Origin of the sequence: Paenibacillus kribbensis, assembly GCF_002240415.1 — a bacterium.
Classification (GTDB): domain Bacteria; phylum Bacillota; class Bacilli; order Paenibacillales; family Paenibacillaceae; genus Paenibacillus; species Paenibacillus kribbensis.
Genome location: NZ_CP020028.1, coordinates 1,085,344 through 1,143,014, shown reverse-complemented (window position 1 = coordinate 1,143,014; position 57,671 = coordinate 1,085,344). Strand labels below are relative to the sequence as shown.

56 protein-coding genes (2 of these 56 only partly in view) are annotated in these 57,671 nt (G+C 48.2%); 19 read left to right on the top strand and 37 right to left on the bottom strand.

The window, feature by feature from the left end; genetic code table 11:
• Positions 1 to 93, bottom strand: partial view of a glycoside hydrolase family 140 protein gene (locus B4V02_RS05250; protein ID WP_094156942.1) — the 5' portion only. 1,188 nt of this gene lie to the left of the window's left edge; only the first 93 of its 1,281 coding nucleotides appear in the window; its start codon is at positions 91 to 93; the stop codon falls past the left edge of the window.
• 242 nt (positions 94 to 335) lie between these two features.
• Between B4V02_RS05250 and B4V02_RS05245 the strand changes: the two genes are divergently transcribed.
• The gene (locus tag B4V02_RS05245; RefSeq protein ID WP_007431849.1) at positions 336 to 1,364 is read left to right on the top strand and encodes a LacI family DNA-binding transcriptional regulator; all 1,029 of its coding nucleotides are present in this window, start codon (positions 336 to 338) and stop codon (positions 1,362 to 1,364) included.
• A gap of 160 nt (positions 1,365 to 1,524) precedes the next feature.
• Here B4V02_RS05245 and B4V02_RS05240 read toward each other — a convergent pair whose 3' ends face one another.
• On the bottom strand, positions 1,525 to 2,457 hold the full coding sequence (locus tag B4V02_RS05240; RefSeq protein WP_094153999.1) for an NAD-dependent epimerase/dehydratase family protein: 933 nt from the start codon (positions 2,455 to 2,457) through the stop codon (positions 1,525 to 1,527).
• A gap of 391 nt (positions 2,458 to 2,848) precedes the next feature.
• Between B4V02_RS05240 and B4V02_RS05235 the strand changes: the two genes are divergently transcribed.
• Entirely contained in the window at positions 2,849 to 4,054 is a 1,206-nt protein-coding gene (locus tag B4V02_RS05235; protein ID WP_094153998.1) for a glycosyltransferase family 4 protein, read from the top strand.
• Positions 4,055 to 4,182: 128 nt separating this feature from the next.
• On the opposite strand, the gene B4V02_RS05230 is transcribed toward B4V02_RS05235, so the two are convergent.
• Positions 4,183 to 5,256 (bottom strand): glycosyltransferase family 4 protein, encoded by a 1,074-nt coding sequence (locus B4V02_RS05230; RefSeq protein ID WP_244188454.1) that lies wholly within the window; start codon positions 5,254 to 5,256, stop codon positions 4,183 to 4,185.
• A gap of 181 nt (positions 5,257 to 5,437) precedes the next feature.
• On the opposite strand from B4V02_RS05230, the gene B4V02_RS05225 reads away from it, so the two are divergent.
• From B4V02_RS05225 to B4V02_RS05215, 3 genes are all read left to right on the top strand, one after another.
• The gene (locus B4V02_RS05225) at positions 5,438 to 6,154 is read left to right on the top strand and encodes a glycosyltransferase (protein WP_094153996.1); all 717 of its coding nucleotides are present in this window, start codon (positions 5,438 to 5,440) and stop codon (positions 6,152 to 6,154) included.
• A gap of 18 nt (positions 6,155 to 6,172) precedes the next feature.
• Positions 6,173 to 7,564: a glycosyltransferase family 2 protein gene (locus B4V02_RS05220; RefSeq protein ID WP_094153995.1), complete on the top strand. Its 1,392-nt coding sequence runs from the start codon at positions 6,173 to 6,175 to the stop codon at positions 7,562 to 7,564.
• A 166-nt stretch (positions 7,565 to 7,730) separates the two neighbouring features.
• Positions 7,731 to 8,129 (top strand): hypothetical protein, encoded by a 399-nt coding sequence (locus B4V02_RS05215; RefSeq protein WP_007431855.1) that lies wholly within the window; start codon positions 7,731 to 7,733, stop codon positions 8,127 to 8,129.
• 290 nt (positions 8,130 to 8,419) lie between these two features.
• Here B4V02_RS05215 and B4V02_RS05210 read toward each other — a convergent pair whose 3' ends face one another.
• The 17 genes from B4V02_RS05210 to B4V02_RS05130 form a co-directional block, all read right to left on the bottom strand.
• Positions 8,420 to 9,139, bottom strand: a complete 720-nt coding sequence (locus B4V02_RS05210) for a glycosyltransferase (RefSeq protein ID WP_007431856.1) — start codon at positions 9,137 to 9,139, stop codon at positions 8,420 to 8,422.
• A complete protein-coding gene (locus B4V02_RS05205) occupies positions 9,136 to 10,134 on the bottom strand; it encodes an NAD-dependent epimerase/dehydratase family protein (RefSeq protein WP_094153994.1) in 999 nt (332 codons plus the stop codon). Before B4V02_RS05205 ends, B4V02_RS05210 begins: the two co-directional genes overlap by 4 nt.
• A complete protein-coding gene (locus B4V02_RS05200; RefSeq protein WP_094153993.1) occupies positions 10,095 to 10,949 on the bottom strand; it encodes a dTDP-4-dehydrorhamnose reductase family protein in 855 nt (284 codons plus the stop codon). Before B4V02_RS05200 ends, B4V02_RS05205 begins: the two co-directional genes overlap by 40 nt.
• On the bottom strand, positions 10,946 to 11,932 hold the full coding sequence (locus B4V02_RS05195; RefSeq protein ID WP_094153992.1) for a polysaccharide biosynthesis protein: 987 nt from the start codon (positions 11,930 to 11,932) through the stop codon (positions 10,946 to 10,948). The genes B4V02_RS05200 and B4V02_RS05195 overlap by 4 nt, the downstream gene beginning before the upstream one ends.
• Entirely contained in the window at positions 11,925 to 13,016 is a 1,092-nt protein-coding gene (gene wecB, locus B4V02_RS05190; protein WP_094153991.1) for a non-hydrolyzing UDP-N-acetylglucosamine 2-epimerase, read from the bottom strand. Before wecB ends, B4V02_RS05195 begins: the two co-directional genes overlap by 8 nt.
• A gap of 121 nt (positions 13,017 to 13,137) precedes the next feature.
• The gene (locus B4V02_RS05185; protein WP_094153990.1) at positions 13,138 to 14,781 is read right to left on the bottom strand and encodes a glycosyltransferase family 4 protein; all 1,644 of its coding nucleotides are present in this window, start codon (positions 14,779 to 14,781) and stop codon (positions 13,138 to 13,140) included.
• 60 nt (positions 14,782 to 14,841) lie between these two features.
• A complete protein-coding gene (locus B4V02_RS05180) occupies positions 14,842 to 15,975 on the bottom strand; it encodes a CgeB family protein (protein ID WP_094153989.1) in 1,134 nt (377 codons plus the stop codon).
• Positions 15,976 to 16,008: 33 nt separating this feature from the next.
• The gene (locus B4V02_RS05175; RefSeq protein WP_094153988.1) at positions 16,009 to 17,100 is read right to left on the bottom strand and encodes a CgeB family protein; all 1,092 of its coding nucleotides are present in this window, start codon (positions 17,098 to 17,100) and stop codon (positions 16,009 to 16,011) included.
• Positions 17,101 to 17,280: 180 nt separating this feature from the next.
• On the bottom strand, positions 17,281 to 17,508 hold the full coding sequence (locus B4V02_RS05170) for a hypothetical protein (protein WP_167383743.1): 228 nt from the start codon (positions 17,506 to 17,508) through the stop codon (positions 17,281 to 17,283).
• 16 nt (positions 17,509 to 17,524) lie between these two features.
• The gene (locus B4V02_RS05165; protein ID WP_094153987.1) at positions 17,525 to 17,947 is read right to left on the bottom strand and encodes a hypothetical protein; all 423 of its coding nucleotides are present in this window, start codon (positions 17,945 to 17,947) and stop codon (positions 17,525 to 17,527) included.
• Positions 17,947 to 18,279 carry an alpha-helical endospore appendage domain-containing protein gene (locus tag B4V02_RS05160; RefSeq protein ID WP_043891250.1) on the bottom strand — a complete coding sequence of 111 codons (333 nt, stop codon included), beginning with the start codon at positions 18,277 to 18,279 and terminating at the stop codon, positions 17,947 to 17,949. The genes B4V02_RS05165 and B4V02_RS05160 overlap by 1 nt, the downstream gene beginning before the upstream one ends.
• A gap of 29 nt (positions 18,280 to 18,308) precedes the next feature.
• Positions 18,309 to 18,596: a hypothetical protein gene (locus B4V02_RS05155; RefSeq protein WP_007431869.1), complete on the bottom strand. Its 288-nt coding sequence runs from the start codon at positions 18,594 to 18,596 to the stop codon at positions 18,309 to 18,311.
• Positions 18,597 to 18,714: 118 nt separating this feature from the next.
• Positions 18,715 to 20,175, bottom strand: a complete 1,461-nt coding sequence (locus B4V02_RS05150; protein WP_094153986.1) for a glycosyltransferase family 2 protein — start codon at positions 20,173 to 20,175, stop codon at positions 18,715 to 18,717.
• Positions 20,176 to 20,248: 73 nt separating this feature from the next.
• Positions 20,249 to 20,980 (bottom strand): sugar phosphate nucleotidyltransferase, encoded by a 732-nt coding sequence (locus B4V02_RS05145; RefSeq protein ID WP_007431871.1) that lies wholly within the window; start codon positions 20,978 to 20,980, stop codon positions 20,249 to 20,251.
• A complete protein-coding gene (locus tag B4V02_RS05140; RefSeq protein ID WP_094153985.1) occupies positions 20,977 to 21,777 on the bottom strand; it encodes a glycosyltransferase family 2 protein in 801 nt (266 codons plus the stop codon). Before B4V02_RS05140 ends, B4V02_RS05145 begins: the two co-directional genes overlap by 4 nt.
• Positions 21,774 to 22,709 carry a glycosyltransferase gene (locus B4V02_RS05135; protein WP_167383742.1) on the bottom strand — a complete coding sequence of 312 codons (936 nt, stop codon included), beginning with the start codon at positions 22,707 to 22,709 and terminating at the stop codon, positions 21,774 to 21,776. The genes B4V02_RS05140 and B4V02_RS05135 overlap by 4 nt, the downstream gene beginning before the upstream one ends.
• Positions 22,706 to 23,644: a glycosyltransferase family 2 protein gene (locus B4V02_RS05130; RefSeq protein ID WP_094153983.1), complete on the bottom strand. Its 939-nt coding sequence runs from the start codon at positions 23,642 to 23,644 to the stop codon at positions 22,706 to 22,708. Before B4V02_RS05130 ends, B4V02_RS05135 begins: the two co-directional genes overlap by 4 nt.
• 597 nt (positions 23,645 to 24,241) lie before the next feature.
• Between B4V02_RS05130 and B4V02_RS05125 the strand changes: the two genes are divergently transcribed.
• From B4V02_RS05125 to B4V02_RS05115, 3 genes are all read left to right on the top strand, one after another.
• Positions 24,242 to 26,023: a M4 family metallopeptidase gene (locus B4V02_RS05125; RefSeq protein ID WP_094153982.1), complete on the top strand. Its 1,782-nt coding sequence runs from the start codon at positions 24,242 to 24,244 to the stop codon at positions 26,021 to 26,023.
• Between the two features lie 506 nt (positions 26,024 to 26,529).
• Positions 26,530 to 28,302 (top strand): M4 family metallopeptidase, encoded by a 1,773-nt coding sequence (locus B4V02_RS05120; RefSeq protein WP_094153981.1) that lies wholly within the window; start codon positions 26,530 to 26,532, stop codon positions 28,300 to 28,302.
• Between the two features lie 421 nt (positions 28,303 to 28,723).
• On the top strand, positions 28,724 to 30,526 hold the full coding sequence (locus B4V02_RS05115; RefSeq protein ID WP_094153980.1) for a M4 family metallopeptidase: 1,803 nt from the start codon (positions 28,724 to 28,726) through the stop codon (positions 30,524 to 30,526).
• Between the two features lie 92 nt (positions 30,527 to 30,618).
• Here B4V02_RS05115 and B4V02_RS05110 read toward each other — a convergent pair whose 3' ends face one another.
• Both B4V02_RS05110 and B4V02_RS05105 read right to left on the bottom strand, forming a co-directional pair.
• Positions 30,619 to 31,392, bottom strand: a complete 774-nt coding sequence (locus B4V02_RS05110) for a WIAG-tail domain (RefSeq protein ID WP_094153979.1) — start codon at positions 31,390 to 31,392, stop codon at positions 30,619 to 30,621.
• A 113-nt stretch (positions 31,393 to 31,505) separates the two neighbouring features.
• Positions 31,506 to 32,669, bottom strand: a complete 1,164-nt coding sequence (locus B4V02_RS05105; RefSeq protein WP_094153978.1) for a glycosyltransferase family 4 protein — start codon at positions 32,667 to 32,669, stop codon at positions 31,506 to 31,508.
• Positions 32,670 to 32,877: 208 nt separating this feature from the next.
• Between B4V02_RS05105 and B4V02_RS05100 the strand changes: the two genes are divergently transcribed.
• Together B4V02_RS05100 and asd are read left to right on the top strand one after the other, a co-directional pair.
• Positions 32,878 to 34,011: a YheC/YheD family endospore coat-associated protein gene (locus tag B4V02_RS05100; protein WP_094153977.1), complete on the top strand. Its 1,134-nt coding sequence runs from the start codon at positions 32,878 to 32,880 to the stop codon at positions 34,009 to 34,011.
• 87 nt (positions 34,012 to 34,098) lie between these two features.
• Complete coding sequence (gene asd / locus B4V02_RS05095; protein WP_007431882.1) at positions 34,099 to 34,896, top strand: archaetidylserine decarboxylase; 798 nt, start codon at positions 34,099 to 34,101, stop codon at positions 34,894 to 34,896.
• A gap of 136 nt (positions 34,897 to 35,032) precedes the next feature.
• On the opposite strand, the gene B4V02_RS05090 is transcribed toward asd, so the two are convergent.
• Complete coding sequence (locus B4V02_RS05090; RefSeq protein WP_094156940.1) at positions 35,033 to 35,818, bottom strand: helix-turn-helix domain-containing protein; 786 nt, start codon at positions 35,816 to 35,818, stop codon at positions 35,033 to 35,035.
• Positions 35,819 to 36,183: 365 nt separating this feature from the next.
• Here B4V02_RS05090 and B4V02_RS05085 point away from each other — a divergent pair, with 365 nt between their 5' ends.
• Entirely contained in the window at positions 36,184 to 37,044 is an 861-nt protein-coding gene (locus tag B4V02_RS05085; RefSeq protein ID WP_094153976.1) for a methyl-accepting chemotaxis protein, read from the top strand.
• A 102-nt stretch (positions 37,045 to 37,146) separates the two neighbouring features.
• Positions 37,147 to 38,445 carry an aminotransferase class I/II-fold pyridoxal phosphate-dependent enzyme gene (locus B4V02_RS05080; protein WP_094153975.1) on the top strand — a complete coding sequence of 433 codons (1,299 nt, stop codon included), beginning with the start codon at positions 37,147 to 37,149 and terminating at the stop codon, positions 38,443 to 38,445.
• Positions 38,446 to 38,552: 107 nt separating this feature from the next.
• Here the strand turns inward: B4V02_RS05080 and B4V02_RS05075 are convergent, their stop codons facing one another.
• On the bottom strand, positions 38,553 to 39,830 hold the full coding sequence (locus tag B4V02_RS05075) for an ATP-binding protein (protein ID WP_094153974.1): 1,278 nt from the start codon (positions 39,828 to 39,830) through the stop codon (positions 38,553 to 38,555).
• Positions 39,831 to 40,036: 206 nt separating this feature from the next.
• Between B4V02_RS05075 and B4V02_RS26265 the strand changes: the two genes are divergently transcribed.
• The gene (locus B4V02_RS26265; RefSeq protein WP_007431887.1) at positions 40,037 to 40,165 is read left to right on the top strand and encodes a hypothetical protein; all 129 of its coding nucleotides are present in this window, start codon (positions 40,037 to 40,039) and stop codon (positions 40,163 to 40,165) included.
• Between the two features lie 119 nt (positions 40,166 to 40,284).
• On the opposite strand, the gene B4V02_RS05070 is transcribed toward B4V02_RS26265, so the two are convergent.
• The 5 genes from B4V02_RS05070 to B4V02_RS05050 all read right to left on the bottom strand — a co-directional run bounded on the left by B4V02_RS05070 (position 40,285) and on the right by B4V02_RS05050 (position 45,076).
• The gene (locus B4V02_RS05070) at positions 40,285 to 41,508 is read right to left on the bottom strand and encodes an ABC transporter permease (protein ID WP_094153973.1); all 1,224 of its coding nucleotides are present in this window, start codon (positions 41,506 to 41,508) and stop codon (positions 40,285 to 40,287) included.
• A 2-nt stretch (positions 41,509 to 41,510) separates the two neighbouring features.
• Positions 41,511 to 42,257, bottom strand: coding sequence for an ABC transporter ATP-binding protein (locus B4V02_RS05065; RefSeq protein ID WP_007431889.1), 747 nt, complete (start codon positions 42,255 to 42,257; stop codon positions 41,511 to 41,513).
• A 33-nt stretch (positions 42,258 to 42,290) separates the two neighbouring features.
• Positions 42,291 to 43,676 carry a DEAD/DEAH box helicase gene (locus B4V02_RS05060; RefSeq protein ID WP_094153972.1) on the bottom strand — a complete coding sequence of 462 codons (1,386 nt, stop codon included), beginning with the start codon at positions 43,674 to 43,676 and terminating at the stop codon, positions 42,291 to 42,293.
• Positions 43,677 to 43,797: 121 nt separating this feature from the next.
• Entirely contained in the window at positions 43,798 to 44,577 is a 780-nt protein-coding gene (locus tag B4V02_RS05055; RefSeq protein WP_094153971.1) for an SDR family NAD(P)-dependent oxidoreductase, read from the bottom strand.
• Between the two features lie 40 nt (positions 44,578 to 44,617).
• Positions 44,618 to 45,076 (bottom strand): chemotaxis protein CheX, encoded by a 459-nt coding sequence (locus B4V02_RS05050; protein ID WP_007431892.1) that lies wholly within the window; start codon positions 45,074 to 45,076, stop codon positions 44,618 to 44,620.
• A 428-nt stretch (positions 45,077 to 45,504) separates the two neighbouring features.
• Here B4V02_RS05050 and B4V02_RS05045 point away from each other — a divergent pair, with 428 nt between their 5' ends.
• The 3 genes from B4V02_RS05045 (at position 45,505) to B4V02_RS05035 (ending at position 48,253) form a co-directional block, all read left to right on the top strand.
• Positions 45,505 to 46,407, top strand: coding sequence for a LysR family transcriptional regulator (locus tag B4V02_RS05045; RefSeq protein ID WP_007431893.1), 903 nt, complete (start codon positions 45,505 to 45,507; stop codon positions 46,405 to 46,407).
• A gap of 60 nt (positions 46,408 to 46,467) precedes the next feature.
• Positions 46,468 to 47,277, top strand: a complete 810-nt coding sequence (locus B4V02_RS05040) for a histidinol-phosphatase (RefSeq protein WP_007431894.1) — start codon at positions 46,468 to 46,470, stop codon at positions 47,275 to 47,277.
• A 235-nt stretch (positions 47,278 to 47,512) separates the two neighbouring features.
• A complete protein-coding gene (locus B4V02_RS05035; RefSeq protein WP_094153970.1) occupies positions 47,513 to 48,253 on the top strand; it encodes a GTP pyrophosphokinase in 741 nt (246 codons plus the stop codon).
• Positions 48,254 to 48,579: 326 nt separating this feature from the next.
• Here B4V02_RS05035 and B4V02_RS26260 read toward each other — a convergent pair whose 3' ends face one another.
• On the bottom strand, positions 48,580 to 49,239 hold the full coding sequence (locus B4V02_RS26260; RefSeq protein ID WP_094153969.1) for a hypothetical protein: 660 nt from the start codon (positions 49,237 to 49,239) through the stop codon (positions 48,580 to 48,582).
• Positions 49,240 to 49,394: 155 nt separating this feature from the next.
• Here B4V02_RS26260 and B4V02_RS05025 point away from each other — a divergent pair, with 155 nt between their 5' ends.
• Both B4V02_RS05025 and B4V02_RS05020 read left to right on the top strand, forming a co-directional pair.
• Entirely contained in the window at positions 49,395 to 49,610 is a 216-nt protein-coding gene (locus B4V02_RS05025; RefSeq protein WP_010347876.1) for a helix-turn-helix domain-containing protein, read from the top strand.
• Positions 49,611 to 49,661: 51 nt separating this feature from the next.
• A complete protein-coding gene (locus B4V02_RS05020) occupies positions 49,662 to 49,877 on the top strand; it encodes a helix-turn-helix domain-containing protein (RefSeq protein ID WP_094153968.1) in 216 nt (71 codons plus the stop codon).
• A gap of 446 nt (positions 49,878 to 50,323) precedes the next feature.
• On the opposite strand, the gene B4V02_RS05015 is transcribed toward B4V02_RS05020, so the two are convergent.
• From B4V02_RS05015 to B4V02_RS04985, 7 genes are all read right to left on the bottom strand, one after another.
• Positions 50,324 to 50,902, bottom strand: coding sequence for a GNAT family N-acetyltransferase (locus B4V02_RS05015; protein WP_007431896.1), 579 nt, complete (start codon positions 50,900 to 50,902; stop codon positions 50,324 to 50,326).
• A 51-nt stretch (positions 50,903 to 50,953) separates the two neighbouring features.
• Positions 50,954 to 51,694: a metallophosphoesterase family protein gene (locus tag B4V02_RS05010; RefSeq protein ID WP_094153967.1), complete on the bottom strand. Its 741-nt coding sequence runs from the start codon at positions 51,692 to 51,694 to the stop codon at positions 50,954 to 50,956.
• Positions 51,695 to 51,797: 103 nt separating this feature from the next.
• The gene (locus B4V02_RS05005; RefSeq protein WP_094153966.1) at positions 51,798 to 52,742 is read right to left on the bottom strand and encodes a metallophosphoesterase; all 945 of its coding nucleotides are present in this window, start codon (positions 52,740 to 52,742) and stop codon (positions 51,798 to 51,800) included.
• Between the two features lie 66 nt (positions 52,743 to 52,808).
• A complete protein-coding gene (locus B4V02_RS05000) occupies positions 52,809 to 53,618 on the bottom strand; it encodes an AAC(3) family N-acetyltransferase (RefSeq protein ID WP_094156939.1) in 810 nt (269 codons plus the stop codon).
• 172 nt (positions 53,619 to 53,790) lie between these two features.
• Complete coding sequence (gene sdhB, locus B4V02_RS04995) at positions 53,791 to 54,558, bottom strand: succinate dehydrogenase iron-sulfur subunit (RefSeq protein ID WP_094153965.1); 768 nt, start codon at positions 54,556 to 54,558, stop codon at positions 53,791 to 53,793.
• Positions 54,559 to 54,578: 20 nt separating this feature from the next.
• Complete coding sequence (gene sdhA / locus B4V02_RS04990) at positions 54,579 to 56,324, bottom strand: succinate dehydrogenase flavoprotein subunit (RefSeq protein WP_094153964.1); 1,746 nt, start codon at positions 56,322 to 56,324, stop codon at positions 54,579 to 54,581.
• Between the two features lie 107 nt (positions 56,325 to 56,431).
• Entirely contained in the window at positions 56,432 to 57,106 is a 675-nt protein-coding gene (locus B4V02_RS04985) for a succinate dehydrogenase cytochrome b558 subunit (protein ID WP_094153963.1), read from the bottom strand.
• Positions 57,107 to 57,334: 228 nt separating this feature from the next.
• Here B4V02_RS04985 and B4V02_RS04975 point away from each other — a divergent pair, with 228 nt between their 5' ends.
• Positions 57,335 to 57,671 carry the beginning of a LysR family transcriptional regulator gene (locus tag B4V02_RS04975; RefSeq protein WP_094153961.1) on the top strand. The gene runs 569 nt beyond the window's last position, so only the first 337 of its 906 coding nucleotides appear in the window; its start codon is at positions 57,335 to 57,337; its stop codon lies beyond the right edge, outside the window.

Sequence of the window (57,671 nt, the reverse complement as noted above, 5' to 3'; positions counted from 1 at the left end):
GCTCCAGACAGTATCCGCCAAATAAAAGAAAGGCTTGCCCTCTTGTGTAAAACTTCTTTGATTTTTAGCAATGTTAAAGCTCAAATCAATCACCTTTCCTTTTTTGCCCAATTCAACAAACAAAACAAAATAATATATTTTATATAATAATACATAAAATAAACTAAAATAAAGCGTTTTACACTTGGATTTTAACATCACAAGTAATACGAGGTCAATATTTTTTATTTTCTATTTTTATTTCATTTAGTTTAATTTAGTTTAGTTTATAAAGTAAACTTCCTCACATAATAATGATATAATTTATGTAGTTTAGTCCAATAGGAGGTTCCACGTTGAAAATTGATGATATTGCAAGGCTTGCCGGTGTATCGAAATCTGCCGTCTCCCTTGCTTTTAATAACAAACCCGGAGTTAGCGAAGAAACCAAGGAGCATATTTTAAAAATTGCCCAAGAACACGGATATAAACCGCGGACCATGAAGTCAAATAAAGAATTCATCAAAAATCACCATGTCATTCGGTTTGTTGCATGTAAAAATACAGACATTGTGATAGAGCATTATGACTCTCTTCCATTTTTCAATGAATTAATTCATCATATTACCAACCAGGTAAAAGAACATGGAAACACGCTTATTTTCTCGTCCTTTGATAGCCATAATCTCGAAGAGGAATTGTCTGCCTTGGAAAAGGATCAGCCCTCCTCAGGAGTGCTTTTACTGGGCACGAATTTAACTGCCGAGATTATTCATTCTATACAATCCATTCATGCCAATATCGTTATTTTGGATACTTGCTTTGAACACATCGACGCCAGTTTTGTATCCATTAATAACTACCTTGGCGGGTATCAAGCAGGTCAATATTTGATTCAGTCTGGACACAAACAAATAGGATACGTGCAATCCAGTACCAGAATCCTCAACTTTAAGAAACGAAAGGAAGGGTTTATGGCAGCTTTAGAGGAACAGGGTCTTACCATAGATGATAGTCTAACCTTTAATATGCATCCCATGCTGGTCATGTCGCAGGATTCTTTTAAAGCAGCTATCCAAGAATTGGACGAGCTTCCTTCGGCCCTGTTTTGTGAAAATGACTACATGGCGATTAGCGCGATTAAAACGTTTCAGGAAATGAATATTCGAGTACCTGAGCAAATCTCCGTTATGGGGTTTGATAATATTCATGAGGCCAAGGTCATCAGCCCTGAACTAACTACCATTCACGTGAAAAAGGATGTTTTGGCCCAGACAGCTGTTAACTTGCTTATGGAGAAGCTCAATCAAAACCAGGAGCATCACACGCAGGTGCTGGTGAACACCGAGGTTATTGAACGAAAATCTTGTTTAGCCTCTCAATGAGGCTTTCATCAGGAAAGTTCGTTATGATTCATGATTATGTATGGTGGACAGGCGCTGCCTGCATGATACTCGCTATTCTATGAAGTCGAACAGGAGTTAATAGAATAAAATTAGAGGGGCTGAATCTCATCCTCAGCCCCTTCCTGATTTTCTCGCGCAATCAATACGCGTCTTCTTGGCCTGACCCCATACTTCTAACATATGTTTCCTTTAAGCCAGCAGAGATGCCATATAGCGGTTCCCATCGAAGCCAATGTCGGGCGACTGTGTTGCTAAGGCAGCTATGGTGAATGTCTCCCGGACGCGCGGCTGAATATACGGGGCGAACGGACGAACCGTGCAGCTTTAGCAAATCATAGGCCAATCGATTGATGGATGTCGTTCGTCCCGTACTTACATGTACCGTCCGTTGATCTGCTGCACGCATCGCCGCTATATTCGCTCTGACTACGTCCTTGACGTACACAAAGTCGCGGGTCTGCGTTCCGTCGCCGTGAATGAGCAAGGGGCTTCCTTTTTTTAACCGCTCCATAAACAGAGCGACTACACCGCCCTCTCCCTTCGGCGCCTGGCCGGGGCCATACACATTTCCGTAACGCAAAATCGTGTAGCTCATGCCGTATAACCGATGAAAAAGCCGAATATACGACTCTGCGGTCAGCTTGGACAGTCCATAGCCCGAGATCGGCTCCGTGGGATCATCCTCCTGAATATACTGCTTTTGCAGTTCTCCGTATACGCCGGATGTAGATGCAAATATAAGTTTGGATACACTGGCCTCATGGCAAGCCTGCAACAGATGAATCGTCCCCAGCACATTCACATCCGCGTCCTCATCCGGTTGATGAATAGAATGCTGCACATCAGCCTGTGCCGCCAAGTGAAACACAATATCCGGGCTTTCCCGAATCAGCAGCGTCCGGATCTCAGAGCTGCGTATATCCGCCATATGCAAGACCGCGCGCGGGTCCACATTTGCGACATTCCCGGTCGTCAGATTATCCAGTACATGCACTCTGATACCCGAGTCAGCAAGCGCACGCACCAGATGGGAACCGATAAATCCGGCTCCTCCAGTGACCAAAGCCTTCATAAGCGCACCCTCCTTTTATACCTGAACGGGTCGGCGCTTGAACCTTACCAGCAACTACGGAGACAGACGCATCCCGTGCGTTGTTTATGCCAGTATGACAGTCCATATGTGCTATCCCCTCTCACACTATTTTATGCGTTGCCGCACAGCTTGGCACAGGCGAAAGCACAAATAGACACCTAAAGCGATCCATTGCATGTACGCAGTACCCATAGTTGTGAAATACCAGAATCTGCGTATAAAAATTCAAAATATTATACATATGACTACTTTGTAATGAATAATACATGGGTGAATGCTCGTGTCGAGGGATAAACATCGCTCATATAGTAAATTACCTATCCAAAGGAGGTGACAATCATACCCGAGAAGTGCATAGGGTATGTAGCCCGTGAGCGTAAAATCTAAGGTAATGTTATTCTCACATATTTGCCATCCGGATCGAATGTCGGGTGCCGAGAAATGGCTGCTTTTTTTAGCCAGAATCCTTACCGGGCAATATGAGGTTGTGTTGGTTGTTCCCTGTGCCGGCATGCTGTCGATAGAAGCAGAAACTGCGGGTATACGTATTGTCATTCAAGATTCTCCACTGCTGTGGTCCTTGTATGAATCATCGCCAGCTATGCATCAGGAATTTGCTAAACAAGAGGCTTCCAATTCCTACCAATCCCTATTAACCCTTCTCCACATGCATAGACCGGATTGGGTGATTGTTAACACAGCGGTAAATGCGTTGCCTGCGGCTGCGGCAAAAAAAGCGGGCATCCCCGTTGCTTGGATAATAAACGAAATTTTGTATCCAGAGGCACATCAGATTGATGCAGTGCGGATCGTAAATCGTTATGCAGATTGGATTATCGGTATATCGGAAGCAGTACTTGCCCCCTTTAAAGATTCAATAGTTAATAATAAAAAAAGGCTTATATCCCCTTCCTGGAATGATACTGAATTGCATCCTGAAAAGTGGGAGGAAAATCGTCGTTATCTGAGGGCAGTCCATAATATTGTCGACCACGAGACGCTGATAGGGCTCGTATCCGGGATAGTTTCAGCCCATAAAGGAATTGATCAATTTATCAATATGGCCGGTAGACTAATACCACACTTTCCTCAAGCCAAATTTCTGATTGCTGGAAGTCTAGAAATAACAGACTACTTCAATAAATGCCAAACATTGGCGCATTCAACCTTAGATCCGTCACGCATTATATTTCTTCCGTTTGCCAAACACATTGAACAATTATACCCTGCGCTTGATGTTGTTGTTGTACCTAGCATGATTGATGAAGGCTTTGGAATGACTGCTCTTGAAGGGATGGCATTCGGCAAACCAGTGGTTGCTTATGACTCAGCAGGACTTGGTGAGCTACTCCAAAACACGGGTAATGAGGAATTTTTAGTGCCTAAAGGTGATGTGGACAGACTTTCACAAACAATTGCTGATCTCCTTCAACATAAAGATCACATGCTGGAAATAGGAACTAAAAATCGCAAGGAAGCCGTGGAATCTTTCGGCATAGGTATATTCCAAAACAGGCTTAATAACCTGCTCCAGGAAATTGATGCTGTCGTTCATGACCTGAAGAAAACAATATAAAGTTTAAGCCAGGCATTCTGGGAGAAAGTAAAAAGCGGATTAGATCATAAGGTACATCTGAGCAATCCAACCTAAAAAAGGGGCATTTACATTTAGCAGATGTAAACCGCCTCTTTTTGTTGATTTTTTTATAAACCCAAATAGTGCAACATACCAATAAAATGAGATACGTAGGTTTCTAAAGCGAAAGTAGATTCTATATGTTCTCTGCCTTTCTTGCGAATTGAATTACGTAGTGGATAATTTCTCATCAATTCTAACCCTTGTTGAACCGCTGCTTCAATACTACCCGTTGGATAAAATTTACCTGTAATGTCATGTTTAATAAAAGCACGTACTCCGTCAGAATCGGTAGAGAGGATAGGACAACGGCAACTCATTGCTTCTGCTACCGCATAACCAAACCCTTCAAGTATAGAAGTGGACAATAAGTATCCTCCAGAATCTCCGATAGCAGAATAATAATATGGCATTTCGCTGTGCGGGATGTTGGAAAATAGAACCAATCGATGTTCCAAATTAAAATCAGCAACCATTTTCAGGAAATCTTCTCGTTCAGAACGTGTACACAAATTAGGATCTTCAAACAACCATAACCGCAAGTTGGGCTCCTGGTCCACAGAATGGTGGACAATCTCTAAACATTCACGCCAATTTTTGTTAGATTCAATTCGTCCTACCCAGCCGATGATTGGATATGAATGTTTAATATTCGGACGATATTGAATTTTGGCAGTATCAACACAGTTGGAAAAATTAAAGTGGATTTTCGTGGGAAATTGTGCAAATAACTGATTCAAATGAGAAGTCGGAGGATATAACAAGGCATCGGCATAAGACAAAATGTATAATGCTGCATTATTTATAAATTGAGTCGCATATTCCATTGGGCCAAGCCCTTGCACTTCAAAAATAATAGGTCCGGTAAAGCCTAATCTTCGCAAACGCTCAAGCATAATAAAGTCTGATGATACAACGACTGCTTCGAAACCTTCTTTTTTTAGCAATTGCTGAATTTCCTGATCATCATCCGATATATGTGTAGGGCAGCTAGAGCCGTTCTGTAGCCCTGCGCCATCACGGCTATATAGAAAATGGCAGTTTACTCCATATTTTCGCAACACTTCCCCACGGGTTCGGTTCAGGGTTTCCATTCCACCGCTTGGAACAATATAGGTGAATAATATTTTCAAATTTTCCACCACCCTTCTATGAACTATATATGAATCAACGGACAACTTTGGTTGAACAAAATAACTATTTTACCTTTAGTAAATTTCCCAAAATGAATTACCATATGGTGATTCGTCCACAATGATGAATTCGTTTTAACATACCGTAAGGTGAGGAGAAAAGCGCATGAAGATTGCGAGGTGAGGAAATGTGGAATCGTTGCCCAAAGTGAGTGTCATCATTCCCTTTTTCAATTGTCCGTACGTAGATCAAGCGGTAGCCAGCGTCTTAAATCAAACTTATCCGAATATCGAAATTATTGTCGTAGATGATGGGTCAACTATGCATCAAGAACATTTGATCCCTTATATGGATCGAATCTATTATATTGGAAAAATGAACGGTGGCACGGCAACCGCGCTCAATTATGGCATACAATTCTGCACGGGAAAGTATATTGCTTGGCTTAGTTCAGACGATAGGTTTTATTCGACCAAAATTGAACATCAAGTGAATTTTATGGAGCAACATCAAGCCGAGGCCAGTTTCACTGATTATCATGTCATTAACAAAGCGAACAAGATAATATGTCACAATGCAACCGCTAAATTCATGACAGTACGTTCCTTTATTGAGGCGTTTTCTTCCTACTGCCCATTAAATGGCTGCACGGTAATGATGAAAAAGGATTATGTTCGCAACATCGGATACTTCAACGAGAAGCTGTTATATACTCATGATTATGATTTTTGGATTCGTATAATATTGAACCATACAAAATTTCACTATTTAAATGAGCCTCTCACCGCCTACCGCCATCATGAACAAATGGGTACGGTCCAACATTACCAAGCTATTGTGCGGGAATTAGAAACCGTCAGACAGACATATCAGCCACAATTACAAATGCTTCTGAATACTCTTTAATTTTAAGGAGAGAATTTTATGCTGGTCAGTATCGTTATCCTTACGTTAAACAACTGGGAATTAACGGAACGGTGCCTGAATAGCATCGTTCACTATACTACCATTCCCTACGAATTGATCTGTATTGACAATGGATCGACAGACGGTACTCAGCATCAACTACGTCATCGGGAGAACGTACATTTAATTGAGAATGGAACAAACCGTGGATTTGCAGCAGCTTGTAATCAAGGCATTAAGGCATCTACAGGGGATACTATTCTTCTACTCAATAATGATACGATGGTATCTCACCATTGGCTGGAAAATTTAATTCATGCACTTTATAGCTCATCGGATATTGGTATTGTCGGTCCTGTGTCCAACATGGTGACGCCAATGCAGCGTCTTCCTATGTCCTATTCAACCACAGAGACATATCATGAATTCACCAAAAATTTTAATATTGCTAATCCCTCACTTTGGCGAGATACAACGGCTTTAAGCGGATTTTGTATGTTGTTCCGTCGTCAATTGATACATCAGATCGGGTATTTAGACGAAGCATTTCCGGGAGGCGGCTATGAAGATATTGATTTCGGGTACCGGACACTAAAAATAGGATTAAGGCTCCTCATCGCAGGAGACAGTCATGTCCATCATGAGGGGAACGCCAGTTTTACACATAATTCAATTGATATGGCTGAATGGGGCCAGAGAAATCGCCGAATATTTCTAAGAAAATGGAATTTTAACCCTGAACGTCTCATTTACGCATTAGATGAATTCTTTTTCCCCGGACGGGTAACTACCGGGCATCCGCATCATCAACCTAAGGATTCTTCTTTGCCTAATGGAATACTCATTCGAGACTCTAAAGCAAATATTTATCAAATCGAGAAAGGGCTTAAGCGGCCTGTCGGGTCGCTTGATACTTTTCATGCTTTCCATTTTCGTCTCGATCGGGTAATCCAACTGTCGGATGCCATGGTGAACAGTATTCCCAACGGCAAGCTGTTACTGCATAATGGCCAACTTCACGATCATTTCCCAGCGGTTTACATCGCTAGAGATCCTGTGAACAATATGCACCTGATCAGCCATGGTCTGCGCTACCCCTTTCACGATTTCGAATCGTTCCGTTTGCTGGGCTATGAGGTCAACGAATCGATTCCTCTTTCATTCGCGCAGCTGGAGACTTTGCCCATTGGCCCGCCTATCGATTTTAATGTTTTCGAGGAGCACGAACTGATTGATTACCGGCTATATATGGGCCCGAATCACGGACTGTATTATGCTGAGGGCGGACGGTTGCGGCCTATTCCCAGCCCCAGGGAGCTTCATGCGTTCGGGTGGCATACACAGCAGCCGATCCCTCTCCCGATTGATGTATTTCACCGGAGCCCACAAGGTCCAATGATCGTGGCTTAAGGAATAACCACAGGCTGGTTCCTAATAGAACCAGCCTGTGGTTTAATTACTTTTTGCGACATACAGCGAGAATAAAACCAGTAATTTGCACTTAACCCCTCTATCATTCGCACACTCTAAAACTACCCTTTTTTCATATATTGATATTACAAAGGGGGTGAAAAATATGGCAGTTTTTTCGATAGGAGCAATTGAAAACCTGAATCCAAATGCCACTTTCCATTCGAGTTCTGTTGTAGTACGTATCACTAATACAACAGCAGCAGCACTTTCTCCCATTGTTGTTCATGCTTATAGCGCGCCTGGGAGCGCACCACCAGGTACAGCAGCAGTACCTTATTTCTTAACCACATTTGCCTTGGCTGCAAATGCAGTCGTCACACTTACGATTCCTACTGTAGTACCCGCATATATCATTAACGTTTCATCTCCAGCCCCAGCCGCAATCGCAAGTGATATCTCGATTGCGGCCCAAGGAAAAGACGCTGCTGGAAATTTCGTACCGGAACACACATTCCCGTTCGGCGATTGGGCAGTAATTAGCACTGTAGGACCAACTTCATAACAAAGGTATTATTTTCCTAACTAACTTGGTCTCTCCCTACCATCATTAGTCATTTGTAATTGGCCTGTGAATCTGCGTGCTCTATACTGGCACTGCAGGTCACAGGCTTTTTCCTTAATCACATGGCCTACGCTTCTACACGCAGATTTCGCATATATAGATATCCAACGGAGGCTTGTCTATCCCATGATTGGATTCTCACAAGCTAGAATAGGTTTACCAACAAAAAAGAGGCCGAAACTGCTCAGCCTCTGCCTTCCCAGCCTTATATGACGCTCCTCTGATTCGTACTACATAGCAGCAAATCCGTTCAGCAGCTCAGTTAAGCTGGTTCTGTAGCGCGCCTGGGTAATTAAGTATTCCTGTTCAATGACATGCCGATGCTTATTTGTTCCCATTTCATCATGCCAGCGATAATTGACCAGCGACTCATTCAGAAAAGGAAATGGATATCCTGCCAGCATCACTCGGTACCACATATCCAGATCATGAGTATACGGCAGCAATTCATCGAACAGACCGATATGTGAGAACAGCTCCTTTTTAAACATGACCGTGCATCCATTAACCGGATTACCATGCTGGAAAAAACGGTAAAACTCCGTCATGGACGGGAGTACGGGGGCTGCCTGATACGTTATAATTTGGCTGTATTGATTGATGGAATTGAAGTTGGTGTGGGAGATATGTGCACCTTGCTCCAACATAAAGGAAACCTGATTATTAATTTTGTCTCTTTGGTAGGTATCATCGGAGCTGAGCCACGCAATATATTCGCCGCTGGCATGACGGATACCATGATTCAGCGCACTGGCTGTTCCACCGTTGGATTTGCCCAAATAAAAGATATATGGAAGATAGGGCTGAAGCAATTCGCGATGTATCGTGGACCCATCATCGACGACAATAATCTCAAGCGGTCCATAGCTTTGCTCCAATGCGCTTTGCAAAGCCTGATTCACATATGAACAGTTGTAAAAGGGAATGACGATCGTTACTTTCGGTCTCATATCGTTCCTTCCTTTCCAGCTCGGCGGTATTGAATCATTTCCTCTAGTGATTGCCCCAGCTGTATGGTCGGTTTCCAGCCCATGTCCTCCAGCTCCTTCGCACGGTATGCCGAAGTAGCGGCAGACTCCGCTGTATCCCCCCATTGTATGGGGACAGATGTATTCGCCAGTGCAATCATACGTTCCACGATATGGCCCAGCTCTACGATACTGCCTGTGCAGACCGGGTAAATGCGGCCCGGCACACCTTGCTTCAGCAGCACACCGTACGCACGAACCGCGTCTCGAACGTCCAGAAAATCACGCTGCGCATGTCGGGAAGATACCCGGAACGGGGCAGCTTTAGTAACCGACTGCCCTTTCATGCGCTCCGTTCGAACGATATACCCCGCCAGTAATGCGCAAAAGCCGGTGGAGGGACCCGGGCCAATCAAGTTGCAAGGCTCCGCCAGCATAACAGATTGATCGAACAGCGCACCCCACGAAAGCGCGACTGCCTCTTGAAGGCTTTTACTGAGGCTGTACGGGTGCGTAGGATTGTACGGAGCCTGCAAAGCCGTCTTTAGCCGAGAACCCGCTACAACAATCCGGGCTTTGGGGAAAGAGCGCAGTACATCCAGCAAATACAATGTAGACAGTACATTGGATTCCATGTACAGCAGTGGACTCTGCCATGATTCAGGCACCGAATTTTTACCGCCTAGATGAAGCACATAATCTGGAGCAATCTGGCGAATGACTTCGCCAAGACGTTTTTTGTCGAGCAAATCGCACACATAAGGCGTGATACAGACATGAGTGCCGGTATCTGCGCCGGGGTTCTTATCATCGCCAGCCAGTGAGGTCAGCTTTGATGCGGAAGCGGCGGTGCGAGTCAGCGCCGCCACCTCCCAGCCAAGCTTTGCAAAATAGCGGCAGGCGTGCATCCCGGTATAGCCAGCCGCCCCGGTAATGATTATGACTGGCCGACGCGGTTCCGCTGTGCTTCTGTCCATTCCAGCAGCTCCTTCAGCATGATGCTGTAGTGAGGAACATCGTAGAGCAGATCGGCCCGGGTAGAACGAAGCGTCCGATCCTGCACCGGCTCATCTTTCGGCACGATCCGAATATCCTCCCTCTTCCAGATGTCTTTGAACAGCAGCAGCAAATCATGCTTGCTGATCGGTTCGGGGTGAACCAGATGAATGAGACCGTCCAGCGGCTCATTCATAAGCACCCGTATCGCTTTAGCCAATTCCAATGTTGTGACCCCGTTCCAAAAGACACGGCGATACCCGTCAACATCTCCGCTCTGCTGCAAGAACCAGTGTAGCAGACCAATGCCTCCCGGCCGAATTTCCGGGCCGACAATAGAAGTCCGAATGGTCAGATGGCCTGCCGCCTTTACCTCTCCGAGTATTTTCGTCACAGCATAGGCGCTTGTCCCATCAGTCTGATCCATTTCCTTATATAAACCAGGCACCCGCTTTCCCTCAAATACGCAATCCGTACTGATATGAATGAGATGGGCACCGATGCCGTCCGCCGTCCGTCGGAGAAGATGCGGCAGCAGTCCATTGATTTGGTAGGCTGCAATCTGATCCTCCCCGGCATACTGATTCAGTACGCCCACCGCATTAATGATGACGTCTGGCCGCACACTCCGCACTAGTTGCTCCACCATAAAGCTGTCCCTTACATCCAGCAGCAAACCGCCTTTATTTTCGGGATCACGGGTAGTGTAGAAGACGTTATACCCGTCCTGATTCTGAAAATAATCGACCAGGACATGGCCTGCCATACCGTTACCGCCCAAAATAAGCAGTTTCATTTAATGAACCCCCCGCGCTGGAGGATGCTTCGAATTTCCTCTTTCGACATCAGATTGAACTCCGAGCTAAAGCTGCTGAATGACACCGGAGGGCACTGATTATAGCGGTCTTTTAATTGAGGAATGTTCAGCGTTGGGAGAATGATCAAATATTGCTCGTCATACACAACCGTCGTCAGGCTTTCAAAGTCACTCATCAAAATCTCATGGATTTTCTCGCCGGGACGGACACCTTGTTCTACAATTTCTACATTTTCCACGCCGGAATCTTCAATGAGCACCTCAGCCAGATCCACAATACGACAGGTTGGCATGGTCATGATAAAAATTTCCCCACCGATGCTTTCAACCGAAGCTTTGAACAGAAGACTGATCGCATCACGCAAGGTCAGAAAAAAGCGGGTCATTTTCATATCTGTGATAAAAACCTTGCCCTTTTGGCGAATCTGGCTCTGAAACAGATGCACCACGCTTCCGTTTGTACCCAATACGTTGCCGCCGCGCACTGTCACGAAGTGTGTGTCGCTATTCAGCAGATTGGCGTAAACAATCAGTTTTTCTCCAATCGCCTTCGTCATACCGTAAAAATTGGACGGATTTGCGGCCTTGTCAGTCGATATATAAATAACTTTCTTCACTTGATTGGCAACAGCGGCCTCGATCACGTTTTGGGTGCCCACAACATTGGTTTTGAGTGCTTCATAAGGCTGATCCTCGCAGACAGGCACATGTTTGAGAGCCGCCAAGTGAAACACATAGTCCACACCCTGACAAGCAGTAACCAGCGCTTCCTTATCCCGAATATCTCCAATACAGAAGCTGAGTCGTTCATCCTCAAACTGCCTGTTCATGGCAACCTGGTTCGATTCTCCTCGTGAATAGATAATGACCTCTTTGGGGTTACGCGGCAGTAGCTGGGCAACCAGTTCATGCCCCCAGGAGCCGGTACCACCGGTAACCAAGATACGTTGGTTTTCAAACATGCCGTTTCCCTCCAAGCAGAAATTTAACTACTTTATCCGACACATCCTCCGCCAGATAACCTGCTGGACACTGCCATTGATGAGGCATCCCGGTCATCAAGGCTACTGCGTTCGCTATAACCTCGCCACTCAGCCCGGATACGATATTGCTACCGCAATCCACCGTTTCCGGTCGTTCTGTCGTCCAGCGCATCGTGACCGTCGGCACGCCCATGATGCAGCATTCCTCCTGTACGGTGCCGCTGTCCGTTAAAGCGCAGCGGGCATGCCGCTCCAGCAGCACGAAGTCAAAAAATCCGAACGGTTGGTGGAATTCCACCAGCGGATCAAGCTGGATCGGCGGATGGCTTGCAATTCGGGCGGCGGTGCGAGGATGAATACTGCAAATGACCCGCTGCCCGGATTGCCGGGCTACCCGGTTAAGACCATCCAAAATAGCCAGCAAATGCGGCGGATGGTCGACATTTTCAGCTCTGTGGGCAGTAACCAGGAAATATTCCCCCGGCGACAGTCCGAGCGTATTCAAGATGTTGCTGCCAGACACCTCTTTCTCATAATGCTGCATCACTTCGTAGATCGGATTCCCCGTCAGTACAATTCGTTGACTCGGAAAGCCCTCCCGTATGAGATGCTGCTTGCTTTGCTCCGTATACGGCATATTAATCGTAGAAATGGCGTCAATGACGCGGCGGTTCTTCTCCTCCGGCACATCCAGGTCATAGCAGCGGTTCCCTGCCTCCATATGCACGACCGGGTAGCCCATGCGTTCTGCAAGCAAAGCACATAAAGCACTGTTTGTATCACCAAGCAGCAGCACATAATCCGGGCGTTCCTTGTTTAAAATGTCCTCCATCTGCGAATACATGGCAGACAGCTGTTTGCCCAGCGTCCCCGCCTTCTCCTGAAGCACATAATCCGGGGTACGCAGACCCAGTTCACGGAAGAATTGCCCGCTCAGGCTTTCCGTGTAATTTTGGCCCGTATGCACAAGCACATGTTCATCTGCATAGCGGTCCAGCTTCGGAATGATCAGGCTGAGCCGTATAATTTCCGGTCTTGTGCCGAGCACGGTCAATATTTTCATGATTTTGGAACCCACCTTTGCTGTCGTTGTTTCATTAAGCTGTGGAGTTCAATGGATGAGATTCATTCAGCTGACTGGATATGCTCCAGTTAAACGTTCAGTTCAACGGCCCGGTGTACGTTCACCCGGACCGTTGTCTTGTACGCCGTCCAGTCTTAAGCGTGGCTCGCTTCCGCTTATGTGCGTGTCGCCGCCGTAGCTTAAGCTTGAATTTTCGCTTGAGCTTCGGCGACATTGAGGATCCGCGAGTGCTCTTGCGACGGCCCCTGCCGTTGCTGCCACTGCTAAGCTTACGGCTCCTGCGATTACGCAGTCTGATATGCCTGCGGCCCTTCGGCCATCTTGCACGCATGCTGCGCTTGCTGCGGCGCGGTTCTGGCTGTGACTCAGGCAAAGGAGGAACTGGTTGCGGCAAGCCTTGAATAGCCGCATATTCGATTGGCGGCAGCCCCAGCACAGGCAGCTGACAAATCACCGATTCGGGAAATTCTCGAATTGTGCTGGTAAACGCCTCGGGTATAGCGATGACCGGACGCAGCCCTTCGCCTTCCCTCGTCCATACAGGTCCACCCGGCTGCTGAATCAGCGGAAACCAATGTGGATGATGACACACCCATTGACTAACCATGAGATGCAAGTTGCCTCGATAGGAATCGGGTCCGTAAACACGCGTAGCCGCGCTGTTATTACGTATCCCAATTCGTTCTATTTCTTCGGGATGATCGAGCAGATAGCCCACTTTTTGCGCGAGCATGTCGCTGTTCCCCGGCTCCACCAAAAAATCCGTATTTCCGGTCGCCTCCATCAATTCGACCAATCCGCCCTGCGCAAAGGCTACAACAGGCTTGCCGTAAACCAACCCTTCCAGTGCCGTCAGACCAAAGCCTTCCTCTACCATACTGGGAATTACAACAATATCCATCGCGCTATAGGCAGTCGACACAGACGCCTCGAATGAGTTGAACTGAAAGCGGCGACTATAACGAGATTGGCGGATTAACGTGACACATTCTACGTAATATTCCGAATCCACCGGGCTGCCAATAATCCAGAAACGACAGCGCGAATGGGTTTCGCACAGCTTTAGGGCCATCTGGACAAAAGGCAGCAGCCCCTTGGCTTTGTTGATAAAGGAAGAAATATAACCAATGCAAATATGAAAATCCCGCAGCCCCAGCTTCTCACGTTTTCTTTTACGTTCCAGTGCATGCTCCTTGGGAGGCGGCATATCCATATCCCGGCAAGGTGACAACACCGTATGCGGGCGTGCCAGCCCCCCGCCATGCAGAGGGCGCATAACGGCTTGTGAAATGCCGATGACCCATTGACTGTAACGCTCAATGATGGAGACAGAAACTGGCGTATGCTCATTCTGGTTAATAACCTCAGTTATTTTCCAGATGACCGGAATATTCAGCTCTTGGGCAGCCATCGCAGGCATAACGTTCACACAGGTATTGATCAGCACCACATCAGGGCGAGCTTGCTGCAGCATTTGGAGCAACGGCGCATACGCAACATGGTTCCGCAAATTCTCCGCATCCTGCGCCAATCCCTCATACGGGGTATACATGCCGTGCAGCATAAACAGGTTCTGAATCTGAACAGTGATCCCGCGCTTGCGGGCAATCGAGGTCAGCCGCCCTTCACCAGGGGTTACCAGAATGCAGTCAAAGTACGTACGAATACCCAAACAAAATTGCAATAACAGTTTCTCGGCTCCCGTAATATTACGGACGTTGCTGACATGGCTGAATAACATCATCTTCGGCTTGATTGGAGTTCACCTCCTTTAAAATAGCAACCAGCAGGTGTGCGAATGGTATTATGGAAATACAATCGACAGCAGCTGGTCTATCCGGTGACCATACGTGTGCTCCCGCAAGGTTCGTTCCAGCGCGCGCAGAGCAATTTCGCGGCGTTCCTTTTCATGTGTCAAATAAAACTCAATCTTCTCCAGCAATTCCTGCTGAGAGCTGTACGTCTCAATCTCTTCTCCCGGCTTGTAAAAACGGGCCAGATCATCCCTTGTATCGGTCAGCTGCAAGGTGCAGCTGGCGCAAATTTCGAACGTACGTGGATTCGGGGACACCCCCGGAATTTTCAGCACGTTGTTGTTCACCGAATCATCCTGATGGGAACGATGAAGATTAATCACGATTTTGCTGCCGTTATAAGAATCATTGGTTTCGGCCGGGGACATCCAGCGGCCCAGCTCAATTTTGTCGCCATACAACTGATAATCAGGAAGACGATCCCACCAGATTCCATTGATTTTAGTGTTGCGTGCCATAAGCTGGGGCATAATCGGATTAAAGAAATAGATGCGATTCCAATAAGCCGAACCGGTAAAGCCGATTTCACGTCTGATCGGAGCGGGCGAGCTGATCGGAAAATAGTGAGTCGGAAATGCCCCGAAGGGCAAATAGTGTACAGATGAGCAGCCCAGCTGACGGTACAGCTCTAAACAATTCATTTCCAGTGTGAATACATGATCATAATTCGGAACAATTTTAGTCGTGGTATCAGTGTAATAAGGATCGTCTGTAAGCCAGATGGCGGTTGGGATGCCTAACTGGCGTACCGCAGCAACCTGCTCCACCGGGAGATCCATCCCATCCAGTGACAGCATCAGATTCGGACGGAGCTGAGCGGCAATATCTCCCACCGGCTGGCGCGGGTCCGATACGGTAACCTGAGCTGTCATGCTTTGCAGCGTGTTAATGACTGCCTCATCCAGCGGAGCATACGGAAGGCCTTTGCCCGAGACGACATACAGTACATGGATTTGTCGAAAAGGAAAAACGGCTTGCGTCCGGGCAACAATGGCGTTGGCGCGTCCGCGCAGGTATCCTTCGTCGTAGCCGTCATGGAGCCCCGCGGCCCTCCCCTTTTCCCAAGAGGCTGCCGCCGTTAGATGAACAGCCGGGTCATACGGTCCTGTCGTAGATATCGTCATCACTTTCACTCCTCACTGTATTTGGTATTTACTCTAGGCCATCGCCTTGTCCAGCAATTCTTCCATACGATTCGAGTACATATGCTTTTGCATGGTCGTATGCAGCGCGCGCCAGGCCATACGTTCGCGCTCCCAGTCATGCTTGAGATAGTAGTCTAGCTTGACCTGCAGTTCCTCAACTCCAGAGTAGGTTTCGATATCATAGCCTGGCTGGTAATAACGGCTCAGGTCCTTCCGAATGTCCGTTATTTGAAGCGTACCGCAAGCCGCAATTTCGTATGTGCGGGGATTGATGGACTCCGCTGACAGCTGATGTGTATTCCGGTTATCCAGTCCGGGGTCTGTCGGGCGGTGCATATTGATGACAATTTTGGAGCCGTTATAGTATTCAGCGGTCTCCTCCGGCTCCATAAAAACCGGACGGATAAAACGTTCCAGCACATCTCGGCGGGTCAGCCGATCCCAGTGTCCACCTACGATCAGCACTCTTTTGTCAGCCAGAAAGGGAGCGAGGTGGTCAAACAGCTTCACACGATTCCAGAAGGCATTACCGATGAAGCAAATATCATGCTGATGCTCCCGCACCACCCGCCGGGGATAAAAGATACGGGCTGACGCTGCGAGCGGCAAATAGTGCACCCTCGCTACTCCCTGATTGCGATAAAGCTGCAAGCAGGACATTTCGTGCGTAAATACGACATCGTAGGATTGACAGATCAACGCTGTATCCTCCGTAAAGTAGGGATCGTCTACAAACCAGATGACCGTCCGAATGCCCAAGGCTCGTATTCGCTGCACCTGCTCCAGATGATCCTCCGGAAAAATATGCAGCCCGTTCATAACAAGCACGAGGTCGGGACGGTGGACCTCGGCGTCAGCCAGCATCGTAGCGGGCTTACCGATGACGAATGCGCTGCACAATTGGCCTAATGCGTCTTGCACACCTGTGTCTATAGCAATGAAGCCTTGCGGAATGTACAGCACTTTCAAAGGGCGAGCAGTTGGCTGTATTGCCACGACCTGTGACAGAGCAGCCGTGCAACCGCCCATTCTGCGTCCTTCCCGGTAGCCGCATCGGTATGCTTCGCGTTCATTTCCGCTTCGTTGATCGTTCACATCCTTCACCCTGTCCTGTTGTAGGATAAACTTCTGTCACTCCTAAACTATATGCGGAGGGGCCTAACGCATCATGGACGACTGCCACTGCCCGGACAAAATTGGCGTTTGCCTGTCCAACTGCCTAAACCGCAAATACCCCCAAAGCTGTTAGCCTCGGGGGTGGACGATAATTATGATCCGCACGATTTACTGAGCCTTGTATGCGATCTGGTGGCCATCTTCATAGCCTTTTGCAAAACCGGAATTGAAGCCTTCGTTGTAAGCTGCATCATAGCCCTGCTGAAATGCCTGCGGATCATGCTCCAGCCGGGCAGGCTCGGACTGTGGACTCTCAGCAGGAGGGGCTGCGGCTGCCGCCGGGATCTGAGATTTTTTGCGCCGTCGCATCAGATGACGACTTCTGCGTCTGCGCATTGAATGAAGTCCTCTTCTACGACGTCTTAGAGCAAGCAGGCGTCTTCTTCTCTGTTTTAATCTGCGAATGCTGGAACGCCGGGCATCTCTGCGTCTTTTGCGGGCTTTGCGCCGAGTAATGCGTTCCCACCTTGTACTCATTTTCATTCCTCCTCTGTTTTTCCGTGATGGCTTCATTTTTTTGAACAGGAATATGGAGCCACGGCCGCGTCGGTTTTCCATATACCTGCCGCCTTAATGGAATACCTGCCAGCATTTGCGTGATTTCTCCCTGGTAGTTGCTGAGTATCCGAATGGTTTCCTCCAGACGGGTAGTCGACACATCCGCATGGGGCGTTAAGTCCGCAAGACTGTTCAGCATCCGGGCGACGGCGTGCTGGCTGGCAGCAATAGACTCCAGCATATCCAGCTTGATCTCGCGTTCACGCCTCATGCTCATTAGCTCATATCCCCCGAGCCCATTCCTCCCATCATCCCTTCCATTCCGCCACCCTGCTGCTCATCCTGATCCAGCAATGCCTTGAGATTGCTGCAAAGTCCAGTCTGAAGCCGGGTGAGTCCCTCCAGCATTTCCACCATCTGCTCATGAACTTCCAGCGGCCGTCCCAACTGCTCTTCATCGGTATCAAATGCGTTGGGTGCCAGATGGTTCAGCGCCCAATTACGCATCTTTTCCGCTTCGACCGCCTTGGCCTCCAGGATCATGGACACGTTCCGTTGCATTTTGGAAGCTGAATCCAGCATATGAATCATTGCTTTTTCCCTACTCATGTGTTCACTCCCTGCCCTTGGTTGGTACGTTACTCCTCTTCCGGGTATGCCGTCTCTTTCACGACACGAACGAGCATTTCAGCCATTGCTTCCTGAAGATCGGCAATACCGTTCAAGTAGGCAACAATGCTTTTGTTTACTTGTGCCGAGCTTTCCAGAATGCCCGGAATTCCGTCAAAACGCGGCTCCTCATCCGGCAGTTCATGTATGATCTGCGCCATACGCACGACTACCTGCCGTTCCGCATCCAACAACCTTGACATCTGTTGCTGCGAATGTGAAATATGAACTAGCAAATCATCTACCTCGTTATGCATAAGCCCCTCCTTTATGTGCTCCGCCTTGCGGAACCCACGAATACCTACGGGCTTTCCGCTACTACAGCGTATGCCACAGCGAGTAGTCGGTTCCGCCTAAAAGCGCCTATTCCGATCATTACAGATGCCCGTGCAGCACAGGTGGCGCAATAATAGGCCGCTCCTCCACCAGCGCGGACAAATCTCCGGGGGACAACAACTGAATTCGGTAGTCAGCCGCCCGCCAGCTCATGGCTGCATAGGGGGTAAGGAACGGCCTTTTCCAGTTGTTCCCGATTTGATACAGTTGTCTGCCTTCGGCATACAGTACCTCAATCCATTGCTTGCGTTGAGCCGGGGTATTCAACGTAGGGAGCATGGGCATGTTTTCCGGTTTGCAAGCCGCCAGCACAGGAATGGGCTCCTCCGGCGGTACAACTACAGGCACTTCCGTATCACCGGAAACCATGACCTCCGGCTTCGGTACCAGGGGAAGTGCCAGCAGATCAAGCTGGGATATTCTGACGGGAGTTACGTATTCACCTCCCGCAGCACGAACTCTATGCAGAAAGCGCCTTCTTCCCGGTTCTAACCGAAATACTGCACCTGAAGGTCCTTGAACGAGCGCTCCTACGGGATAGAAGCTTGCCGCTGACACACGTCTTTCCTTGCCAGATGTTAACTGTTCATCCGGCTTCGCTGCGCCGATTTTCTGACTGTGGAGCAGCTTATTTATGTCCCCCCACTTTTGGACAAAAAAGGATCGGTTCTGGCTATTCTCCTCCATTGAACCGCTTTTTCCGGTCGACTGGAGAAAAGCATAGGCCGTATCCCGATCACTTTTTGTGTAATGAATAAAAGCATCTCCGGCAATTGCCATACGTATCCCCAGCAAGCGAACACGCAGCAGCCAATCTTCAGCGGCTTCCTGACCACTGTGACAGCCTTCGTCCCAGTACCCCGTTTTTTCCAGCGTTTCTCTGCGCAGCAGTAAACAAAATCCGGCCAGGCTCTCGGTTTCTCGCCATGCGGCCGGGTTGGAAATATTGTAGGTCTTGGCAAACGGAAATGCTTCATTTTCGTTTATATAAGGAACCTCAATCTGCTGCGCTCCGAATGGACCATTCGTTACAGGCCCGACGACCCCCAGCCGCGGATCGCTGTCCAAGCACTCCAGCAAACGGTTCAGCCAGCCGGGAGTCACCATAACATGTGGGTCCAGTACCGCAATGGTTGTGCCTTTTGCCATCATCAGTCCCTGATTCAGGCTGCTCAGCATATGAACATCCTTTTTTAGCAGCGCATAACGCACAGCGATACTTTTACGGAGCAAATAGGTGCGTGTTCCGTCCGTTGAGCCGGAGTCCACCACAATAATTTCATGAGGATAGCTCGTATGCTCCTCAATACGGTGAATACAAGCTCGAAGCCGATGAAGCTGATTGCAGGACGGAATGATAATGCTGACGCCTTCAAACACCTTGCCGAACGAAGCCTGGCCAAATCTGCTGCCTTGCTCCTGACCCCTTTTATATCCTGCCCAATAGCCTTTCTTACCGAGCCGTTTGCTATGTTTCCTTCGTATACTCAGGCGTTTCATGCCGTTCACTCCTCCGGGTGGCATTATGCCTATACTATATGCCTGGCCCGGCCGGATGGTGCTTCACCCGAGATCAGGGCAGAAGCCCTTTCATTTTTATTCCAGCCTCCTGCAGGGAAGCGAAGGTTCCTGCATCGCTCCAGTATCGCCGTAAAATATCATATTCCAGCTTGCCCTCAGCGGCATAACAGTTGTTGACATCCGTGATCTCAAGCTCACCGCGCGCCGAAGGATTAATTTGCCTGATCTTATCGAATACGGCAGTATCGTACATGTAAATACCAGTAACGCAATATTTGGATTGGGGATTTTCCGGCTTTTCTTCAATTTTTGAGATGCTCTCCGGCCGCTCGGGATCAAACACCGGTACTCCGTAACGACGGGCATCTGCCACCTTTTTCAACAATACTCTGGCGCTCCCCGGTGGCTGCTGCTTGAACCGTTCGATGACAGGACCCAGGTCCTCCTTGAACAAATTATCCCCTAGCAAAACAGTGAATTTTTCTTCTGGATGCATATAGCTTCTTGCCAGATCAAGTGCTTCCGCAATGCCGCCCGCCTTTTCCTGAATCCGGTATGTCAATTGGACACCATAATCGCTGCCGCTACCCAAAAAATCGGTATACAGTCCAGCCGATTGTTTGCCAATAATGATAAGCATATCGGTGATTCCTGCCTGTCGCAGTCTTTCGATACCATACACAATCATGGGATATTTGCCGACCGGAAGCAGATGCTTGTTGAGCAATGAAGTCAACGGATGAAGGCGCGACCCGGTTCCTCCTGCGAGAATAACCCCTTTCATATCTTCCCTCCTCCTTCAACAGCATGTTCAGCATGTAATCCCTCAACGTTTCCAGTTTCGATAAACATTCTGGGATCTATGCTCCATTTCTCTATAAATAAACGATAGTTCCGCTCGATCAACTCTTCATTCCAGGAAGTGTCTTCGCGCGAAAAGCTCGCATTTCCCTGATGATAAACAAAACAGTCATTACACATCAGCAGCTTATAGCCATGCACGCGTGCCCGCAAACAATAATCGTCATCCTCATAATGTCCGGGACTGAACCGTTCATCAAGTAATCCGATCCGTTCCACCAGTTCGCGCCGGAATAACATGCAAAATCCGACCAATCGCTTGACCTCCTGCCATCTGGATGGATTACTTGTATTATTTTGCTCCGCAAATCGCATCCAACTGGCGAAATCTCCTGCCAATCCGTGAATCTGCTGAATACCGCTGACATAATTGGTCACCGGCCCCACCAGTCCCACCGTGCTTTCACTCTGTAGTGCAGCCAGCATATTGGATAGCCACCCTCGCGTAACTGTCACATCATTGTTCAATATGACAAGCTGGTCGCCCGAAGCCAGACGGAACCCCATATTACAAGCTGTCGGAAATCCCCGGTTTTCGGGAAGACGCACGCTGATCAGACGCTCGGCTGCACAAAAAGCATCCGTGCCGTCATTTGAAGCGTTATCTACTACAATGATTTCATAAGGTACATCCACCGTATGTGTCCGAATCGCCTCAATACACGGCTTGAGCAGATGCAGGCCGTTATAAGTCGGGATAATAATGCTCGTCATACTCATCGTGCATTCCTCCCTTTGGCAACGTCTGCCCGTGTAGGAACGGGACCGAACGGAGAAGTGCCGGCTACCTTCAATACCGCTGTCAGCGCCTCCGCATGATCACCGACGATCAATTGCTCCATAGCGTTTCCTTTGCCGGTATTGAAGGCCCGCTTACGGTTCGTTTTAATGACGTCGACCGAGTGTACGGCTGCCACCATCATCCCGTGCAGTACCGCCATGGCGTGGGCCTTTGGCGGAACAGCGAGCATGGCCGAACCAAGCAAATCCAGCGAGCGTCGTGACAAGGCGTGCGGTACAGCGGTCAATGAGTTTGCTCCAAGATCCGGCCTGCGCAGTATGCGGTTCAGGAAGCCTTTGCACCGTGTTACGCTGTCCTGCTGTGCATAGGGCGGCAAATGTCTGCTCAGATCGTTAAGCGCCACATCCGTTCCCTGATCAACCGCGTGGAGAAAAGGGAGCAAGTCAGACGCTGGAATCGGCAAATCTCCGTCTACAAACAGCACGATATCAGCTTGCGTCATACGCGCGCCTACAGCACGCCCGACATCATGCCCCAGTCGATCCGGCATGTTGACGAGAGTCGCGCCAGGATGATGCTTCGCTACGATGGAGCGCGTGCCGTCCGTACAGCCGTTCAAAACGACAATGATGTCCTTAAGCGGAAGTTTTTCCAGCTCACCCAGCACCCGGTCAATTGTCGACTCCTCATTACAGACACTGACTACGGCTGCCGCTGTTCCCTGCAGTATAATGCCCTCGGGAACTTCTTGTATCTGAGGCAGGTTCACTTCGGTCATTTCCTTTCCCCGAGGTGCGGGTTTCCTCACCCTGCGGCTGTGTATTGAATGCGTCGATCCTTGTCTTCGCTGTACACGTCTGATCCCCCGGCTTGGGTCGTCACGCTTCCCCCTGCGATACTCTCTGCTCACGGTTTCACCTCGTCTCTGATCCGTTTGCGTTCCAAATCGGTGAATCCCGCACGTGTTCCCAGATGTGATGTAATCCAGGCAATAGCATCCAGATGATCCTGTACAATCACATCCACCAGCGGGTCCTTTCCGTTTTGTTTTTTGCGTGTTGCATTCATTCTACCGACAGCTATTCCATATACAGTCATCACTCGCAACCCGGAGACGATGGACATAGCTTGAAATAAAGGGGGATTCTCCAGCGACTTTAGACCTATTTTTTTTAAGGCCCTTTGACTTATGGCATGTGGAATACCTGTCATGGATGCCCCTCCTAAATCAACACGGTTCGACAAAATATTCAATACATGCTTTGCATCAACCACCGGATGTACAGACGTACGATTCACGGGTCCATGGTAATCATTCAGCACAATATCCGCTCCTGCGCAGATAGCCTGTATGAACGGTCGGAGTCTGACACAGGGAATGACGATATCGCCATCCAGAAAAAGCAGTACCTGCCCGGAAGCTGCCTCTGCTCCAATCCGACGGCCCACATCATGTCCCAGCGGTTCCGGGAAGGAAATCACACGCGCCCCTGCCGCCGCTGCCACCTTCGCCGTCCTGTCGCTTGATCCGTTCTCGACCACGATAACTTCGGTATGCGGGTGGACACGGCGTGCCTCACGAATAACAGCTCCGATCGTTTTTTGCTCATTCATGGCAGGGATAATGACAGATACGAGCAATTTGCCACTCGCTGATGGTTCAGAAGGCCGCTCCTCACCTGTCTGTGCGCCTTTTTCCACGCCCGGTTTCTCCCCATTGACTGGACTTATCGGATTCATATGCAGCTTGGGCACTCTTACCGGCAGCCACATCTTTGAGTAAGGATTAGCACCGGAATGCCGCCTGTGATTGAGCTTGAATCCACCTCTTCTCTGCTTCCTCATGCTCCCGTCTCACCTCCCTTATTGCTGTATAGATGGACAGCGTGATTAGGACAGTTCAACATAACCTATGCGGTCCAAATACCGTGTGTAACGGCAAGCGTGGAGCCTTTTCGACAAAGCAATTTTCGACTTTTTTTTACAAAACATATTAATCCTATTAAATAAATCGGTTATCAGGGTCTAAAGATTCATTTTGGATAAATTTGTGACATAGATCTTCTCGTCCGTCATTCTCTGTGCTAATATCAGAGCCAGATGATGGGAGTTCAATAAATCAGCATTTGTTTTTTTTGCATATGGGACTTTTTTTCCATTATCCACTATTATTCCACTTTCTAATATACGACAGGAAAGGAGGAGTTTGTCACCTTTTTAGGCTATATGCTTCACCTGCAGTCCCCCTCTTTTCACTTACGCTTCATGGAAAACTTCACAAAAAACTTCACAAAAAACTTCACGAAAAACACACTTCGGTATTTCTCTTCACGTTCCATTTTCTTCATGTTCCAGACGACAACACGACTTACCTAATTGGCGTAATGCCTAGTCAATGCAGGATGATTCATCCTGACAACTAATCAGGGAGAGTGAATGTTAATGAAAAAAGTATGGGTTTCGCTTCTTGGAGGAGCGATGTTATTAGGGTCTGTAGCGTCTGGTGCATCAGCAGCGGAGAGTTCCGTTTCGGGGCCGGCTCAGCTTACGCCAACCTTCCATGCCGAACAATGGAAAGCACCTTCATCGGTATCGGGCGATGACATCGTATGGAGCTATTTAAATCGGCAAAAGAAAACGTTGCTGGGTACGGACAGCACCAGTGTCCGTGATCAATTCCGTATCGTAGATCGCACAAGCGACAAATCCGGTGTGAGCCATTATCGGCTGAAGCAATATGTAAACGGGATTCCCGTATATGGAGCTGAACAGACCATTCATGTGGGCAAATCCGGTGAAGTGACCTCTTATCTGGGAGCCGTGATTACTGAGGATCAGCAAGAAGAAGCTACGCAAGGTACAACTCCGAAAATCAGCGCTTCTGAAGCGGTCCATACCGCATATCAGGAGGCAGCTACACGGGTTCAAGCCCTCCCTACCTCCGATGATACGATTTCTAAAGATGCGGAGGAGCCAAGCAGTGTAAGCAAAGACACTTACTCCGAAGCAGCTAACAACGGAAAAACGAGTTCCATTGAAAAGGACAAGCTCAGCCTTGAGAAAGCGGCTGACCTGAAAGATAGCAAAATTGAAGCGGTGGAGGCAGAGCCAAATTCCATTGCCAAAATCGCCAATCTGCAGCCTGAGGTAGATCCTAAAGCCGAGCTATATTTCTATGCGAAGGGCGATGCATTGCAGCTGGTTTATGTGACAGAGGTTAATATTTTGGAGCCTGCGCCGCTGCGTACACGCTACATCATTGACGCCAATGATGGCAAAATCGTATCCCAGTATGACATCATTAATGAAGCGACAGGCACAGGTAAAGGTGTACTCGGTGATACCAAAACATTCAACACTACCGCTTCCGGCAGCAGCTACCAGTTAAGAGATACGACTCGCGGGAATGGAATCGTGACTTACACGGCCTCCAACCGTCAAAGCATCCCGGGCACGATCCTGACCGATGCCGATAACGTATGGAATGATCCAGCCGGCGTGGATGCCCACGCTTATGCAGCCAAAACCTATGATTATTATAAGGAAAAGTTCAATCGCAACAGCATTGACGGACGAGGCCTGCAGCTCCGTTCGACAGTCCATTACGGCAATCGTTACAACAACGCCTTCTGGAACGGCTCCCAAATGACTTATGGAGACGGAGACGGCACCACATTTATCGCGTTTAGCGGTGATCCGGATGTAGTTGGTCATGAACTCACACACGGTGTTACGGAGTATACTTCCAATTTGGAATATTACGGAGAATCCGGTGCGCTGAACGAGGCCTTCTCGGACATCATCGGCAATGACATCCAGCGCAAAAACTGGCTTGTAGGCGATGATATTTACACGCCAAGCATTGCGGGTGATGCACTGCGTTCTATGTCCAATCCTACACTGTACGATCAACCGGATCACTATTCGAACTTGTACAGAGGCAGCTCCGATAACGGCGGCGTTCACACGAACAGCGGTATTATAAATAAAGCCTATTATCTGTTGGCACAAGGCGGCACCTTCCATGGTGTAACTGTCAATGGGATTGGCCGCGATGCAGCGGTTCAAATTTACTACAGCGCCTTTACGAACTACCTGACTTCTTCTTCTGACTTCTCCAATGCACGTGATGCCGTTGTACAAGCGGCAAAAGATCTCTACGGCGCGAGCTCGGCACAAGCTACCGCAGCAGCCAAATCTTTTGATGCTGTAGGCGTTAACTAAATCAAATACATGCTCCCCCTCATTTATCCTCTTCCATAGACCTTTGTCAGACCTTTGTCGTTGTGCAACTGTCATCTGCCCCTGCGCATACAATGGACGACTTGGGGGGGCAGTGTACAAGCTGTACCCCTTCCCCCTTATGTATATGGCGTCCCCTCAAAGGGACGCCCTTTTTTGTCTATATCACCTTTCGACCATTATCGACTAAATAAGACAAATGCAAATCAATTTAGGGACTTTAGACTCATTTTGGAGTAATTTGGAATAAACATCTTCTCGTTCCACATTCTCTGTGCTAATATCAGTCCAAGACGATGTAATCACAAAAAAAATAAAACTTTTTTTTTGCATAGGTTTGTTTTTCCATGGTGATCTCGTTTTAGATAAACAACAAATTTTAGACAAACAACAAAGCAACAGGCAACAAGACCTACATAGATGGCAACCATGCCAAAACAAAACAGGATACAATTGATCCTGAACTACACTTGGGAGAGTGATTTTTAATGAAAAAAGTATGGGTTTCACTTCTTGGGGGAGCGATGTTATTAGGGGCTGTAGCACCAGGTGCATCAGCAGCAGAGCATTCTGTTCCTGATCCTACTCAGCTAACACCGACTTTTCACGCTGAACAATGGAAGGCTCCTTCCACGGTAACCGGTGACAATATTGTATGGAGCTATTTGAATCGACAAAAGAAAACCTTATTGAATACAGACAGCACCAGTGTGCGTGATCAGTTCCGCATCATTGATCGTACAAGCGACAAATCCGGTGCAAGCCATTATCGGCTCAAGCAGTATGTAAACGGGATCCCCGTATATGGGGCTGAACAGACCATTCATGTGAACAACGCCGGTAAAGTAACCTCTTATTTGGGTGCCGTCATTTCAGAGGATCAGCAGCAAGACGCGACCGAAGATACCACTCCAAAAATCAGCGCCACTGAAGCCGTTTATACCGCATATGCAGAAGCCTCTGCCCGGATTCAATCCTCCCCATCCAGCAATGATAGCCTTTCTGAGGCTAGTGAGGAACAAGGGAGTGAGAATCAAGGCAGTGAGATTCAAAACAGTGGGATTAAAAGCAGTGTAAGTAATGATACTTACGCAGAGGCGCATAACAACGTACTTTTAACCCCTGTTGACCAAGCAGAGCAAAGTTCCATTGCCAAAATTGCTAATCTGGAGCCAAGTGTAGAGCCCACAGCAGAATTATACATCTATCCAGATGGTGAGACTACACGACTGGTTTATGTAACAGAGGTTAATATTCTTGAACCTGTGCCTCTGCGCACACGCTACTTCATTGATGCGAAAACCGGCAAAATCGTATTCCAGTATGATATCCTCAACCACGCAACAGGCACCGGCCGCGGCGTGGACGGGAAAACGAAATCATTTACGACTACAGCTTCAGGCAATCGGTATCAGTTGAAAGACACGACTCGCAGCAATGGAATCGTGACTTACACTGCTGGCAATCGCCAGACGACGCCAGGTACGATTATGACTGATGCGGACAATGTATGGGAGGACCCTGCGGCTGTTGATGCCCATGCCTACGCCATTAAAACCTATGACTATTACAAGAATAAATTCGGTCGCGACAGTATTGATGGACGTGGTATGCAAATTCGTTCGACAGTCCATTACGGCAAAAAATACAACAATGCCTTCTGGAATGGTTCCCAAATGACTTACGGAGACGGAGACGGGTCCACATTTACCTTCTTCAGCGGCGATCCAGATGTCGTAGGACATGAGCTTACCCACGGCGTCACCGAGTTCACCTCCAATTTGGAGTATTATGGTGAATCCGGTGCATTGAACGAAGCCTTCTCGGATATTATCGGTAATGATATAGATGGCACCAGTTGGCTTCTTGGCGACGGCATTTATACGCCTAATGTTCCAGGCGACGCTCTGCGTTCCCTGTCCGATCCTACACGATTCGGCCAGCCGGATCATTATTCCAATTTCTATCCGGACCCCAACAATGATGATGAAGGCGGAGTCCATACGAACAGCGGTATTATCAATAAAGCCTATTATTTGCTGGCACAAGGCGGTACGTCCCATGGTGTAACGGTAACTGGTATCGGACGCGAAGCGGCTGTATTCATTTACTACAATGCCTTTACCAACTATTTGACCTCTACCTCCAACTTCTCTAACGCACGCGCTGCTGTTATACAGGCAGCCAAGGATTTTTATGGTGCTGATTCGCTGGCAGTAACCAGTGCTATTCAATCCTTTGATGCGGTAGGAATCAAATAAATGATATCCTGTGTTCCTCGCAATTGTTCCTCATCCAAGAGATAGACACCTGCTATACAGCCCTCATTTGATCCTGCTCGTAAGCAGTCAAAAAAATGGGGGTGCAGTGCAAGTCTGTACCCCTTCCCCCTATATCTAGGGCATCCCTCCTCAAGGGTTGCCTTTTTTTTTCTAAACCTACAATGGCTATGCGAGAGTTAACATAATATTTATTTTCGATATATTTCGACCAGATACGACATTTCCATTAACATTTTGGGACTAATGAATTATTTTGGGCTATTTTGTAAAACGAATCTTCTCGTTCGACATTCTCTGTGCTAATATCAGAGCCGAGACATGAAAGACCTACATACATGACGCAATACCTATTCAAAATCGGGTATTTTTATCCCACATTATCTAGGGAGAGTGAATATTAATGAACAAGGTATGGTTTTCACTTCTTGGAGCAGCGATGTTATTAGGTTCTGCCGCTCCCGGAGCCTCCGCAGCTGAAAATGCGGTTCCCGCACCAACTCAATTTGCACCGACATTTCAAACAGTAAGCTGGAAGTCTCCTACATCAGTGACTGGTGACGACCTGGTCTGGAGCTTTTTGAATCGACAACAGAAAACGTTAATGAGCTTGGACAATATCAACAGCGGCACCAATGTCCGTAAGCAATTTCGCATCATGGATCGAACCACTGACAAATTTGGTACAACGCATTATCGACTCAAGCAGTATGTGGACGGAATTCCCGTATTTGGAGCCGAACAAACAATCCATGTGAACAAGTCCGGTAAAATCACCTCTTATTTGGGAGCTGTCATTTCAGAGGATCAGCAAGCCGACGCTAAAGAAAACACAACTTCAAAAATCAGCGCTACTGAGGCCGTATATACCGCGTATGAAGATGCAGCTACACGGATTCAGTCGCTTTCTTCCTCCGTCAATACCGTTTCTGAACCTATCGAGAATACAAGTAATGTAAGTAAAGACACTTACGGAAAAGCATCTAACAATGAATTATCGATTTCTATTGATAAGGAACCATTGGAGCTGGAAAAAGAAGCTGAGCTGAAGAACAGCAAATTGGAAGTGGCAGAGCCTTCATCCTCATCTATTGCCAAAATCGCCAATCTGGAACCAAGCGTAGACCCTACAGCAGAGCTCTACATCTATCCTTATGCAGACTCAACTCGTCTCGTTTATGTAACTGAAGTTAACATTTTGCAGCCTACTTTACTGCGCACACGTTACTTCATTGATGCTAATGACGGAAAAATCGTATACAAATATGACATCCTTAACGAAGTCATTGGCAAAGGACGCGGTGTATTTGGCGATACCAAAACATTTGAAACGACCGCTTCGGGCAAGAAATACCAGCTAAAGGATACTACCCGTGGTAAAGGCATTTTAACTTATAACGTTCACAACACCGAGACGCTTCCCGGCACCCTGTATACAGACTCAGATAACGTATGGGAAGATCCGGCTGCGGTAGATGCCCATGCTTACGCGATTCGCACTTATGATTATTTCAAAGATAGATTTGGGCGCGACAGCATTGACGGGCATGGCATGGCCATCGCCTCGGCCGTCCATTACGGTCCAAAGAACTACAATAATGCCCACTGGGGTGGAACGCATATGCTCTACGGGGACGGAGACGGCACGTTGTTTGCCCCTTTCAGCAGCGACCTTGAAATTGTCGCTCATGAGCTGACGCACGGCGTAACCGAGCATTCATCCGGGCTGGTATATTTCGGTGAATCTGCTGCCCTGAGCGAAGCCATCTCGGATATTATCGGCAATGACATCGATCGCACCAATTGGGATTTTGGCAAAGTCGCTTATACACCTAACATTAAGGGTGACGCCATCCGCTCCCTTTCCGATCCGGTCAAATACGGTCAGGTAGATCACTACAGCAATTTTTATCCTGACCCAAATAACGAGGATTATGGCGGGGCCCACATCAATAGCGGTATTATTAATAAAGCCTACTATCTACTGGCACAGGGCGGGACCTTCCATGGAATCAAGGTAGATGGAATCGGACGTGATGCTGCCGTCTATATCTACTATAATGCGTTTACTAACTATTTGACTTCGACCTCTAACTTCTCCACCGCGCGTGCTGCCGTTATTCAGGCGGCCAAGGATAGCTACGGTGAGGATTCAATAGCGGTAACCTCTGCCATTAAGTCCTTTGATGCTGTAGGTATAAAATAAGTTTGTTGGACACATCTCCTCAGATATTACAAGTTTACCCCCTTCCTCCTTATATATACGGCGTCCCCTCAGCGGGACGCCTTTTTTTGCCTTCAATATCCCATCGCAATCCACAGGATCACCCCTTCACATGTCGAGCCCGAGTGTTCACGTTCCACAGTAAGTACCGCTGAATGCCTCTGACGTTTTGTGACACCTACCATCACCCCCGGCACACTCGCATTGGCTGTGACTACATATTGGGTATTGATAAATGGCTTTTTGAACACAATGCTCACTTCATCCCTGTCTGTTGTGGCGGGAAGGTAAAAAGGAATGCTGCCAAATTGAGATGAAGCTTTCTCTGGATCAGAAGCCTCATCACAGGCCGATATGCCATCTTCAATTGCATCTACCCTTGATGGGTCGTCCATGTGGATACCTGGATCGGCATTTTCCCCGGGCAAGACCATTCGCTGCTTGGAGCGATGTCTCCCTTCTGCTATGTGGATACTGGTAATGGAACAATCGAGTAACGATTCTTGCTCTGCCTGACCTTCCGTCGTGATCAACGGAAGGTCGTTATCCGTCTGGATTTCCGTATCCGAATCAGGTACAGACAACAGCAATACAGATGCCCGATTCATCAGCATCGCTTCCTCCAGCGTCTTGGGCAGCTTATGCTTCTTCCTGACCACTTCTTCAACAGCTTGAACCGAGAGTTCCGTTTCTATGGATGTGGGTACCGCTGACTCTCCACGCTGTATCGGTCTATGAATGCCAGAAGTTGAAGCCGTTTTATCCTTGCTCACACGGGGGGCCTCGTTGGGAAGGTTGCGCCGCGCTGTTTTCTTATCCTTATGACCATGGTTCGTACGATGATTCATAGTGACCGCTCCTTTGGCACAGGAGTGAACCAGCGGTCGCTCCGCTTCATTCACCCGGCTGGGAATCATGGCTAATGCCTATAAGTTAGCCTATGCACATAAAGGCGCCCATGTCACTCGGTTGCACAATCCAGCATCATTTGCGCCCATCGCTGTGCTGAATGCTGCCATAAGAACCGTCTCCGCACCTCACCAAGCCCGGCTTCTCCCATCCGCCGCCGCAAGCCCGTCTGCCGGAGCAGTCCGATGATGGCCGCAGCCATTTCCCGCTCCCCGGGGGATGGATCGACAAGCCAGCCCGTCTCGCCGTGTCGTACAACCTCCGGAATGCCGCCGATACGGGAAGCAACCACGGGCATTTCTGCCGCCATAGCTTCCAGATTGACCAGCCCGAAGGCTTCATCCTCCACCGAAGGAACGACAGCCACGTCGGCCAACTGATAGAGCGAGGCCAGCGCCGGATGGGGAACATAGTCCAGAAATTGGACGTGCTTTTCCAATCTTAGCTTACGCATCTGCCGCCGCAACGAAGCCGTGTACGGCGTGAGGCGGTCGTGACCGTAATAAGCGCTGCCTGCAATGAGCAGCAGCACATCCGGGCAGGCCCGGACGACACGGCGCAGGGCCTGGAGCAGCCGGTGAACACCCTTCCCCGGCATCAATCTGCCTGCGTATAGCACGATCCGTCGGCCTGACCAGCCGAAGTCGTCCAATCGCGCCGCTCTGACCGCTTCTCCTACCGGGGTCCAGCGTGGCAGAAAATCACCGGGATGAATGCCCAGGTTGTTTACGACGATACGTTCCCTAACAACAGCAGGACTGTTGGCGGCGACGCTGACCCCCAAATAAGCGCTGTTCACGACGATCCGATCGAGTGGCAGCAGCAGTCTGCCTATGTCCTCTCGTTTGAGATGGGGCTCGCGGATAAAAGTGGTCGAATGCAAGGTCAGCACCACTCGGCTATCAGGCAAAGCCTCGCGAATGGCATGCGCAGCAGTCGGGCGGTTGTGTACATCTACTACTGCAGGTGACCATCTCTTCAAGTCAGCAATTACCTCTGGAATATAGCCTGCCCCTCGCGTATAACGCATGCATGGGACTCCGTCCACGTCTCCATGGTCCGGTGTCTCTGTTCCCTTGATCCCATAGATCTGTGCCTGAAGCACATGACTGGCTAGTGGTACCATACAGGCAATAACCCGCTCCACAGAGCTGCTGCGGGGCGAAGGTATCACAAAAGAGCCCGGTGTAACGACCGCTACCTTGGGCCTCTGCATCCATCCTTCACCTACTTCCCTCTCTTATTCCAGCACCCTTCAACACTCATCTAGTATCATATCGTCTCCTTCCCTGAAAGGTGCCTGATTTCTCACTTTGGGCATACCGCAAGGCTAGCGTCCATGCCTGGCCAATCATTGATACATATGATGGACTAGAATTACAGTATGGTCAGTTGGAGTGACTATAAGGAGGGCGGACATACTCATGTTGCATGTCGGCGTCATGCTCAACCCGGTGGCCTACCGGGGCATCCCCGCCATGAAGACGCGATATGAATCCATCGCCAATTACGAGGACGCCGGGTTAAGCTATGAGCTCATCCCCTGCTTTCTTCGTCTGGAGGATATTCATATAGTGACTGGAACATGCCGGGCTTTTGTTAAACACGGCAACGAGTATCGGCAGATGATTCTTCCGTTGCCGCCGGTCATCCACAATCGAACTCTTTATCGGCATAATGAAAATGCCAGCGATATCCATAGGCTGGTACAAAAGGGAATCTATATTTTTAATGAACAAAACCGTTTCCGCAAGGACCATATACACGCGATTTTGCAGGAAGACCCGTTGCTACGCATCCACCTCCCCAAAACATTGCAAGGCAACCTGTCTTCAATCCATTCTCTGATGGAGCAAACCGGGGATGTTGTAATTAAGCCCAGCAGCGGTAGTGTTGGCAGAGGAATTATGCGTCTGCGGCATTCCCGTGGCCACTGGACCCTGCAATGTGCTCATCCTTCTAAACGTGAGCGCTGGTCCACGCTACGCTTACATGTCGGAGAACTGCCTTTATTTCTGCACAAGCGACTGCTGCATGTGCCTCACATCGTACAGGAAACCATACCGCTTGCTTTGTACAACAATCGTCCCTTTGATATCCGTGTGACCGTTCAGCGTGGATATGGCGGCATCTGGGGGGTGACAGGCATGTTTGCCAAAATTGCCCCTTCCCACACCTTTGTATCCAATGTGGCACAGGGCGGTACAGCCCGTTCCTTACCGGAGGTGTTGTCACAGGCACAGGCACAGGCGGCTAAAGTCTCGAATATAGCCCGTTTGATGAATGAACTGGAGAGACTCGCGTTACAAATCGTTCACCGACTGGCACAGAGCCTTCCCCGGCTTGCTGACGTCGGTTTGGATCTGGGTATCACCCAAGAGGGCAACATTTTTTTTATCGAGTGCAACGGTCGCGACCAGCGCTACGGCTTCAGTCAGGCAGGCATGAACAATGTCTGGAAGGAAACGTACACTCAGCCAATGGCTTACGCCCGGTGGCTTCTTGAACGGATGCCTTCAGCAGACACCGAACGTTCACTCGATCGTCCACTGTATTGATTTACGTCACATTCTGTGTCAATATAGTTCAGAGCGGCCGGACAGGTTCCGGCCAAGACGGCTCGGAGATGAACAGGGGGATCTGAAATGGCAAAACAATGGCTGCGGCTCATGACGGAGCTATCATCGCGCAAGTGGGTGTGCCGGATTGTGGGCTCCTTCGCGCAAAGCGGTGCAAGCCGACTTTTTATCCCCACCTTTATACGTACGTACCAGATCCAGACGCATGAGGCGGAACAGGAATGGAAGGCATACCGTTCTCTGAACGCCTATTTTACACGCAAATTGAAAGCGGGCATGCGCCCGATTGATACGAACGCCGAGGTGATGACCAGTCCGGTGGATGCACGGATTACTTTTACTGGACCAATTACGTCTGGCACTCTTTTGAATGTCAAAGGACAGGATTATACGCTGGATGAGCTGCTTAACCGCTCGCCGCGTCTTGAAAAGTACACACACGGCTATGCTTATGTGCTCTACCTCAGCCCGACGGATTATCATCGTATTCATGCGCCGGTATCCGGCACGCTGGTAGAGAAGGAGCATCTGCGCGGCAAGGTATATCCCGTAAATGACTTCGGTTTGCAGCATATGAAGCGAGTACTTAGCCGTAATGAACGACAGATTACGTACATTGCCCATGAATATGGTGAGGTGGCTGTCGTCAAAGTTGGCGCGATGAATGTGAGCAGCATCAAGTATACGGACGATCAAGCCGTTTCATGGCAAAAAGGCGACGATCTCGCATATTTCGAATTTGGATCAACCGTCGTTCTATTGACGGAAAATGGGACGTTTGAGCCAGACCCCGCGTTGAAGCCGGGCGATGTGGTAAAAATGGGACAACGTCTTGGTTGCTTCCGCCATGATGCTAAAGCGTAACCGGCTTTACCGCCAGTGCGTTGCAGCTACCCATACAAAAAGGACCCGGCATTACTGCCTGGGTCCTTTTCGTTTTGTCAAACGATAGCACTCCATATGCCCGAAAAATCTGAACAGCTCGTCCACCGTCATGGCTCTACCTGATCTCGGACGGACTTTTCCCTGTATATTGCTTGAATTGACGGCTGAAGAAAAAGATATCACGGTATCCCAAAGCCTCTGCCACCTCGGTCACATTCATTCCGGCATGCAGCAAAAGATGCTGCGCGCGCTCAATCCGCATACTGATAATATGAGATTGCGCGGAAACGCCCAGCAGCTCCTTGAATTTAATTGAAAAATAACGCGGCGACAGCCCTGCCCGTGCCGCCAAATCCTCGACACGATGAGGAAGTCCCGGATGCTGACGCACATAGTTGGCCGTTTCTCGAATGACCTCGGTGAGCTGGTTGCTGGCCTGCTGCTCCTGCGGCTCCTTGCGATCGGCACGCAGCAGATGAATCATCAATTGCTTCAGGATCAGCCTGCCTTCCTCCTCAGCTCCGTAAGCATGCTCCAAGCGCAGGCGGACGTACCTGGCGAGCATATGCTCCACCTCGAACGTTTCCTCCAGCATACGGTAGCTTGCAGGGATGAGCTTCGGCTGCTCGGAAAGATCAAAATGAATATAAGTAAGTATAAGCGGCTTTTGCGGGTTATGTGTGGCACGGGTATCATCCCCGGGCTTGAACAGAAAGCAGCTGCCTTTGCTCACTGAATAGGCTTCCCCGTTTAATACAACCGTCCCTTCTCCGCTCCATACATAAAATAAATCATAGTTTGGCATCGGCTTTTCACGCACCTGCCATTTCCAGCCCGGCTCGCACACAATCTTGGCAAAGGCGGGCAGCAGGATAAACGATGACGCAGACATATCCAGCAACATCTGCACCTCCTTTTGCTATTCTTTGGATGTTCTCTATCCCGTTAAATACTAATATAAGCGCAGCGCAGCCAATACGCAAAAAATTACTAACAGTTGGCATGAAGCTGAATCAGCTTGCAGACACCAGCGATCAATAGCTGTACAAAAGGAACTTGCCGAACTGCGCGAGAGCTTGATAAAATATAGCCGTCGTTAAGTACTTTTTTAGTGCAATTTTCTACCACTCTCTCCGAATCTTGGAGGGACTGGCACCGTCGGGAGCAGGATTGCAAAGAACAGCAGCCTTTGTACCTCCCCCGAAGCAGACGCGAAGAAGCGACACAAAAATCGGGTACTGGTACCTCAAGGAGAGTGTGGTATTCATGCTAGACAAAGACACAACTGATCAACAATTAGCTGTTTTATCAACCATTCAAAACAATTTAGGTATGATCATGTTTGACACGCAAGGACAAGTCACTTGGTCCAATGAACTTTTCGCTAGTGCAATGGGATATAAGGTTGATGAAATTGTCGGTATTCATCACAGCAAGCTTTGCTTGCAAGAATTTGTATCCAGTCATGCGTATGCTGACTTATGGAGTAATTTGCGTCAAGGAAAAGCCTTTCAAGATAAAATCGTACGGGTTACAAAAGATAGAAGAAAGTTAACACTAGAGGCAACTTATATGCCTATCCTTAAAGAAAATCATGTCCAAGCAGTCATCAAGATAGCAACTGACATCACGAAACGCGAAACCGTTCTCCAGGAAAGTACGGCAGAACTGATAGCAATGGTGGAAGAAATGACTGCTAACACTGATGAGGTATTGGAAGCTTCGAAGCTGATTGTAGACCATATGGCAAAGTTGAATACGGAATCTGCAGTAGTCAGAGACCAGCTCAAAAGTATCCAATCAGTCACTAGTGTTGTCAAGGATATTGCTTCTCAATCTCATTTGCTGGGTTTGAATGCCGCCATTGAAGCTGCCCGAGCCGGTGAACAGGGACATGGCTTTGAGGTGGTTGCCAATGAAGTTAGAAAAATGGCGGCCTCCAGCAAGCTATCTGCAGAAGACATCTTCATTCAAATAAATGAAATTGCAAAAACAATGTCGTCGATGATGCAAAAAATTGAAGATATCACGGACCAGATTTCCAACAATTCGGATGCTATGAGTGAATTAAAAAAAGCCTATGATCATATCGCTGCTACCACAGAAAATTTGGCAGCCTCAATTTAAGTCGCTTACTTTCAGTTGCGTCCCCTTAATGCTTTTGCGTGACGCTTACCGAGTGTAATGCTATAATATGTAATCAAAATGACTTGGAAGGATGAAACGGGAATGAATCCACTGGTAGCACAGTTAAACCAAAACATTCAGACAGGCAACGAGCATGTATATCAAATGCTTTCCCTTTTGGGCAAAGAAATTTATTTTCCAAAAGAGGGAATTTTGAGTCAATCCGCAGAGGCGGGGAAACTTGCCAAAAAGTATAACGCAACGATTGGTATTGCTACTGAAGGCAGCGGTCCTATGCATTTGCAGGTTATTCAGGAGAAGCTGTCCGCATATAGTCCCAAGGATTTATACCCATATGCTCCCCCTGCGGGCAAGCCTGAGCTGCGCAGCGTATGGCGCGATAAAATGCTGAAGGAAAATCCTTCACTGGCTGGAAAAAGCTTTAGCCTTCCCGTAGTTACAAACGCGCTGACCCACGGCCTGAGTATCGTTGCCGACCTGTTTACAGATGAAGGGGATGCTGTCATCTACCCGGACAAAAACTGGGAAAATTATGAGCTGACCTTCGGTATTCGACGTCATGCACGATTGGTGAACTACCCATTGTTCACGGAGGATCATCGCTTTAATAGCGAGGGGTTACGTGAGGCGCTGCTGGCGCAGAAAGAGTACGGCAAAGCGATCGTTGTGCTGAACTTCCCGAACAACCCAACTGGCTATACACCGGGCGCCGAAGAGGGGAAAGCAATTGTGGCTGCCATTCAGGAAGCCGCAGAGGCAGGCATCAATGTTGTGGTGGTGACAGACGATGCTTATTTTGGTCTGTTCTTCGAAGACTCCCTGCATGAATCGCTATTCGGTCAGTTAGCTGGACTTCATCCTAGAATTTTACCAGTCAAAGTCGACGGAGCTACCAAAGAAGAATACGTTTGGGGTTTCCGTGTCGGATTTATTACCTTCGCTTCCGAAAATCAGGATGTGCTGAACGCACTGGAGCAAAAAACATTGGGGATTATCCGGGCAACGATTTCGAGCGGCCCTCACCCGTCCCAAACCTTTGTACTGGAGGCTCTCAAATCTCCTGATTTTGAGCAGCAAAAGAAAGAAAAGTTCCAAATTATGAAGGGACGGGCCAATAAAGTCAAAGCATTGCTGGATAGCGGAAAATACAAAGATGTATGGAGCTATTATCCTTTCAATTCCGGTTATTTCATGTGTCTCAAGCTGAACGGCTTGTCCGCCGAGCGGCTGCGTATACATTTGCTGGAGCAATATGGAGTTGGAACGATTGCACTGGGTGAGCACGACCTGCGAATCGCGTTCTCCTGCATCGAGGAAGAATATCTTGAGGACTTGTATGACATTGTTTATCGTGGCGCACAGGATTTGTTGAACGCCTGATGATAGCGGGTTAAATGTATAGCTTAATGAAGCGGTATGCCGGATGTTGCGGTATACCGCTTTTTTTGGAGTTCGCTGCATGATTGTCAATCACACTTTGGGATAGATTATCCTTCAGCAGCGAGCAAGGATTCCTGTGCCAGCGGCAGCAGGATGATCACCTCGGTCCCGACCCCCGGCTCACTCTCATAGCGTATACTCCCGTTCATTGCTTCAATGATTCGAAAGGAGACCGCCGTTCCCAGTCCCGTTCCTACCTCCTTGGTCGAAAAAAACAGAGTGCCCAATCGATCTAGATGCTCCCGGCTCATGCCTTTCCCATTATCTCTAATACTCAGACACGCCTTTTCTTCATGAATTATCAGTGTTATGTATACCCTGCCTCCATCCTCGGCTGCCTCAATCGCATTTTTCGTCACATGTACTAATGCCTGTAGCAACTGGTTACGATCTGTATATACGTATATTTCATTCTTTAGCTCTGTATATAGTCTTACACCTTGCTTGGTCGCCATCGGATTCAGAAGCAGAACAATCTGCTGCACCATACCCGACAAATCCATCAACTCTGTTTGGCCAATCTGCGGTCTCGACAAGCTCAGATAGTCGCTAATAATTCTTTCAGCCCGATCTGTCTCTGCCAGCGCCAAAGCAATATACCTGCGGTTTTTCCCTTCCAGCTCTGGCTGAACCATTTGCAGGAACCCTTTAACCACAGTCAATGGATTCCGTACTTCATGGGCCATAGAGGCAGCCAGTTCACCCAATGTGTTGATACGCTCGGCCTGTCGAATCTTTCTCCTCATTTCTTCCCGTTCCAGACTGAACTCCATCCAGAATGAAGAGGCCCCAACACTTAGGAATTGGATCACACCAAACCCGATAATGATCTTGATCAGTTCGATTTCATCCTTATCCAGGCTGCCATTAACCCAGGAATGTATAAAAAGAATACTCAGCATAACCATGCTGGCCCATATACTCATCAGCATATTGATGCCTACCCGGAAAAACATGCCTTTGAGCTGCACAAACTTTTTTCTCGCCAGGAGGGGGCCGAGATAACAGAAGATCATGCTGAGTAGCCCGACATCTACGGATTCCGGACCTATATACATACGAGCTAACACCATCACTGTTATATTCAGCAATCCTGCCTTGGGGCCAAAATACAGCACGGATAGAATCAAAGGAACATAGCGGAGATCCCAGTATAAGCCATACCAAATGTACGAAAAAACAATGCATAGCACAGAAGACACACCCAGCACCCCTCCCATAAGCAGCGGGGCATGTTTCATATGTCGGTGATCCGACAAAGCGCTGTACACCAGCAACGGTACAAACACAAGAAATATGTTTACGAGCAGCTTATCGACCAGCATCTCGTCTTTCCCACTTTCCAAGTGATAATGATTACATACTTCTTCTATTCTCGCTAATGCGTGTCTTTTCCTTTCTATACTCCCGTATCTGATAAAAAATATAAGGCGATTCGGCAACCTATCTGAACATTGGCCCACGCCATCTGGGAAGCCGCCTCATAAGATACGGTGTATCCTTTATCACAATGAACGAGAGGAGAATGGGCATGGGAGCAGAAGAAACAAGAGGCGGTTACGGTGGTTACGGTGGTCATGGCGCATTCACAAGCACAGGAACCATTTTGGTATTGTTCATTTTATTAGTTATCATCAGTAAAACGTTCTTTATTTATTAGGCAGCTGAATATCTGCACCCACAGCTGACAATAGCAGCAACCGCGCAAAAAAAAGGCTAACCTGCAAACAGCCCCTGCTGCTTGCGGATTAGCCTATTCTTTATCTATTAAAATTCAGATTACACTTCTTCCTCATCCTGTCCGTCCGAACGCCATTTTTTCGCCTGTGTTCCCCGGATCAGAAACACCACAACAACTCCGCCAACCAGCGTAAGCAGCGTAGACAGTAGATCCTCAGTTCCTTTTGCCAGAAAAGGAAGCCACAGGACTACGGCAGCGGGCAACGTCAATCGGACGACAAAGTCCAGAAAAGACGCGCGGCGATGATGTACAGGAATCGGATATAGCTGAAGCCACAACGAATCCTTGTGATACTGCCTGAGCGAAGTGATTTGTACGCCAATGAGAAATATAAAAAATAAATACACCGCAATGCCAATCCAGCCCGTATGGGTGATATATATAATTAATAGACCCAAAATACCTAACCGAATGACAATACCTGCAGGTTCTGTACGTAAAAACGTCTTAAACAGCAGATAGCGATACGCTCCCTTTCTGCCCCACGGTATGTTTCCCCCCAGCCAGGAAAGCCAGCGGCGCGGAGTTACTCTCTGCGTAAGGGCAGGTACATCGACGAACCAGCCCAACGTACGCATCACCCGAGCGGCCTGCATGCTTTCTGTCCGAATCAGTTTTTCCCAAGCTACTAACAGCTTGACCGGAAAACGCAGGACAAGCACGTAGACCACGCTGACCAATATGATAAACGGCAAGCTGCGGAGCGAAGGTTGCCACAGCCATGCGGCTACCATCAGCACAGCCAGCACCCACCGAAGCAGACGATAACCTGCGCTGGCGCCAACCGATACCATGCGAAGCTCCTGCCAGCCGCCATAGCTGAACAGCAGCTTCAACAGCACAAACAGCAGCAGGGTCAACAGCAACGGCTTAGGTGCGACATCGCTGCGAATATACAGGGGCCACGCGATAATGGACAACAACAGCAGACCGAATATTTTATACACCACACCCCGGATGCGGCTGGCCTTAAAATAATGCTGCATCGCATATTCCTGCGGACGCAGGAAGACAATATCCGCCGCGTCCAAATACGTACGAAAGCTCGCATGGGCAATCGGAATAGCTACAATCAGCATGATCCAGCGGATGGGCAAATCCGGTGGAGTATGCATCAGCAGCGACGTGTACCATGCAGCAAAAGCAATCAGCGCAAAGCCGAAGACCACTGCCAGTCCGCTCTGAATGACATAGCCCAGATAGGGCAGCACCTGTCCCCAGAACGCAACACGTCTTTCTTTATGCAAGCGTTGCAAGTCCATACTCATTCCCTGCCCTGTACCAGCTCATAAAATGCATCTTCCAGCGGCATGCCCGGCTTACCCGCCTGTGCTGTCACTTCATCCAGCGTACCCTGCGCAATGATGGCGCCCTGATGAAGCACAATGAAACGATCACAATAATTTTCAATCGTGGACAAAATATGAGAACTAAGTAAAATGGATGAGCCTGAACGCTTCATTTCCAGCATAAAGTCAAGCAGGGAACGAATCCCCAGCGGGTCCAGGCCCAAAAATGGCTCATCAATAACATACAACGGCGGTCCCGCTAAAAATGCGCACATAATCATGACTTTCTGACGCATCCCTTTGGAAAGATGCATGGACATGCTTCCGCTCTTGTCCCGCATACGGAACAGATCCAGCATCTGGTTACTACGTGTGCGGAAATCCGCTTCACTGACTCCGTAAGCCCTGGCGGTGAACTCCATATGCTCCATCACCGTCATTTCAGGATACAGCTCTGGAGATTCGGGTACAAAAGCAATGGCTCCCTGATATTGCTCGGGATTCTCCTCTTGCTTATGTCCCTGCACGCGAATTTCTCCGGCCTGCGGTGTCATTAGGCCCAAAATATGCTTCATGGTCGTACTTTTCCCGGCCCCGTTCAGACCGATCAGTCCGACCATTTCGCCCGGCTTCACATCGAGCGAAATCTGATGCAGCACCGGGCGCTTGGCACTGTATCCTCCGGTCAGTCCATTAATTTGCAATACAGGCTGTTGTTCCATGGCTCCCCCTCTTCTCCCTTATCCGTTCGGTCCTTATTCGTTCGGCTTCGACCCTTTTTCCTTCAGCCATCTTGGCGCACCCTTGTTTTTACGCTCACGCTCGCGTTGTGCTTTTCCTGCTTTGGACAAGGCAGCTCCTTTGCCCTTGCCTGAAGCCGAACCGGCGGCGGCAGTCCTTCCGGGACGTCCATTCTCACCACGAACAGGCGCCTTGCCGCTTTCCACTGCGTCAGAAATCGTTCTCGCCTCGGATGGCTTTACAGGCGCACGCTTGGCATCCGCCGGACGCGGCACGACCACACGTCCTCCATACAACGCACGCTCTGTGATGTTAATGTCCAGCTCACGGGAGAACTTGCGCATAATAAACGTTTCGCGCTCGGTAACAACAGACACAACCAGTCCTTTGCGTCCCATCCGTCCTGTACGTCCCGCGCGGTGAACATAGGCTTGACTGTCCGTAGCCGGATCAAAATGAATGACCATTTCCAGCCCTTCAATGTCCAGACCACGGGCTGCCACATCGGAAGCGATCAGCACCTTGAGCTTGTCCTCCCGGAATCGGGCCAGCACGTTGCTGCGCGTGACTTTATCCGCATCACCATACAGGGATGCTGTAGTCAGTCCCATATGATTGAGCTTGGCTTCAATCTCCCCGATCGCATTCGTTGTATTCACGAATACCAGCGCTTTTCTCGGATTAAAATGACGCACCAGGCGGCGCAGCATATCCACCTTATCCCGCTCTTCGGTCACAAAGTAATAATGCTCCAGTCCACTGGCTGTCTTCTGATCGGGATCAATGCCGATTTCCACGTAATCATTCATCTCACGCTTCGCCAGCGCTTGAATCTCATCGTTCAGCGTTGCGGACAAAAATACCAATTGACGATCACGCTGGGCAGTGCCCAATATGTTCTTCACATCACCCGCTCCGCCGAGCTGGAACATCTGGTCCACCTCGTCGATGACGATGGTTGTGATGTTGTGCATTTTCAGCTTTTTCGCAGCAATGAGTTCCCGTACACGTCCCGGTGTGCCGACAACAAGCTGTGGATGATCCTTTAGCTTCTCGATCTGGCGTTTGATGGCTGCTCCGCCGATCAGGCCAAGCACGCGGATTCCGCGCTGCTCTCCGTAACGCTGACCCTCGCGCACAATTTGCATCGCCAGCTCCTGACTTGGAGCCAGTATCATCTTTTGCGTAGCCTTTTTCTGCGGGTCAATCGCTTGCAGCAGCGGCAGCAAATAGGCCAGTGTCTTCCCTGTGCCCGTCTGCGAGCGCGCCAATACATGCTTCCCCTTCATCATTTCGGGTATAGCCTGCGCCTGCACCGGCGAAGGCTGTGTAATTTCATGCTCAGCCAGTTTGGTCAACAGATCTGGTTCAATGCCAAGCGATTCAAAATTCAATGTCATGAAAAGGTCCAACCCCTATACGTAAATTCGTTACTCTCCATTATATGCGAAAATAGCCCTGTTACCAAATCACAAAAATAAAAGATGTCCCTCACCATACCCATGGCTTTTGGGACATCTTTTATTTCTTGTTCATTACACCATGACCCAGCCTGTCAGTCAGTCTGGGAGCAAGCTGATACAGCTTGAGAAAAGGAGATACCCACCGCGGCAGATTAACCTCTTCCCTACGAAGCTCTATCGCCCTTACAATGTGCTGTGCTACCTTATCCGGCTTAAGCATAAACCAGCCTACATTACGAACATATCCGCCCGAAGGATCTGCAAGCTCAAAAAATGGCGTGTCAATCGGCCCGGGATTTATCGTCGTTACGGTCACGCCGCTCCCGCGCAGCTCTTGCCGAAGCGCATTGCTGAACCCGAGCAATGCATGCTTCGTCGCTGTGTAGGAAGTCGATTTGGCAGTCCCGATTTTCCCGGCCATAGATGCTACATTGACAATCTGCCCGCTGCGCTGCTCTGTCATTTGCGGCAAAAACGCCTTTATGCAGCGAACAGCTCCCATGTAGTTCACGTCCATCATTCGTTCAAATTCCGTCAGGTCTGTTTCATGAAAATACTCAAACTTTCCGTAACCCGCATTGTTAAGCAAAATATCGACCTGTCCGTACTGCTCCATTACCCGGGTAGCAACGGCCTCTACTTGCTCCTGACGGGTGACATCCAATGGAATCAACTCATGTCTGCCGCTGATTGTCGCAGACACTTGCTCCAGCCGCTCCTGCGAGCGTGCTGTCAAAATAGGGACCGCGCCCTTTTCGCTCAACAAGCGTGCACAGAGAGCGCCAATCCCGCTCGATGCCCCTGTAATTACAACTACCTTATCTTGCAATATACTCACGGTCATCCCTCCATATTAAAGAAAACCTTCTTCTCTAATATTAAGAGATCATGACCTGAATATCCATCTCACCGATTCCTTCCACAGTAAGCGGAATAAAAAGGGCACGCTGAGGTACAAAAGTAGTCAGGTTTTCCGATTTCATGACTTGCGGAGGCGTGATGTCTACGACAATTCCCTGACTGGACAAAATCGTACTGGCATTACCACTAATCATATTGCCCAATTCGGAAATTGCACTTTTTCCCATCTCGTCAATTTCAGTCAAGACAAATCCGCCCATCATCGCTGATACCATACGTAGCGCCACCTGTTCATTCAGACCGAACACAATATTTCCGCTAAGCTGTCCGGTCATTCCGATCATAATCCAGATATGGTCATCCACCAGCTCGACATTTTTCACACCGAGATCGCCGGGTGAAGGAGAGACTTGGATCAGTTGTTCAATGACCCGTCGCGCCGACTCCAAAAAAGGATTTATCACTTCTGCCTTCACGATCATTGCGCCCCTTTACGATGGGCTTTTAGACATACAACAAAAGTCCCATTTTAATTAGAATTTTTAATTCAAACATTGATACAAAACGAGTCGACCCTCAACAAAATACTCTCTTTATCACTTATCGACAGCTTCCCGGCAATTTTTTATAGCCAAATCACAAAAAATGTGAATATTGTCCTATATCTCACTTCCTATCGGAATTAAGCTACTTATTTTTGATGTATATCAGGACTTTAGTCTTTATTTTCCAATATACCATACTTCACCGTGCTCTGCTTTGATTCATTGCCCTTCCTGCCCGAATAACCTATAATCTAATGAAATAAAGCTTATCGACGGTTTTACATATGAACAGGTGAATTGGCTAAAAATATTCACTCTATACAGCTGCGACAGAATTAAGAAAAGAGAGGAGGAACTTCATGAACATCAGTCAACTTGAAACGCTTATCATGATTTCCAAAACTATGAGTTTCCGAAAAGCCGGAGAACTTCTCAATTTAACGCAGCCCGCGGTGTCCGCCCAGATCAAAAGCCTGGAGGACGAATTCAAAACCATTCTGATTGACCGCAATCAGCCCGTCACCCTGACCGACCGGGGAACTGTCTTTTTAGAGCACGCCGAGCGCATATTGGAGATAGTCGAGGAATTACGGCAGAAATTGTACGATCTAAACGAAACTCCGCAGGGGCATATTGCGCTGGGTACGACCACATCCATCGCCATTCAAATTTTACCGCGCGTGCTTTCGTACTTTCAGGATCAGTTCCCGCTCATCAAAACCTCCATTCAATCTATGGCCTCCTCCATGATCTATCAGCAGGTGGAGAACGGACTTATTGATGTAGGGATCGGCTATCTGATCGAACGGAATCCGAATTTGAGCACTTCAGTTCTGTATTATGATTCCTTTGAGCTTGTCGTGTCCCCTACGCATCCGCTGGCCTCCCAACCGCACGCTACCATTGAAGCCCTTCGGGAAATCCCGCTTATTCTGCTCTCACCCGATACGGTAGGACGGAAATTCGTGGACGATGTATTTAAAAAGCACCAGATCGTGCCTCACGTTGTAATCGAGTTGTCCAGCAGTGAGGAAGTCAAACGGATGGTCGAAATTAATCTGGGCGCTGCCATTATCTCCAGACTGTCGGTCACTTCCGAGCTGCGTACAGGCACATTAAAAATGATCCATATTCCCGAGCTGGAGGTTAGTCATCCGGTAGGAGTGATTTATAAATCCGGCCGATATCTAAACTCAGCCATGCAGCAATTTTTAAGTGATTTGAAAGGGATGCCGGAAACGAATTTTACCAGTTCTGAATAACGTAATTCGCTATGAACACCCTACGGAATATGAACCTTGATTATGAAAGGAAGAAAGGCTATGAAATTTGATCTGCACACCCATCATTTCCGTTGCGGTCATGCGGACGGCAACATTCGGGATTACATTGAAGCTGGCATTCAGTCTGGCTTGCAAGTGATTGGCATTTCGGACCACTCCCCTTTCCTGGGCAGCGAGCAGGATCAGGCTTTTCCGAAGATTTATATGGCAAAATCTCAGCTTGCCGAGTACGTTGAAGAGGTGCAACAGCTTAAACAGGAATACGCAGGCCGCATTGACGTCCTGCTCGGATTGGAAACCGATTATTTTCCTGATTATGCGGAGCTGTATCGTTCCACGCTGGCTCCATATCCGTTTGATTACCTCATTGGGTCGGTCCACAGTGTTGAAGGGGACAGCATTTTTAACCGTAGCCGTTGGAAAAAAATAAGTGATGCTCGCAAAATCGAGGTTAAGCAGGCCTACTATTCACTCATTCAGGAGTCTGCGCGAAGCGGGATGTTCCAGATTTTGGGTCATATTGACGCAATGAAGGGAAATTTCCCGGCTTTTTCAGATATTCCTGCCGATGAGGCGATTGATGAAACCTTGCGGGTGATTGCAGAATCCGGCGTGGCCATTGAAATTAACACTTCGGGTAAAACCAAGCTGAGTGGCGGATGGTACCCGTCTGCATCTATTTTAGAAAGAGCGCACCATTTTGGCGTAGAGGTTACCTTTGGATCAGATGCGCACAAGCCTTCGCGTGTAGGTGAGGATTGGGACGAAGTGAAGGCGATGCTGAAGGATATTGGCTTCCGCGAATGGGTTTATTTTAAGGAAAAACGCAAAATTTCCGTAGAGCTTTAATGGCGCTTTAAGCTTTATTTAGAGTGGGAATCGCCGCTCCGCAAATCATTTGATCTTACGATCGCTGTTGCAATGGAATTCTTGGAAATTGTATATTATAAAGTAAGAATCCCATTGCAAAGGCGAACGCTTGCGCTTCTCCAGATTCAAATCCTTCGCTCCGCTACCAACCACCTTAAAACATACAGCTCCACTATTTTAAATAAACGACATCTATGTGTGAGGAGAACTACATATGCATTTAGAAGATCCAATGGACAAACTCAAAAAAATAAAGTATGACATCACGCGTTTTATGCTAATCTATAAATTCGCACTCGACGAAATGGAAACCAAGATTGAAATATTAAAGCAGGAATTTCAGGCCCTGCACGATTATAGCCCAATTGAGCATACCAAATCACGGCTCAAATCTCCTGAAAGCATTATGAATAAAATGCTTCGGAAAAATAGCGAGCTTTCCCTCGATGCTGTCAAAAATCAAATTAAGGATATCGCCGGACTGCGTATTACCTGCTCTTTTATTTCTGATATTTATGATGTCAGCAACATGCTTCAGAGCCAAAATGACTTGAAAGTGCTGGAAATCAAGGATTACATCAAAAATCCCAAACCAAACGGCTATCAAAGCCTGCATTTGCTGATCCAAGTCCCTGTATTCATGTCAGATTGTCAGGAGCTAGTCTGTGTAGAGGTACAAATTCGAACGATTGCGATGGATTTCTGGGCAAGTCTGGAGCATAAAATCTTTTATAAATATAACCAGTCCGTTCCCGAAAGCCTGACACGTGAATTAAAGAATGCGGCAGACTCTGCTAATGCGCTTGACCTCCAAATGGAACGGCTGCATCGTGAAATCAAGGAGATTAAAGACGCGAGAGGCGAAGAAGACTCCATTGAGGAGCTTCGGAAGATCATGATTAATAATCAGCAAATTGCGGTGCCAGCCAATTTTTTGAAGCTTCTCGGAGAGTAAAAGGATAGGTTTCGTTGGTGATCCACCGCTACGCGAATGATTTGATCTTACGATCGCTGTTGCAACGGGATTCTCTGGATTTTATAAGTCCTTTAAAGGGTAGAATCCCATTGCAAAGGCGAACGCTCACGCTTCTCCAGATTCAAATCCTTCGCTCCGCTACCAATCGCCTCTTAGCCCTCTTAAGCATATTCCACACCTCTATAAAATGGATTTTCAATAAGCATCTGTAGGCTGATCCAATCGCCTGCAAGTGTCTTTAGAAACAGTTTACCGCCAATTAATCTTCCTGTTCTATACATACACACTCCTCCTTTGCAAAACAGTTAATAGCCAGATATATGACAGTCGACTTCATCCTCAGCTCTTTCAATTGCTTGGATTAAAGTTATTTCAGGTGCACCCTGTTTGTATTGAATAGCCTTTTCACATGTACCTCCTGCCCCTGCCCACTCCCAATACAGATGAATGTCTACGGACTCCAGAAAATATACAGATAATGCTTCAACAGGATTTGCGGCATACAACTCTGTAAATTCCTCGTCTGTAAGCCGATGATGCCGAAGATATTCACTTTTCATGTTGCAGAGTAGATTAAAAATGTCTTGTTCGTTAATATAAATAGAACGGGCAATGAACTCATTGCGCCTTTCAACCGAGTTCAGTATGATTTGCATAGCGTTACGGATGTGCTCATCTTCGGAGCTGATATGGAACATTTGAATGAGATCGTTCGTGGTCAATTTGGGATTAAACGGAGCTGGCTCTATAATTCGTGTCCACACATTATTCTTTTCTTTCTCAAATACTTCAATAGCATCTGAGACATTATAGCCAATCGTTTGCCATTTACGGTTCAAAGCATCGGTGATGTGATAATAATGTATCTCTTTTTCATCGTTTCCCTCTTCTTGTGGCCAAACTGGTTCCATGCGAGCGATGTCCAGAATGTGTTGTTTGTTGACCTTATTTCCTAGTGTGCTCATATGTATCTCCCCCGATTCTTTTTTGGTAAAATGGCAACAGCAAAGCCAAGGATATGATGCATATCCCCTTGTTAAGATAAATAGTATATAAATTATTTATTATACGTTCCTTAGTATATACTATGGATAGTATAATGTCAATGGAGGTTTTAAGTTTGCTAAAGGTTAAATTGAAGCTACATATAGTTATGAAAAATAAAGGCATTACTCAGACAAAGTTGTCTCAATTAACAGGAATCCGCCAAGCTACGATTTCGGACATGTGTCGTAATGCAAGACAGGAAATTAGCTTTCCCGTAATCGAAAAAATCGCCCATGCTCTGGAGATCACAGACTTATCAGAATTAATCCAGTTAGAAGAAGAGAACTAATTTCCTCATGTAAAACTATTATTTGCAACAAATCTCGGAGGCATCTATTTAATGTTAAAAATCAAAATTAAACTCAAGGAAGTTTTAAAAACAAAAGGAATCACCCAAAAAAACTTAGAAGCTATGACAGGGATACCCCAATCCAGAATATCTACTCTTTGTAGCGGCAACCGACAAGAAGTTAACTTACTCATGCTTGAAAAAATCGCTCATGCTCTGGATATCACAGACTTATCGGAGTTAATCCAGTTAGAAGAAGAGAACTGACAGCATAATTCAAGCCAGGAGATAATCTAATATGGAACTATATAAGTTGAACTAAAAAATGTACAAGTAAAACGGAGTAGGCGGAATGGTGCTGTACAAGCGAAGCGGTCGCTTTTGTCCCCGGATTTCTACCTTGATCATAGGCCTTATTTCTGAAATCCGGGGGCGGTGGCGATGGGAAGCACCATCCGTCTGCGTAGTGGCACGATAAGTAACTTTCAAGTTCAACTTATATAGTCATAAAATTAAAACGTCATATGAATCATAGGAATCGCCTGTAATCGCAAGTAGCTGCAATAGAAACACAAAAAAAGAGGACCCGAAGCTTCGGGTCCCAGCAACATTTATTATTCAAAAGGGGGTCATGTCTGTATTGTACCCGTCCTGTGTTAGAGTTGTTTTGCAGTTATGTTTCATCTTTGTAACAAAATATCCCTTTTCCATTTCTACGCATAATCCCCTTGGGTAATCGAAAACACCAATACATTGGGCACCTCTCCTGAAGGATCATAGGAACGAATGATGCGGAGCAGACGCAGCTTATTTTTGACAAGCACACGCACGGAAGCCTGATTATCCTCTTGGCAACGACCTTCGATTCGCTTGAGCTTCAAAGACCCGAAACCAAATTTCAGCATCACTTCCACGATCTCTGTAGCCAATCCCTGTCCCCAGAATGGACGATCTAAAATATAGCCCAGTTGCGCCTCACCTGTCCCCTCATTCCATTGCTGAAACGAAGCGATACCGAGCAGCTGTGAAGGGGTAACGCCTGTAGTTCTTCCATCCCATTCCACCGCAAAGTGCAAGGAATCCAAAGAATCCCCAGCTACTTTGATTTGGGCAACCAGACGCCGCATTCGTGCGTAAACAGGCTTGCGAATTCGATTCACGTATCGGATGACTAAAGGATCGGACAGCATTCGCTCCAGTGCGGGATAATCCTCCGCTCTCAGCTGGCGTAATCGGACACGATGGGTGTAAAGCTCCGGCAGTCCTGAACGAAGCATTTCTTTAGTCAGCACATGGACCCCTCCTGCGGATGGATTGGCTTGCTGGAATGAATGTTTTCCACATTAGTCCAGGTCCTGAATTCCCCGGTAAATGCCTGTGCGCAACTCACGAATATAATACGACAACGAAGGGACATCGGCTTCCTCTGCTTGTTTGACTGCCAGCTCTATATCGTAAGGTACGCGTACAAAATGAATGGAAAATGGGGTAGCTTGCTCTTCTCCCAGGTTTCCTTCCAGAATACAGTACGAAGCCTGGGTGACGTCCAGCGGATTCCCAACACTCCCGACATTAAATAGCGTCTTCCCCTGGAAATGCTGAATAAAGGCATTATGTACATCTCCATAGCCCACCACATCCGGGGCAAAAGCATCTTTTCCATTCTCCTCAGCCAACGGGTCAAACATGGCTAATCTTTTTTCCGGCTCATCCCAAGGCTGCACACGATGATACACGCTTTGGGGCGAAGCATGCACCAGACGGATACGACGACCGCTCATCCTGAAATCATAATGAAACGGTAACTGTGCCAAATACTGTACTCGTTCTGTACCCAAGCGCTCGGCTTGCCAGCTAAAATTGAGATCATCGGTAATGCTGACCAGTTCATCCCAATTTCCCCGCACGACAACTTCACAACGTTGACGGACAGCATCCAGAACCTCACACGGACTAGGCCCTTTGCCGATCAGATCCCCCAAACAAAACACACGGCCAATGCCTCGGGAAGCAATATCCTCCAGCACCGCCTCACAGGCAGGCCAATTGCCATGAATATCCGAAATGACAGCAATACGCTCCATCTGAGCCTCACTCCTTTGTCCGAAACAGCTACATCCTTTACTATATTCAAGCCTTCCTTGTGCAGCCCCAAGCATATACGGGTAAAGATAAAAATATAATGGCCTATTGACCAGATTTTAGCGTAATGACACTAAGCTCTGGTCTGCACAGCACACGAATCGGCAGCTTGGTCATGCCAACCCCTCTGCTGACATAAAGCGGCATCCGGTCCGCCCCTACATGAAACAATCCCTGAATGTACTTGCGTCCACCCGGAGGCGGCATCGCTGCTCCGATGACAGGCAAACGCACCTGTCCTCCATGCGTATGCCCTGACAGTTGAAGGTCAAAGGACATTCGCGCCGCCACATCCGCATAATCCGGCTCATGCATCAGCAGTAGCTTGCACATCTCAGCGGGAAGTCCATGAATGGCACGCCGCGGATTAGGTTTTCCCATGATGTTATCCTCTAAACCAACCATTGCCACACGCTGTCCCGAGCGCTCCACAACCACGTGTTCGTTCCTCAGCAGCGTAAATCCGGTCTTTGGGTATAATTCCTGTACTCCGGCTGGCAAGCCTCTATAATCATGATTGCCCAAGATGGCGAATTTACCAAGAGTCGCGTGCATGGAAGCCATAACCGGAACAGCAGCCTTCATGGATATTGCATAGTCATCCACAATATCACCTGTAAAACAGAGCAAATCTGGCTCCAGTCCTGCAATCCGGTCCGCAAGATCGCGCAGATCCTGCTCATCCATATGAAAACCCAAATGTACATCACTGAAATGTACGACCCTGATACCGTCAAAAGCAGTCGGTAGACGGGGCAGAGACAAGGTGAAGCGTGTAATTTCCAAATGATTAGGCTCCCATAAGGAAGCATATCCTCCAGCCAAAAGCGCGGTTCCCGCTGTGGCTAAAGCCGCTTTTTTCAAAAAACGGCGGCGGGAAGGATTGGCCGGCTCATTTGAAGTGGAACGCCGCGAAGAACCGGGAGGGGTTGCGGCCTCATTGTACGGACCATCCTGACTCTCGCGGCGGGTTTGCGGCGTTTTCTCCATATGCGTGTCCCCTTGCTATTTATTCCTCTAGCTCACTATTCTGTAATTCTTGCTTCCCTGGAAACTCTAACGATTAGTGGACAACCACGGTACCGCATAGTCTACCAAATCGCGTTGCCTCGCTAAAAAGCATGAAGCCTCTCCGATGTTGACCCGCGTAAAGCACGTAGGGCAATCCCGTTCAAAATCATACCCCAACTGCTCAAAGTCATCTGAGGTAATATTAAAGTCCTCAAAAGTAACCCACATTTTGACTCCATCCACTATCATAGGAGCTTGATGCGTGATTTTTTCACGTCCGTTATACGCTGCTCGATATTCCGCTAAATGCAAAGACGTATTGCTGTCATGTCCGCAGCCCAGCAGCAGGACGTAAGCATCAGCCTCGTACAGCTTCCCCAGCGGTGAATGCTCACCCAGCCCAAAGTCAAGCCGATGATCTGACAGCAATCCCGAAGCGGCAGGTCCACGCGCTGCCAGGGAAACGTGCGGATGCCCGCTGCGCTCTGTTCCCGGCAGACCTCGGAATGTTTCTACAATAACACCCATCCCCCCGGTCAGCGTCCAGCCCGGATCATATGCGGGCATTTCCTCACGCACAAGCTCCCACCACGACTCATCCAGAGGTGGGTTCATCCAGGTCGACGGATCAGTCAAGTCATGGGACTGTGTCGGCATCACCAGCGTCCCTTCCGGACCAATCGCTTCCGTTAATGCCGCAAGAATGGCGGAGGCACCGCCTGGAACAAAGCGCCCGAAGCTGCGCATCGAAGAGTGAACAAGCAGCGTCATGCCGTTCCGAACTCCCAGTTCCTGTAAGCCCCTCATTACATCCGACCTGGTGACAGGTCGATTCGTTATCGGTTGCACAGTCACCTGCCCTGCCTCCTTTTCTCCAAAAACGATACACAATACCATAATTATACCATAAGTGCGATATTACTCTCCTCCCTCATGTTCCCCTCCACCTCTTATGAACACAAAAAACAGGCTTTCTCCGATTGGAAAAAGCCTGTTTTGGTTTTGATGTCATCTTTGCTGGCTCGTGCTATACAGTCAACCAACGCTTGAACATATGCTTGGTCGTTTGCTTGTTCATTTCGGCAATGGAGGTTGTCAACGGAATGCCTTTCGGGCAAGAACGTACGCAGTTTTGCGAATTACCACAGCCCTCCAGCCCGTCGTCCGTCATCAATGCATCCAGCCGCTCCTCCTGATTCATTTCCCCTGTCGGGTGGCTGTTAAACAGGCGAACCTGAGATATCGCCGCAGGTCCAATGAACGTTGTCTTCTCGTTGACATTTGGGCAAGCCTCCAGGCAAACCCCGCAGGTCATGCACTTGGACAGTTCATACGCCCATTGACGCTTTTTCTCCGCCATTCTGGGGCCAGGGCCCAGATCGTAGGTGCCGTCAATCGGAATCCATGCTTTGACCTTCTTGAGTGCGTTAAACATCCGGCTGCGGTCGATGATCAAATCCCGCACAACCGGGAATGTGTTCATCGGTGCAATCGTAATCGGCTGTTCCAGCTTATCAACAAGCGCAGCACAGGCCTGACGCGGCTTGCCGTTAATCACCATCGAGCAGGCTCCGCATACTTCCTCCAGACAGTTCGACTCCCAGCATACCGGGGCAGTCTCTTTACCATGGCTGTCTACCGGGTTGCGCTGAATTTCCATCAGCGCGCTAATCACATTCATGCCCGGGCGATAGGGTAATTCGAATTCTTCCGTATATGGACTGGCATTCGGTTCATTCTGACGGGTCACAACGAACTTCACTGTTTTATTCGATTTCACTACTTGCTCCGACATCTAAAATACACTCCCTTCTATTACTTGTTCTTGGAATAATCTCGAATACGCGGCTTGATCAGTGAAACGTCCACGTCTTCATATGAAATTTGGGGTCCTTCCGGTGTCCAGTCTGCAATGGTTGTTTTCAGGAACTCCTCATCGTTACGATCCGGGAAGTCCGGCTTATAGTGAGCTCCGCGGCTTTCATTGCGCAGCAGCGCCCCCTTGGTCATCGCTTCAGCCAGCTCCATCATATTCCACAGCTGGCGTGTAAACGCCGCACCCGCATTGTTCCAGCGCGAAGCATCATTGATGTTGATGTTGGCATAACGCTCCTTCAGCTCTTTGATCTTCTGGATCGTAGCTTCCAGCTTGTCGTTATAACGAACGACAGTCATATTGTTCGTCATCCATTCGCCCAGCTCTTTGTGAAGAACATAAGCATTTTCTTTTCCGTTCATATGCAAAATACGCTCGTACTTCTCCGTCTGCTGTTTTACCGCTGCGTCGAACACGGAGGAAGCTACATCCTGGGTGGATTTTTTTAAGCCCTTAATGTATTCCACAGCCTTCGGTCCAGCCACCATCCCGCCATAAATAGCTGACAACAACGAGTTTGCACCCAAACGGTTGGCTCCATGATACTGGAATTCACATTCCCCGGCAGCAAACAGCCCCGGTATATTCGTCATCTGATTGTAATCGACCCACATGCCACCCATTGAATAATGCACAGCCGGGAAAATTTTCATCGGGATTTTACGAGGATCGTCACCGACGAATTTTTCATAAATTTCAATAATACCGCCCAGCTTCACGTCCAGCTCTTTCGGGTCCTTGTGGGACAGATCGAGGTAGACCATATTCTCGCCATTAATGCCAAGTCCTTCATCGACGCATACGCTGAATATTTCACGTGTCGCAATATCGCGTGGAACCAAATTTCCGTAAGCCGGATATTTTTCTTCGAGGAAATACCACGGCTTGCCGTCTTTGTACGTCCAAATACGACCGCCCTCTCCCCGTGCCGACTCAGACATAAGACGCAGCTTGTCATCCCCTGGAATAGCCGTCGGATGAATCTGGATAAACTCACCGTTCGCATAGCGTACGCCCTGCTGATACACCGCGCCGGCAGCCGTGCCGGTATTAATCACGGAATTTGTGGTTTTACCAAAAATAATGCCGGGACCACCCGATGCCAAAATAACGGCATCCGCTGCAAAAGTTTTCACTTCCATCGTGCGTAAATCCTGCGCACAAATACCACGACAGCTACCTTCATCATCCAGTACCGCCTGTAAAAACTCCCAATTTTCATATTTGGTCACCAAGCCATCGGATTCCCAGCGCCGTACTTGCTCATCCAAAGCATACAGGAGCTGCTGACCTGTCGTCGCTCCAGCAAAGGCTGTCCGATGATGCTGGGTACCGCCAAAGCGACGGAAATCCAGCAATCCTTCCGGTGTCCGGTTAAACATAACACCCATGCGGTCCATGAGATGGATAATCCCCGGAGCCGCTTCGCACATTGCTTTTACCGGAGGCTGGTTGGCCAGAAAATCCCCGCCATAGACCGAATCATCAAAATGAATCCAGGGTGAGTCTCCCTCGCCCTTGGTATTCACTGCCCCGTTGATGCCGCCTTGAGCACAAACGGAGTGGGATCTTTTGACCGGAACCAAAGAAAATAAATGAACGTGGACTCCTGCCTCTGCCGCCTTGATCGTAGCCATCAGACCCGCCAGACCGCCGCCCACGACAATAATGTTGGATGCTGCCATTTCTGCTCACTCCTTGTTTTCAGGATTTTAGCCAAATCCCCTTTTCCCATTGAAAATAGAATCTGCAAACGATGTAATGCAAACGATATATAGTGTAAATTCATTTTTTACAGTAGCTGTTGAATAGCGCTGCTTTGTATCAAAGCGGTAGCCGTTTCCTGGAATTCCGCGCTGCGGAATGCAAACAGGGAAGCGATAAAACCGAGGGATACCACCACGAACAGGGTCATGCAAATATAGGAGGATACCTTTTGCGCACGTGGTCCCACGGTGATACCCCAACTGACCATAAATGCCCATAGCCCGTTAGCAAAGTGAAAGGATGCCGAAACAACGCTGATTAAATACAGAATAAAATAGACTGGGTTCGTTACAATGCCGTGCATTACACCGCCCAGCTCCTCATGTGTTACATTACCCAGAGCCACCTGAATACGTGTATCGAACACGTGCCAGATAATGAACACGAACGTAATGACGCCGGTAATACGCTGGAACAGAAAGCGCCAGTTACGCGAATAGCCAAAATTTTTGACATTCGGATCAGCCTGGTAAGCAATATACAAGCCATAAATTCCGTGGAACAATAATGGCAAGTAGATGAATAACGTTTCAAGTACAATCACCAGCGGCAAACCATTCAGGAAGGCCACACTGCGATTGAATCCTTCCTTGCCTCCCTCCACTGCAGTGAAGTTCGTCACCAAATGCTCAACAAAAAAAAGAGCCAGCGGGATGACGCCAAGAAGCGAATGCAGCTTTCTGGAATAGAATCCTTTCATCTAGGTAATGCTCCCTTCTCCAATAATAGCGTTTTCAATGTTAGTAATATAACATATAAAATGACAGTTTCCGACAGGAAATGTCCAACAAGGTGTCCCTTATAAGGAAAATCAAAAGTGTGAACATCTTGTGTCGCTTTTATGTTACTCCTTTTCGGCTTATAATGGAATTGCAATATACGTATTAATTATTATGTCTTTTTTGCATATAGAGAGGAAGTGAATGATATGTTTGAGGACTTGAATGCCTTTGCTGTCATTGTCGAGCAATCCAGCCTGAATAAAGCCTCCAAACTGCTTAATCTGTCCCAGCCCGCCCTGTCCCGTAAAATCGCCAAGCTGGAGGAAGAATTGGGTGTGCAGCTCTTTGATCGACGGGGCAAACGGCTCGAAATTACGTCAACCGGACGATTTGTATATACCTTCGCACTGGAGCAACGGCAACGACAGCTCCGCTTTTTGCAAAAGCTGTCCCGGCACAAAAACGAAGCCCAAAGCATGCTCACCCTGGGCGCAAGTCTCACGACACTCCAAACGACGCTGCCCACCCTCGTCGAAGCTTTCA

Coding starts and splice junctions, on each gene's coding strand:
- B4V02_RS05125 (WP_094153982.1), top strand. CDS start 24,242: ATGAAAAAAGTATGGGTTTCGCTTCTTGGAGGAGCGATGTTATTAGGG.
- B4V02_RS05155 (WP_007431869.1), bottom strand. CDS start 18,596: ATGCATAACGAGGTAGATGATTTGCTAGTTCATATTTCACATTCGCAG.
- B4V02_RS05210 (WP_007431856.1), bottom strand. CDS start 9,139: ATGAGACCGAAAGTAACGATCGTCATTCCCTTTTACAACTGTTCATAT.
- B4V02_RS05205 (WP_094153994.1), bottom strand. CDS start 10,134: ATGGACAGAAGCACAGCGGAACCGCGTCGGCCAGTCATAATCATTACC.
- B4V02_RS05120 (WP_094153981.1), top strand. CDS start 26,530: ATGAAAAAAGTATGGGTTTCACTTCTTGGGGGAGCGATGTTATTAGGG.
- B4V02_RS05100 (WP_094153977.1), top strand. CDS start 32,878: ATGTTGCATGTCGGCGTCATGCTCAACCCGGTGGCCTACCGGGGCATC.
- B4V02_RS05115 (WP_094153980.1), top strand. CDS start 28,724: ATGAACAAGGTATGGTTTTCACTTCTTGGAGCAGCGATGTTATTAGGT.
- B4V02_RS05215 (WP_007431855.1), top strand. CDS start 7,731: ATGGCAGTTTTTTCGATAGGAGCAATTGAAAACCTGAATCCAAATGCC.
- B4V02_RS05200 (WP_094153993.1), bottom strand. CDS start 10,949: ATGAAACTGCTTATTTTGGGCGGTAACGGTATGGCAGGCCATGTCCTG.
- B4V02_RS05220 (WP_094153995.1), top strand. CDS start 6,173: ATGCTGGTCAGTATCGTTATCCTTACGTTAAACAACTGGGAATTAACG.
- sdhB (WP_094153965.1), bottom strand. CDS start 54,558: ATGTCGGAGCAAGTAGTGAAATCGAATAAAACAGTGAAGTTCGTTGTG.
- B4V02_RS05070 (WP_094153973.1), bottom strand. CDS start 41,508: ATGGACTTGCAACGCTTGCATAAAGAAAGACGTGTTGCGTTCTGGGGA.
- B4V02_RS05145 (WP_007431871.1), bottom strand. CDS start 20,980: ATGAAAGGGGTTATTCTCGCAGGAGGAACCGGGTCGCGCCTTCATCCG.
- B4V02_RS26265 (WP_007431887.1), top strand. CDS start 40,037: ATGGGAGCAGAAGAAACAAGAGGCGGTTACGGTGGTTACGGTGGTCAT.
- B4V02_RS04985 (WP_094153963.1), bottom strand. CDS start 57,106: ATGAAAGGATTCTATTCCAGAAAGCTGCATTCGCTTCTTGGCGTCATC.
- B4V02_RS05130 (WP_094153983.1), bottom strand. CDS start 23,644: ATGAGGAAGCAGAGAAGAGGTGGATTCAAGCTCAATCACAGGCGGCAT.
- B4V02_RS26260 (WP_094153969.1), bottom strand. CDS start 49,239: ATGAGCACACTAGGAAATAAGGTCAACAAACAACACATTCTGGACATC.
- B4V02_RS05080 (WP_094153975.1), top strand. CDS start 37,147: ATGAATCCACTGGTAGCACAGTTAAACCAAAACATTCAGACAGGCAAC.
- B4V02_RS05240 (WP_094153999.1), bottom strand. CDS start 2,457: ATGAAGGCTTTGGTCACTGGAGGAGCCGGATTTATCGGTTCCCATCTG.
- B4V02_RS05140 (WP_094153985.1), bottom strand. CDS start 21,777: ATGAGTATGACGAGCATTATTATCCCGACTTATAACGGCCTGCATCTG.
- B4V02_RS05075 (WP_094153974.1), bottom strand. CDS start 39,830: ATGCTGGTCGATAAGCTGCTCGTAAACATATTTCTTGTGTTTGTACCG.
- B4V02_RS05005 (WP_094153966.1), bottom strand. CDS start 52,742: ATGGAGAAAACGCCGCAAACCCGCCGCGAGAGTCAGGATGGTCCGTAC.
- B4V02_RS05150 (WP_094153986.1), bottom strand. CDS start 20,175: ATGAAACGCCTGAGTATACGAAGGAAACATAGCAAACGGCTCGGTAAG.
- B4V02_RS05105 (WP_094153978.1), bottom strand. CDS start 32,669: ATGCAGAGGCCCAAGGTAGCGGTCGTTACACCGGGCTCTTTTGTGATA.
- B4V02_RS05185 (WP_094153990.1), bottom strand. CDS start 14,781: ATGATGTTATTCAGCCATGTCAGCAACGTCCGTAATATTACGGGAGCC.
- B4V02_RS05085 (WP_094153976.1), top strand. CDS start 36,184: ATGCTAGACAAAGACACAACTGATCAACAATTAGCTGTTTTATCAACC.
- B4V02_RS05045 (WP_007431893.1), top strand. CDS start 45,505: ATGAACATCAGTCAACTTGAAACGCTTATCATGATTTCCAAAACTATG.
- B4V02_RS05165 (WP_094153987.1), bottom strand. CDS start 17,947: ATGAGCATGAGGCGTGAACGCGAGATCAAGCTGGATATGCTGGAGTCT.
- B4V02_RS05060 (WP_094153972.1), bottom strand. CDS start 43,676: ATGACATTGAATTTTGAATCGCTTGGCATTGAACCAGATCTGTTGACC.
- B4V02_RS05195 (WP_094153992.1), bottom strand. CDS start 11,932: ATGTTTGAAAACCAACGTATCTTGGTTACCGGTGGTACCGGCTCCTGG.
- B4V02_RS05110 (WP_094153979.1), bottom strand. CDS start 31,392: ATGAATCATCGTACGAACCATGGTCATAAGGATAAGAAAACAGCGCGG.
- B4V02_RS05160 (WP_043891250.1), bottom strand. CDS start 18,279: ATGAGTAGGGAAAAAGCAATGATTCATATGCTGGATTCAGCTTCCAAA.
- wecB (WP_094153991.1), bottom strand. CDS start 13,016: ATGAAAATATTGACCGTGCTCGGCACAAGACCGGAAATTATACGGCTC.
- B4V02_RS05180 (WP_094153989.1), bottom strand. CDS start 15,975: ATGACGATATCTACGACAGGACCGTATGACCCGGCTGTTCATCTAACG.
- sdhA (WP_094153964.1), bottom strand. CDS start 56,324: ATGGCAGCATCCAACATTATTGTCGTGGGCGGCGGTCTGGCGGGTCTG.
- B4V02_RS05040 (WP_007431894.1), top strand. CDS start 46,468: ATGAAATTTGATCTGCACACCCATCATTTCCGTTGCGGTCATGCGGAC.
- B4V02_RS05020 (WP_094153968.1), top strand. CDS start 49,662: ATGTTAAAAATCAAAATTAAACTCAAGGAAGTTTTAAAAACAAAAGGA.
- B4V02_RS05170 (WP_167383743.1), bottom strand. CDS start 17,508: ATGCGCAGACGCAGAAGTCGTCATCTGATGCGACGGCGCAAAAAATCT.
- asd (WP_007431882.1), top strand. CDS start 34,099: ATGGCAAAACAATGGCTGCGGCTCATGACGGAGCTATCATCGCGCAAG.
- B4V02_RS05065 (WP_007431889.1), bottom strand. CDS start 42,257: ATGGAACAACAGCCTGTATTGCAAATTAATGGACTGACCGGAGGATAC.
- B4V02_RS05035 (WP_094153970.1), top strand. CDS start 47,513: ATGCATTTAGAAGATCCAATGGACAAACTCAAAAAAATAAAGTATGAC.
- B4V02_RS05010 (WP_094153967.1), bottom strand. CDS start 51,694: ATGGAGCGTATTGCTGTCATTTCGGATATTCATGGCAATTGGCCTGCC.